This window comes from Bacillus sp. EKM420B, from assembly GCF_011065565.1.
Lineage (GTDB): Bacteria > Bacillota > Bacilli > Bacillales > Bacillaceae > Bacillus > Bacillus velezensis.
In genome coordinates, this window is sequence record NZ_JAAMNX010000002.1 from 401,316 (window position 1) to 457,473 (window position 56,158).

Annotated in this window: 66 protein-coding genes (2 of these 66 only partly in view); 50 read left to right on the forward strand and 16 right to left on the reverse strand. The window is 46.8% G+C overall.

Annotated features, from left to right (window positions below; all coding sequences use genetic code 11):
* The 9 genes from atpI to G9F48_RS07035 form a co-directional block, all read left to right on the forward strand.
* A protein-coding gene (gene atpI, locus G9F48_RS06995; RefSeq protein WP_003151155.1) for an ATP synthase subunit I crosses the window boundary here: on the forward strand, positions 1-91 show its 3' end. It extends 293 nt beyond the left edge of the window; only the last 91 of its 384 coding nucleotides appear in the window; its start codon lies off the left edge, out of view; it ends in the stop codon at positions 89-91.
* A gap of 7 nt (positions 92-98) precedes the next feature.
* Positions 99-833: a F0F1 ATP synthase subunit A gene (gene atpB, locus G9F48_RS07000; protein ID WP_003151158.1), complete on the forward strand. Its 735-nt coding sequence runs from the start codon at positions 99-101 to the stop codon at positions 831-833.
* Between the two features lie 45 nt (positions 834-878).
* Positions 879-1,091, forward strand: a complete 213-nt coding sequence (gene atpE, locus G9F48_RS07005) for a F0F1 ATP synthase subunit C (RefSeq protein ID WP_003151167.1) — start codon at positions 879-881, stop codon at positions 1,089-1,091.
* Between the two features lie 142 nt (positions 1,092-1,233).
* On the forward strand, positions 1,234-1,746 hold the full coding sequence (atpF, locus tag G9F48_RS07010; RefSeq protein WP_003151168.1) for a F0F1 ATP synthase subunit B: 513 nt from the start codon (positions 1,234-1,236) through the stop codon (positions 1,744-1,746).
* Entirely contained in the window at positions 1,743-2,288 is a 546-nt protein-coding gene (locus tag G9F48_RS07015) for a F0F1 ATP synthase subunit delta (RefSeq protein ID WP_003151169.1), read from the forward strand. The genes atpF and G9F48_RS07015 overlap by 4 nt, the downstream gene beginning before the upstream one ends.
* A gap of 16 nt (positions 2,289-2,304) precedes the next feature.
* The gene (gene atpA / locus G9F48_RS07020) at positions 2,305-3,813 is read left to right on the forward strand and encodes a F0F1 ATP synthase subunit alpha (protein ID WP_003151170.1); all 1,509 of its coding nucleotides are present in this window, start codon (positions 2,305-2,307) and stop codon (positions 3,811-3,813) included.
* Between the two features lie 75 nt (positions 3,814-3,888).
* Entirely contained in the window at positions 3,889-4,752 is an 864-nt protein-coding gene (gene atpG, locus G9F48_RS07025; RefSeq protein WP_003151172.1) for an ATP synthase F1 subunit gamma, read from the forward strand.
* Between the two features lie 25 nt (positions 4,753-4,777).
* Entirely contained in the window at positions 4,778-6,199 is a 1,422-nt protein-coding gene (atpD, locus tag G9F48_RS07030) for a F0F1 ATP synthase subunit beta (protein WP_003151173.1), read from the forward strand.
* 23 nt (positions 6,200-6,222) lie between these two features.
* On the forward strand, positions 6,223-6,621 hold the full coding sequence (locus tag G9F48_RS07035; protein WP_003151176.1) for a F0F1 ATP synthase subunit epsilon: 399 nt from the start codon (positions 6,223-6,225) through the stop codon (positions 6,619-6,621).
* Between the two features lie 44 nt (positions 6,622-6,665).
* On the opposite strand, the gene G9F48_RS07040 is transcribed toward G9F48_RS07035, so the two are convergent.
* A complete protein-coding gene (locus G9F48_RS07040) occupies positions 6,666-7,136 on the reverse strand; it encodes a hypothetical protein (protein ID WP_003151179.1) in 471 nt (156 codons plus the stop codon).
* Positions 7,137-7,308: 172 nt separating this feature from the next.
* On the opposite strand from G9F48_RS07040, the gene G9F48_RS07045 reads away from it, so the two are divergent.
* The 17 genes from G9F48_RS07045 to G9F48_RS19715 all read left to right on the forward strand — a co-directional run bounded on the left by G9F48_RS07045 (position 7,309) and on the right by G9F48_RS19715 (position 20,940).
* Entirely contained in the window at positions 7,309-7,539 is a 231-nt protein-coding gene (locus tag G9F48_RS07045; RefSeq protein ID WP_003151181.1) for a DUF1146 family protein, read from the forward strand.
* Positions 7,540-7,681: 142 nt separating this feature from the next.
* Positions 7,682-8,422: a YwmB family TATA-box binding protein gene (locus G9F48_RS07050; protein WP_003151183.1), complete on the forward strand. Its 741-nt coding sequence runs from the start codon at positions 7,682-7,684 to the stop codon at positions 8,420-8,422.
* Positions 8,423-8,455: 33 nt separating this feature from the next.
* A complete protein-coding gene (murA, locus tag G9F48_RS07055; protein WP_003151185.1) occupies positions 8,456-9,766 on the forward strand; it encodes a UDP-N-acetylglucosamine 1-carboxyvinyltransferase in 1,311 nt (436 codons plus the stop codon).
* Positions 9,767-9,966: 200 nt separating this feature from the next.
* The gene (gene spoIID, locus G9F48_RS07060; RefSeq protein WP_070082508.1) at positions 9,967-10,998 is read left to right on the forward strand and encodes a stage II sporulation protein D; all 1,032 of its coding nucleotides are present in this window, start codon (positions 9,967-9,969) and stop codon (positions 10,996-10,998) included.
* A gap of 263 nt (positions 10,999-11,261) precedes the next feature.
* Positions 11,262-11,948, forward strand: coding sequence for a VWA domain-containing protein (locus tag G9F48_RS07065; RefSeq protein WP_003151188.1), 687 nt, complete (start codon positions 11,262-11,264; stop codon positions 11,946-11,948).
* 309 nt (positions 11,949-12,257) lie between these two features.
* Entirely contained in the window at positions 12,258-12,938 is a 681-nt protein-coding gene (locus tag G9F48_RS07070) for a VWA domain-containing protein (protein ID WP_015387578.1), read from the forward strand.
* Between the two features lie 86 nt (positions 12,939-13,024).
* Positions 13,025-13,189 carry a hypothetical protein gene (locus G9F48_RS07075; RefSeq protein WP_003151191.1) on the forward strand — a complete coding sequence of 55 codons (165 nt, stop codon included), beginning with the start codon at positions 13,025-13,027 and terminating at the stop codon, positions 13,187-13,189.
* Between the two features lie 94 nt (positions 13,190-13,283).
* Positions 13,284-14,072, forward strand: a complete 789-nt coding sequence (gene fdhD, locus G9F48_RS07080; protein ID WP_014306001.1) for a formate dehydrogenase accessory sulfurtransferase FdhD — start codon at positions 13,284-13,286, stop codon at positions 14,070-14,072.
* Positions 14,073-14,089: 17 nt separating this feature from the next.
* Positions 14,090-15,115, forward strand: a complete 1,026-nt coding sequence (gene moaA / locus G9F48_RS07085; protein WP_165409268.1) for a GTP 3',8-cyclase MoaA — start codon at positions 14,090-14,092, stop codon at positions 15,113-15,115.
* Positions 15,116-15,305: 190 nt separating this feature from the next.
* Positions 15,306-16,436 (forward strand): response regulator aspartate phosphatase, encoded by a 1,131-nt coding sequence (locus G9F48_RS07090; protein ID WP_165409269.1) that lies wholly within the window; start codon positions 15,306-15,308, stop codon positions 16,434-16,436.
* 120 nt (positions 16,437-16,556) lie between these two features.
* On the forward strand, positions 16,557-17,036 hold the full coding sequence (locus tag G9F48_RS07095; protein WP_065982538.1) for a hypothetical protein: 480 nt from the start codon (positions 16,557-16,559) through the stop codon (positions 17,034-17,036).
* Positions 17,037-17,109: 73 nt separating this feature from the next.
* Positions 17,110-17,298, forward strand: coding sequence for a CsbD family protein (locus G9F48_RS07100; RefSeq protein ID WP_003151197.1), 189 nt, complete (start codon positions 17,110-17,112; stop codon positions 17,296-17,298).
* A gap of 353 nt (positions 17,299-17,651) precedes the next feature.
* Positions 17,652-17,969: an urease subunit gamma gene (gene ureA, locus G9F48_RS07105; protein WP_156735448.1), complete on the forward strand. Its 318-nt coding sequence runs from the start codon at positions 17,652-17,654 to the stop codon at positions 17,967-17,969.
* Positions 17,966-18,340, forward strand: a complete 375-nt coding sequence (gene ureB, locus G9F48_RS07110; RefSeq protein WP_003151199.1) for an urease subunit beta — start codon at positions 17,966-17,968, stop codon at positions 18,338-18,340. The genes ureA and ureB overlap by 4 nt, the downstream gene beginning before the upstream one ends.
* On the forward strand, positions 18,337-20,046 hold the full coding sequence (ureC, locus tag G9F48_RS07115) for an urease subunit alpha (protein ID WP_014305996.1): 1,710 nt from the start codon (positions 18,337-18,339) through the stop codon (positions 20,044-20,046). Before ureB ends, ureC begins: the two co-directional genes overlap by 4 nt.
* Positions 20,047-20,186: 140 nt before the next feature.
* Entirely contained in the window at positions 20,187-20,591 is a 405-nt protein-coding gene (locus G9F48_RS07120; RefSeq protein ID WP_156735449.1) for an Rrf2 family transcriptional regulator, read from the forward strand.
* Between the two features lie 37 nt (positions 20,592-20,628).
* Positions 20,629-20,940, forward strand: a complete 312-nt coding sequence (locus G9F48_RS19715) for a hypothetical protein (RefSeq protein WP_238785807.1) — start codon at positions 20,629-20,631, stop codon at positions 20,938-20,940.
* A 24-nt stretch (positions 20,941-20,964) separates the two neighbouring features.
* On the opposite strand, the gene xynA is transcribed toward G9F48_RS19715, so the two are convergent.
* The 4 genes from xynA to cls all read right to left on the reverse strand — a co-directional run bounded on the left by xynA (position 20,965) and on the right by cls (position 24,780).
* Positions 20,965-21,606 carry an endo-1,4-beta-xylanase XynA gene (gene xynA / locus G9F48_RS07130; protein ID WP_007407578.1) on the reverse strand — a complete coding sequence of 214 codons (642 nt, stop codon included), beginning with the start codon at positions 21,604-21,606 and terminating at the stop codon, positions 20,965-20,967.
* Positions 21,607-22,000: 394 nt separating this feature from the next.
* The gene (locus G9F48_RS07135; protein ID WP_165409270.1) at positions 22,001-22,387 is read right to left on the reverse strand and encodes a DUF5362 family protein; all 387 of its coding nucleotides are present in this window, start codon (positions 22,385-22,387) and stop codon (positions 22,001-22,003) included.
* A 320-nt stretch (positions 22,388-22,707) separates the two neighbouring features.
* Positions 22,708-23,118 (reverse strand): hypothetical protein, encoded by a 411-nt coding sequence (locus tag G9F48_RS07140; protein WP_047936269.1) that lies wholly within the window; start codon positions 23,116-23,118, stop codon positions 22,708-22,710.
* Between the two features lie 213 nt (positions 23,119-23,331).
* The gene (gene cls, locus G9F48_RS07145; protein WP_007407575.1) at positions 23,332-24,780 is read right to left on the reverse strand and encodes a cardiolipin synthase; all 1,449 of its coding nucleotides are present in this window, start codon (positions 24,778-24,780) and stop codon (positions 23,332-23,334) included.
* A 220-nt stretch (positions 24,781-25,000) separates the two neighbouring features.
* Between cls and G9F48_RS07150 the strand changes: the two genes are divergently transcribed.
* Positions 25,001-25,438 carry a DUF5392 family protein gene (locus G9F48_RS07150; RefSeq protein WP_007614328.1) on the forward strand — a complete coding sequence of 146 codons (438 nt, stop codon included), beginning with the start codon at positions 25,001-25,003 and terminating at the stop codon, positions 25,436-25,438.
* A gap of 31 nt (positions 25,439-25,469) precedes the next feature.
* On the opposite strand, the gene G9F48_RS07155 is transcribed toward G9F48_RS07150, so the two are convergent.
* Together G9F48_RS07155 and G9F48_RS07160 are read right to left on the reverse strand one after the other, a co-directional pair.
* Complete coding sequence (locus G9F48_RS07155; protein ID WP_003151216.1) at positions 25,470-25,919, reverse strand: DUF5362 family protein; 450 nt, start codon at positions 25,917-25,919, stop codon at positions 25,470-25,472.
* Positions 25,916-26,407, reverse strand: a complete 492-nt coding sequence (locus G9F48_RS07160; RefSeq protein WP_101563124.1) for a GNAT family N-acetyltransferase — start codon at positions 26,405-26,407, stop codon at positions 25,916-25,918. Before G9F48_RS07160 ends, G9F48_RS07155 begins: the two co-directional genes overlap by 4 nt.
* Positions 26,408-26,545: 138 nt before the next feature.
* Here G9F48_RS07160 and G9F48_RS07165 point away from each other — a divergent pair, with 138 nt between their 5' ends.
* Together G9F48_RS07165 and G9F48_RS07170 are read left to right on the forward strand one after the other, a co-directional pair.
* Complete coding sequence (locus G9F48_RS07165; protein WP_165409271.1) at positions 26,546-27,415, forward strand: M23 family metallopeptidase; 870 nt, start codon at positions 26,546-26,548, stop codon at positions 27,413-27,415.
* Positions 27,416-27,506: 91 nt separating this feature from the next.
* Complete coding sequence (locus G9F48_RS07170) at positions 27,507-27,929, forward strand: VanZ family protein (protein ID WP_070082500.1); 423 nt, start codon at positions 27,507-27,509, stop codon at positions 27,927-27,929.
* Positions 27,930-27,946: 17 nt separating this feature from the next.
* On the opposite strand, the gene G9F48_RS07175 is transcribed toward G9F48_RS07170, so the two are convergent.
* On the reverse strand, positions 27,947-28,522 hold the full coding sequence (locus G9F48_RS07175; protein WP_128574478.1) for an undecaprenyl-diphosphatase: 576 nt from the start codon (positions 28,520-28,522) through the stop codon (positions 27,947-27,949).
* A gap of 164 nt (positions 28,523-28,686) precedes the next feature.
* Here G9F48_RS07175 and ftsW point away from each other — a divergent pair, with 164 nt between their 5' ends.
* Positions 28,687-29,841, forward strand: coding sequence for a putative lipid II flippase FtsW (gene ftsW, locus G9F48_RS07180; protein ID WP_003151221.1), 1,155 nt, complete (start codon positions 28,687-28,689; stop codon positions 29,839-29,841).
* 52 nt (positions 29,842-29,893) lie between these two features.
* Here ftsW and G9F48_RS07185 read toward each other — a convergent pair whose 3' ends face one another.
* Both G9F48_RS07185 and G9F48_RS07190 read right to left on the reverse strand, forming a co-directional pair.
* Positions 29,894-30,244 (reverse strand): P-II family nitrogen regulator, encoded by a 351-nt coding sequence (locus tag G9F48_RS07185; RefSeq protein ID WP_003151222.1) that lies wholly within the window; start codon positions 30,242-30,244, stop codon positions 29,894-29,896.
* A gap of 17 nt (positions 30,245-30,261) precedes the next feature.
* Positions 30,262-31,473: an ammonium transporter gene (locus G9F48_RS07190; RefSeq protein WP_165409272.1), complete on the reverse strand. Its 1,212-nt coding sequence runs from the start codon at positions 31,471-31,473 to the stop codon at positions 30,262-30,264.
* A 252-nt stretch (positions 31,474-31,725) separates the two neighbouring features.
* Here G9F48_RS07190 and G9F48_RS07195 point away from each other — a divergent pair, with 252 nt between their 5' ends.
* From G9F48_RS07195 to G9F48_RS07205, 3 genes are all read left to right on the forward strand, one after another.
* Positions 31,726-32,292: an isochorismatase family protein gene (locus G9F48_RS07195; protein ID WP_007614320.1), complete on the forward strand. Its 567-nt coding sequence runs from the start codon at positions 31,726-31,728 to the stop codon at positions 32,290-32,292.
* A complete protein-coding gene (locus tag G9F48_RS07200) occupies positions 32,289-33,653 on the forward strand; it encodes an MFS transporter (RefSeq protein WP_165409273.1) in 1,365 nt (454 codons plus the stop codon). Before G9F48_RS07195 ends, G9F48_RS07200 begins: the two co-directional genes overlap by 4 nt.
* A gap of 161 nt (positions 33,654-33,814) precedes the next feature.
* Positions 33,815-35,269, forward strand: coding sequence for an NCS1 family nucleobase:cation symporter-1 (locus tag G9F48_RS07205; protein ID WP_060562449.1), 1,455 nt, complete (start codon positions 33,815-33,817; stop codon positions 35,267-35,269).
* 36 nt (positions 35,270-35,305) lie between these two features.
* On the opposite strand, the gene G9F48_RS07210 is transcribed toward G9F48_RS07205, so the two are convergent.
* Together G9F48_RS07210 and G9F48_RS07215 are read right to left on the reverse strand one after the other, a co-directional pair.
* Positions 35,306-36,502 carry an MFS transporter gene (locus G9F48_RS07210; protein WP_024085905.1) on the reverse strand — a complete coding sequence of 399 codons (1,197 nt, stop codon included), beginning with the start codon at positions 36,500-36,502 and terminating at the stop codon, positions 35,306-35,308.
* A 24-nt stretch (positions 36,503-36,526) separates the two neighbouring features.
* Positions 36,527-36,940: a MarR family winged helix-turn-helix transcriptional regulator gene (locus G9F48_RS07215; RefSeq protein WP_165409274.1), complete on the reverse strand. Its 414-nt coding sequence runs from the start codon at positions 36,938-36,940 to the stop codon at positions 36,527-36,529.
* Between the two features lie 331 nt (positions 36,941-37,271).
* Between G9F48_RS07215 and spoIIID the strand changes: the two genes are divergently transcribed.
* The 4 genes from spoIIID to G9F48_RS07235 all read left to right on the forward strand — a co-directional run bounded on the left by spoIIID (position 37,272) and on the right by G9F48_RS07235 (position 40,537).
* Positions 37,272-37,553, forward strand: a complete 282-nt coding sequence (gene spoIIID / locus G9F48_RS07220; RefSeq protein ID WP_003151236.1) for a sporulation transcriptional regulator SpoIIID — start codon at positions 37,272-37,274, stop codon at positions 37,551-37,553.
* Positions 37,554-37,732: 179 nt separating this feature from the next.
* On the forward strand, positions 37,733-38,734 hold the full coding sequence (gene mbl / locus G9F48_RS07225; RefSeq protein ID WP_003151237.1) for a cell shape-determining protein Mbl: 1,002 nt from the start codon (positions 37,733-37,735) through the stop codon (positions 38,732-38,734).
* A 159-nt stretch (positions 38,735-38,893) separates the two neighbouring features.
* Positions 38,894-39,691 (forward strand): flagellar hook-basal body protein, encoded by a 798-nt coding sequence (locus tag G9F48_RS07230; protein WP_007614310.1) that lies wholly within the window; start codon positions 38,894-38,896, stop codon positions 39,689-39,691.
* A gap of 24 nt (positions 39,692-39,715) precedes the next feature.
* A complete protein-coding gene (locus G9F48_RS07235) occupies positions 39,716-40,537 on the forward strand; it encodes a flagellar hook-basal body protein (RefSeq protein WP_060674144.1) in 822 nt (273 codons plus the stop codon).
* Positions 40,538-40,554: 17 nt separating this feature from the next.
* Here the strand turns inward: G9F48_RS07235 and G9F48_RS07240 are convergent, their stop codons facing one another.
* Entirely contained in the window at positions 40,555-41,619 is a 1,065-nt protein-coding gene (locus tag G9F48_RS07240; RefSeq protein ID WP_060673909.1) for a response regulator aspartate phosphatase, read from the reverse strand.
* A 195-nt stretch (positions 41,620-41,814) separates the two neighbouring features.
* On the opposite strand from G9F48_RS07240, the gene fabZ reads away from it, so the two are divergent.
* Complete coding sequence (gene fabZ, locus G9F48_RS07245; protein WP_003151242.1) at positions 41,815-42,240, forward strand: 3-hydroxyacyl-ACP dehydratase FabZ; 426 nt, start codon at positions 41,815-41,817, stop codon at positions 42,238-42,240.
* Between the two features lie 56 nt (positions 42,241-42,296).
* Positions 42,297-42,692: a large conductance mechanosensitive channel protein MscL gene (gene mscL, locus G9F48_RS07250; protein ID WP_015418395.1), complete on the forward strand. Its 396-nt coding sequence runs from the start codon at positions 42,297-42,299 to the stop codon at positions 42,690-42,692.
* Positions 42,693-42,736: 44 nt separating this feature from the next.
* Here the strand turns inward: mscL and G9F48_RS07255 are convergent, their stop codons facing one another.
* The gene (locus G9F48_RS07255) at positions 42,737-43,147 is read right to left on the reverse strand and encodes a YwpF-like family protein (protein WP_003151245.1); all 411 of its coding nucleotides are present in this window, start codon (positions 43,145-43,147) and stop codon (positions 42,737-42,739) included.
* Positions 43,148-43,319: 172 nt separating this feature from the next.
* Here G9F48_RS07255 and G9F48_RS07260 point away from each other — a divergent pair, with 172 nt between their 5' ends.
* The 4 genes from G9F48_RS07260 to G9F48_RS07275 all read left to right on the forward strand — a co-directional run bounded on the left by G9F48_RS07260 (position 43,320) and on the right by G9F48_RS07275 (position 45,958).
* Positions 43,320-43,673, forward strand: coding sequence for a hypothetical protein (locus G9F48_RS07260; RefSeq protein WP_003151247.1), 354 nt, complete (start codon positions 43,320-43,322; stop codon positions 43,671-43,673).
* A gap of 97 nt (positions 43,674-43,770) precedes the next feature.
* Positions 43,771-44,112: a single-stranded DNA-binding protein gene (locus G9F48_RS07265; protein ID WP_003151249.1), complete on the forward strand. Its 342-nt coding sequence runs from the start codon at positions 43,771-43,773 to the stop codon at positions 44,110-44,112.
* Positions 44,113-44,321: 209 nt separating this feature from the next.
* Complete coding sequence (locus G9F48_RS07270; RefSeq protein WP_102422821.1) at positions 44,322-45,104, forward strand: DeoR/GlpR family DNA-binding transcription regulator; 783 nt, start codon at positions 44,322-44,324, stop codon at positions 45,102-45,104.
* Positions 45,101-45,958, forward strand: coding sequence for a Cof-type HAD-IIB family hydrolase (locus G9F48_RS07275; protein WP_165409275.1), 858 nt, complete (start codon positions 45,101-45,103; stop codon positions 45,956-45,958). Before G9F48_RS07270 ends, G9F48_RS07275 begins: the two co-directional genes overlap by 4 nt.
* A gap of 113 nt (positions 45,959-46,071) precedes the next feature.
* Here G9F48_RS07275 and G9F48_RS07280 read toward each other — a convergent pair whose 3' ends face one another.
* Entirely contained in the window at positions 46,072-48,846 is a 2,775-nt protein-coding gene (locus G9F48_RS07280) for a DEAD/DEAH box helicase (protein WP_165409276.1), read from the reverse strand.
* Positions 48,833-50,443: an SWIM zinc finger family protein gene (locus G9F48_RS07285; RefSeq protein ID WP_060562454.1), complete on the reverse strand. Its 1,611-nt coding sequence runs from the start codon at positions 50,441-50,443 to the stop codon at positions 48,833-48,835. The genes G9F48_RS07280 and G9F48_RS07285 overlap by 14 nt, the downstream gene beginning before the upstream one ends.
* A 203-nt stretch (positions 50,444-50,646) precedes the next feature.
* On the opposite strand from G9F48_RS07285, the gene G9F48_RS07290 reads away from it, so the two are divergent.
* The 7 genes from G9F48_RS07290 to G9F48_RS07320 form a co-directional block, all read left to right on the forward strand.
* Positions 50,647-50,790, forward strand: coding sequence for a hypothetical protein (locus G9F48_RS07290; protein ID WP_003151259.1), 144 nt, complete (start codon positions 50,647-50,649; stop codon positions 50,788-50,790).
* 215 nt (positions 50,791-51,005) lie between these two features.
* Positions 51,006-51,752 (forward strand): YveK family protein, encoded by a 747-nt coding sequence (locus tag G9F48_RS07295; protein ID WP_165409277.1) that lies wholly within the window; start codon positions 51,006-51,008, stop codon positions 51,750-51,752.
* Complete coding sequence (locus G9F48_RS07300) at positions 51,739-52,428, forward strand: CpsD/CapB family tyrosine-protein kinase (RefSeq protein ID WP_014305982.1); 690 nt, start codon at positions 51,739-51,741, stop codon at positions 52,426-52,428. The genes G9F48_RS07295 and G9F48_RS07300 overlap by 14 nt, the downstream gene beginning before the upstream one ends.
* Before the next feature lie 45 nt (positions 52,429-52,473).
* Positions 52,474-53,238, forward strand: a complete 765-nt coding sequence (locus tag G9F48_RS07305; protein WP_156735461.1) for a tyrosine-protein phosphatase — start codon at positions 52,474-52,476, stop codon at positions 53,236-53,238.
* 199 nt (positions 53,239-53,437) lie between these two features.
* The gene (locus G9F48_RS07310; RefSeq protein WP_017418764.1) at positions 53,438-54,763 is read left to right on the forward strand and encodes a UDP-glucose dehydrogenase family protein; all 1,326 of its coding nucleotides are present in this window, start codon (positions 53,438-53,440) and stop codon (positions 54,761-54,763) included.
* A 63-nt stretch (positions 54,764-54,826) separates the two neighbouring features.
* Entirely contained in the window at positions 54,827-55,615 is a 789-nt protein-coding gene (locus tag G9F48_RS07315) for a YwqG family protein (RefSeq protein ID WP_165409278.1), read from the forward strand.
* 279 nt (positions 55,616-55,894) lie between these two features.
* Positions 55,895-56,158, forward strand: the 5' portion of a protein-coding gene (locus G9F48_RS07320; protein ID WP_003151273.1) for a DUF5082 family protein. It continues 171 nt past the right edge of the window; 264 of the gene's 435 nt are visible here — the first part of the coding sequence; the start codon lies at positions 55,895-55,897; the stop codon falls past the right edge of the window.

Genomic DNA, 56,158 nt, shown 5'->3' on the forward strand with positions numbered 1-56,158 from the left:
AAGTGTGATTATTGGATTAATGACAATTTATCCCGTCATTATGATAGATTCCATTATTCAGCTCAAACGTTCATCAATGGAAGAGAGGTGAAAACCCATTGAATCACGATTACAGAACTATTGATTTGTTTGGTCTTACTTTTAATCTGACAAACATTCTGATGATTACTGTGGCAAGTGTGATTGTGCTGCTGATTGCGATTCTTACTACAAGAACGCTGTCCATCCGTCCGGGAAAAGCCCAGAACTTCATGGAATGGATTGTTGATTTTGTCCGCAATATTATAGGCAGTACAATGGATTTAAAAACAGGGGCTAACTTCTTGGCGCTTGGTGTAACCTTGCTGATGTACATATTTGTATCAAATATGCTAGGGCTGCCGTTTTCTGTAACGGTCGGACACGAGCTTTGGTGGAAATCACCGACGGCCGATCCGGCTATTACTCTGACTCTAGCCGTTATGGTTGTGTCGTTAACGCACTATTACGGCGTGAAGATGAAAGGTTTGAAGGAATACTCTAAAGATTACCTCAGACCGGTTCCGCTTATGTTCCCGATGAAGATCATTGAGGAGTTTGCGAATACGCTGACACTCGGACTTCGTCTTTACGGTAACATTTTCGCCGGGGAAATTCTTCTTGGCCTGCTTGCGAATCTGGCGACGAATTTCTACTCAAACAGTTTCTTTCTCGGTTTGGTCGGCACAGTCGGAGCCATTATTCCGATGCTTGCATGGCAGGCATTCAGCTTGTTCATCGGTACCATCCAGGCATTTATCTTTACGATGCTGACGATGGTGTACATGTCACACAAAATCAGTCATGATCATTAAAATCATATATCCATTCGGATAACATTTTAAAGGAGGAACTTTTTCATGAATTTAATAGCAGCTGCAATTGCAATCGGTTTAGGCGCACTTGGTGCAGGTATTGGTAACGGTCTGATCGTTTCACGTACGGTAGAGGGAATCGCCCGTCAGCCGGAAGCAGGAAAAGAACTTAGAACTCTTATGTTCATGGGTATCGCATTGGTTGAGGCCCTTCCGATTATCGCTGTCGTTATCGCGTTCTTAGCGTTCTTTGGCTAAGCAAAAAAGCCTTATATGAACTAAAAATGGCGAAGATCACTCTAAGAGAACCTTCGCCATTGCTTTATGTCTGATAAGCAGGCCGTGCCGAAACGGCTTTTTATCAGCAGAGAAAACCTGCAGAAGGGAGTTGCCGTAGTAGATGTCTCAATTACCTCTTGAATTAGGACTGTCGTTTAACGGCGGAGATATCCTATTCCAATTGTTAGCTATGTTAGTTTTATTAGCGCTTCTCAAGAAATTCGCTCTGGGACCGCTATTAAATATAATGAAACAGCGTGAAGATCATATCGCCGGCGAAATTACGTCCGCTGAAGAAAGAAATAAAGAAGCGCAGAAGCTGATTGAAGAGCAGCGCGTTCTTTTAAAAGAAGCGAAACAGGAATCACAATCACTCATTGAAAATGCGAAAAAACTGGGTGAAAAGCAGAAGGAAGACATTATCCAGGCTGCACGCGCCGAGTCTGAAAGATTGAAAGAAGCGGCGAGAACCGAAATTGTCAAAGAAAAAGAACAAGCGGTTTCCGCACTTCGCGAGCAAGTCGCATCACTTTCTGTCTTAATCGCATCGAAAGTGATTGAAAAAGAGCTTGATGAACAAGCCCAGGAACAACTGATTCAGGACTATCTTAAAGAGGTAGGAGAAAGCCGATGAGTGGATCTGCTGTCTCTAAACGATACGCGTCAGCGCTTTTCGACATTGCCGTTGAGACTTCTCAAATCAATGAAATCGAAGAAGAGCTTACCGTACTAAAAGAAGTGTTCCGGAACGAAGCCGGATTACAGGAAGTGTTAAGCCATCCGAAGGTATCGGCCGCTAAGAAAAAAGAGCTGATTCAGCAATCGTTCGGCGCACTGTCTGAGTCTGTGCTGCATACGATTTTTCTTCTGATTGACCGCCGCCGGTCTTCGATTGTGCCTGATCTCACAGACGAGTTTATCAAACTTGCCAATCAGGCCCGTCAGACAGAGGATGCGGTTGTTTATTCAGTAAAACCGCTGTCAGAAGCGGAAATGTTATCATTGTCTCAAGTGTTTGCAAAAAAAGCCGGAATCGCTTCGCTCAGAATCAGAAATGAAGTGCAGACGGATTTAATAGGCGGCATTAAAGTCCGCATTGGAAACCGGATTTATGACGGAAGCGTAAGCGGAAAGCTTGAGCGCATGGAACGTCAACTTGCCGGAGGAAATCGATAGAAGGGGTGAAACCTAAGTGAGCATCAAAGCTGAAGAGATTAGCACGCTGATAAAGCAGCAAATTCAAAATTACCAATCTGAAATTGAAGTTCATGACGTAGGTACAGTCATCCAAGTCGGAGACGGTATTGCGCGTGTGCACGGCCTTGACAATTGTATGGCCGGTGAACTTGTTGAGTTTTCAAACGGCGTTTTGGGTATGGCTCAAAACCTTGAAGAATCCAACGTAGGTATCGTTATCTTAGGACCTTACAGAGATATCCGTGAAGGTGATGAGGTCAAAAGAACGGGCCGCATCATGGAAGTTCCTGTAGGTGAAGAATTAATCGGACGTATCGTCAACCCGCTCGGACAGCCGGTAGACGGACTGGGTCCGATTCTGACAAGCAAAACACGTCCGATCGAAAGCCAGGCTCCAGGCGTAATGGACCGTAAATCGGTACATGAGCCGCTGCAAACGGGTATCAAAGCGATCGACGCGTTAATTCCGATCGGCCGCGGACAGCGTGAGCTGATTATCGGGGACCGTCAGACAGGTAAAACATCTGTTGCGATTGATACAATCTTAAACCAAAAAGATCAAGACATGATCTGTGTGTACGTAGCGATCGGCCAAAAAGAATCTACAGTGCGCGGCGTGGTGGAAACACTTCGTAAGCATGGCGCGCTTGATTACACGATTGTCGTGACGGCGTCCGCTTCACAGCCGGCTCCGCTTCTTTACCTTGCACCGTATGCAGGGGTGACAATGGGTGAAGAATTCATGTACAACGGCAAGCACGTTCTCGTCGTATATGATGATTTATCCAAACAAGCAGCCGCTTACCGTGAGCTGTCATTGCTTCTTCGCCGTCCGCCGGGCCGTGAAGCATTCCCTGGGGATGTATTCTATCTTCACTCCCGTCTGCTTGAGCGCGCAGCCAAGCTGAGTGACGCAAAAGGCGCAGGATCAATTACGGCGCTGCCGTTCGTCGAAACACAAGCAGGAGATATCTCCGCTTATATCCCGACAAACGTCATTTCCATTACTGACGGACAGATTTTCCTTCAATCCGACCTATTCTTCTCAGGCGTGCGTCCTGCGATCAATGCCGGATTATCCGTATCCCGTGTCGGCGGGTCAGCCCAAATCAAAGCGATGAAAAAGGTAGCGGGAACATTGCGTCTTGACCTTGCTTCATACCGTGAACTTGAAGCATTCGCCCAATTCGGATCTGATCTTGACCAGGCGACTCAGGCGAAACTGAACCGCGGTGCGCGTACAGTTGAAGTGCTGAAGCAAGACTTGAATAAACCGCTTCCGGTTGAAAAACAGGTAGCCATTCTTTATGCGCTGACAAAAGGATATCTTGATGATATTCCGGTTGCGGATATCAGACGTTTTGAAGAAGAGTACTACATGTACCTTGATCAAAACCATAAAGATCTGCTTGACGGCATTGCGAAAACAGGAAACCTTCCTGCTGATGAAGACTTCAAAGCTGCAATCGAAGGCTTCAAACGCACATTTGCACCAAGCAACTAACCCTTAGAAGATGAGAGAAAAAGGTTCTCTTTTTCTCTCTTTTTACGCAAATGAAGAATAAAGGTGGTGAAATCTTTGGCCTCATTACGCGATATTAAGTCAAGGATCACGTCAACGAAAAAAACAAGCCAGATTACAAAAGCCATGCAGATGGTATCCGCTGCGAAGCTGAACCGTGCGGAAACCAATGCGAAGTCATTTGCTCCGTATATGGATAAGATCCAGGAGGTTGTGTTTAACGTCGGAAAAGGCGCGAAAAACGCGAAACACCCGATGCTTGTCTCAAGAGAAGTGAAAAAGACGGCGTATCTCGTCATTACGTCTGACCGCGGGCTTGCGGGTGCGTTTAACAGTTCGGTTTTGCGAAACGCTTACCGCACCATTCAAGAACGCCATCAGTCTAAAGATGAATACACGGTGATTGCAATCGGCAGAGTCGGCCGCGATTTCTTCAAAAAACGGGAGATGCCGATTTTGTCTGAGTTAGTGGGGCTTGGCGACGAGGTCACTTTTGCTCAGATTAAAGATTTGACCCGTCAGACGGTTCAAATGTTTATCGACGGCGCTTTTGATGAACTGCATTTGGTGTATAACCATTTCGTCAGTGCGATTTCACAGGAAGTGACGGAGAAAAAAGTGCTGCCTTTAACGGATTTCGGAACGAGCGGCGGGAAGCGCACGGCTTCTTACGAGTTCGAACCGGATGAAGAAGAGGTGCTCGAAGTGCTGCTTCCTCAATATGCGGAAAGCTTAATTTACGGCGCGCTTCTTGACAGTAAAGCAAGTGAACACGCTGCGAGAATGACAGCAATGAAAAATGCGACTGATAATGCGAAAGAACTCATTGATTCACTTTCGCTTTCATATAACCGCGCGCGTCAAGCGGCGATTACACAAGAAATTACCGAAATTGTCGGCGGTGCAGCCGCTTTAGAATAGAAAGATTTTGTCAGGAGGGATAGCGATGAAGAAAGGACGCGTAAGTCAGGTGCTTGGACCGGTTGTCGACGTACGTTTCGAGGACGGCCACTTGCCTGCGATTTATAATGCGATTAAAGTTTCACAGCCAGCTACAGGCGAAAATGAAGTAGGCATCGACCTAACGCTAGAGGTTGCTCTTCATTTAGGCGATGATACAGTCCGTACAATTGCCATGGCATCTACGGACGGAATTCAGCGCGGAATGGAAGCCGTTGATACAGGTGCGCCGATTTCCGTTCCTGTCGGTGATGTGACTCTCGGACGCGTATTTAACGTACTGGGAGATAAAATTGATTTAAATGAACCGCTGCCTGCGGATGCTCAAAAGGACCCGATCCACAGATCAGCTCCTTCATTCGATGAGCTTTCAACTGAGGTTGAAATTCTTGAAACGGGAATTAAGGTTGTTGACCTGCTCGCTCCTTACATCAAGGGCGGTAAAATCGGATTGTTCGGCGGCGCCGGCGTAGGTAAAACCGTATTAATTCAGGAATTAATCAACAACATCGCGCAAGAGCACGGCGGTATTTCCGTATTCGCCGGTGTAGGAGAGCGTACTCGTGAAGGGAACGACCTTTTCTACGAAATGAGCGATTCAGGCGTTATCAAGAAAACAGCCATGGTCTTCGGACAAATGAACGAGCCGCCGGGCGCACGTATGCGTGTAGCACTGACGGGTCTTACAATGGCTGAGCATTTCCGTGATAAACAAGGACAGGACGTACTGTTCTTTATCGATAACATTTTCCGTTTCACACAAGCGGGTTCAGAGGTTTCCGCGCTTCTCGGCCGTATGCCTTCTGCGGTTGGTTATCAGCCGACGCTTGCGACAGAAATGGGTCAGCTTCAAGAGCGTATTACGTCTACAAACGTTGGTTCAGTTACATCTATCCAGGCGATCTACGTGCCTGCCGATGACTACACTGACCCGGCTCCGGCGACAACGTTCGCTCACTTGGATGCAACGACTAACCTTGAGCGTAAATTAACTGAAATGGGTATCTACCCTGCGGTTGATCCGCTGGCTTCCACTTCCCGCGCGCTTGCTCCGGAAATTGTCGGAGAAGAGCATTATGCAGTGGCGCGTGAAGTTCAGTCAACGCTTCAGCGTTACAAAGAACTTCAGGATATTATCGCGATTCTCGGTATGGACGAATTAGGTGAAGAAGACAAGCTTGTCGTTCACCGCGCACGCCGTATCCAGTTCTTCCTTTCTCAAAACTTCCACGTAGCTGAGCAGTTTACGGGACAAAAGGGTTCTTACGTGCCTGTTAAAGAAACGGTACGAGGCTTTAAAGAAATCCTTTCCGGTAAATATGACCATCTTCCGGAAGATGCATTCCGTCTTGTGGGACGCATTGAAGAAGTCATTGAGAATGCAAAAGAGATGGGTGTAGAAGTTTAATCTGGTCCTAGGAGGGTAAAAGCATGAAGACCGTTAAAGTCAATATCGTTACTCCCGACGGCCCAGTATATGATGCTGATATTGAAATGGTGAGTGTAAGAGCCGAGAGCGGTGATCTCGGTATCCTGCCTGGCCATATTCCGACCGTGGCTCCGCTTAAAATCGGCGCTGTCCGCCTTAAAAAAGACGGGCAGACCGAATTGGCGGCTGTCAGCGGCGGATTTTTAGAAGTCCGTCCTGATCAGGTCACTATCCTTGCACAAGCCGCTGAAACAGCGGAAAGCATTGATAAAGAGCGCGCCCTTGCTGCGAAAAAGCGGGCGGAAGACCGTTTGAACAAACGATCAGATGATACTGACATTCGTCGGGCTGAGCTTGCGTTACAGCGGGCTGTAAACAGATTGGATGTTGCAGGAAACTAAAAAAGAATCCTTCTCGGCTGTCTGAGAAGGATTCTTTTTCTATATTAACGCATAAGAGATTCATAGACGCCGATAAGCGGATGATCCTCTTCTTTTTGCAGATATAAATGTTCGCAGCAGTTGTCGGTGTGCCACGTTTTGTTTCCTCTCCGCACACCCGTCGTATAAGCGCCGTCCGTATACGGATAAGGTTTGACGACCCATTCGGCATCGTCATGATGTCTGATGGCGCAATCGATGACATACACGCTGAGCATTTTCTCAAATTCGTCAATCGGCAGGTTCCAATCCGCCAAAAGCAGCTCTTTTATGCTGCGGAAGTAAAGAGCTTCCACTGCCAGCAGGCTGCCGGGTGAATAATCAAGAGAAATGTTGAAAAACTGACATAATTCTTTCAGTTCCTCTGTTTGAGACTGTCTATAATCATAGTAGAATGCTATCGCTTCCCACTCGTGGTCAAATACGGGAAGTGTTTCTCCATACTGCTTTTCCGGATGAAAAAAGGAATGATTCATATTCCCATCTCCTTTCCAAAAAAGTATATCATGCCGGAGAACGGACATTTAAGCGGGGATTGCCCCTAATTTTGGATAAAAATTCTGATGTAAAAATGATCATCTTTCTCTCTTCTTCTTATATAATAAGAGAGGATATGAGGGGCGGAAAAAATGAAAGGAGATGGAATTTGTGAATGTATTGGGGCAGCAGGCCGCAATCAGCATCCTGGTTCACCTGGTATGCATTGCGGTGACATGGTGGGCGCTTCAGGCCGTCAACTTTGATCCGCTGATCCGAAAAGGAAAAATAGTGCAGGCGAGGCTGCTGATCATTCTTCTTACCATTGCGATCGGTACGGCAGTCGCCAACTTCTTTTTAGATTATCTTACCTATTCGAAACAGCTTCCATACTTATTTTAAGATGTTTCGTCTGTTGAAATGAAGGGAATCGCTGGGTGAGAAACCAATTTTTCTTCCACCCGCTTGGCGAGTTTTGACGAAGTTTTCCATGTATTGCTTTCCCCGGCTCCGGCAAAAATGGGAGTAAGGGGGAGAGATCGATATGAAGAAAAAAAGAGCAGGCCGCATCATCTTGTTTTTTGTTTTTTTAAGCGCCTTAATAGCGGTATTTCATTCCATTCATGCAAGTGAGCTGTCTCCGCTTGCCCAGATTGCCGAAGGAATGGAGCGGCAGCAGGTCACTGTGGATGAATGGACGCTTCATGCGAAAAAAAATCTGAACCTGTCACTGAGTGAATTTGATGACAAGGTAAAAGAACTGAAGACGCAGTATCCGCAATATCATTGGGAATCCGCGCGGGAAGATAAAATCGTAAAGGCCGTCGGCACGTATTCTGACAAAAAAAATCACACAACTTTTAAACTGCAGCTCGTCACTACCCTCAAAAACCAGAACCCAACTTCGTATTTATTATATGAGCAAATGAGCCCGGAGCAACCGGAAAACTGGAATGATACATATGAACAGTTTGAACGGCAGGCACATGACATATTTCAAAATAAAGTATTTATTTTTACTTGTCTAAAGGGTCATTTAAATGATAATATGAGTATTGTTTTGCAAAAAAAAGCAGAACAGCTCATGAAAGAATTTGAAGCAAGTCCAGTTGAACATGTAGTTGAGCCTCATTTCGTTTCTGTTTCTGCATTTACATATAAGTGGACAGATTACATCATGACATCGAAACATAAGATGAATGTGCAAGTTGCGCTTAGAAGTGCGGGAATGGGCGGAAAACATACCGTTACGGTTGGCACACCAATCGTGACGACTGAATATTAATATAGAGAATATAGGGACGCGGAGGGGAATACCTTGGAAAAAATCATCGTCCGCGGCGGTCAGAAGTTAAACGGCACAGTGAAAGTTGAAGGAGCAAAAAATGCCGTTTTACCAGTTATCGCTGCATCTTTATTAGCAAGTGAAGAAAAAAGCGTAATATGTGATGTACCTACGCTCTCCGATGTATATACAATTAATGAAGTGTTGCGTCATTTAGGAGCAGATGTGCATTTTGAGAATAATGAAGTTACCGTAAACGCTTCTTACGCTTTAGAAACAGAAGCACCTTTTGAATATGTGCGCAAAATGCGCGCGTCAGTGCTTGTTATGGGCCCTCTGTTAGCTCGTACGGGTCATTCAAGAGTAGCGCTTCCGGGCGGCTGCGCAATCGGCTCAAGACCGATTGATCAGCATTTAAAAGGCTTTGAAGCAATGGGTGCAAAAATCAAAGTAGGCAACGGCTTTATTGAAGCAGAAGTGGAAGGCCGTCTGCAGGGCGCAAAAATCTATTTAGATTTCCCAAGTGTGGGTGCGACAGAAAACTTGATTATGGCAGCTGCTTTAGCTGAAGGAACAACAACGCTTGAAAACGTGGCAAAAGAGCCTGAAATCGTTGACTTAGCGAACTATATCAATGCGATGGGCGGAAAAATCCGCGGAGCCGGCACAGGCACCATTAAAATTGAAGGTGTCGAGAAGCTTCGCGGCGTAAGACACAACATCATTCCTGACCGTATTGAAGCGGGTACTTTCATGGTGGCTGCGGCTATCACGGAAGGAAATGTATTAGTCAAAGGTGCGGTTCCTGAGCATCTTACGTCTTTAATTGCGAAAATGGAAGAAATGGGAGTCAAAATTACGGATGAAGGAGAAGGCCTTCGTGTCATCGGTCCTGCCCAGCTGAAGCCGATCGACATTAAAACGATGCCTCACCCAGGATTCCCGACTGATATGCAGTCGCAAATGATGGCGCTGCTTCTCCGTGCGAGCGGAACAAGCATGATTACTGAAACTGTGTTTGAAAACCGTTTTATGCATGCTGAAGAATTCCGCCGGATGAATGGCGACATTAAAATTGAAGGACGTTCTGTGATCATTAACGGTCCTGTACAGCTGCAAGGCGCAGAAGTTGCCGCTACGGACCTGCGTGCGGGCGCGGCGCTGATTCTTGCGGGATTAGTGGCTGAAGGTCATACACGCGTCACGGAACTGAAGCACTTGGATCGCGGTTATGTGAATTTCCATAAAAAACTTGCGGCTCTCGGCGCTGACATCGAGCGTGTCGTTGATGAAACGGCCGCTGAACAAGAAAGCAAAGAAGTCGTGACTGACCTAAACGCATAATGGCTGTAAAAACAGTATGTCAATCTGGCATACTGTTTTTTTATGGTTTTATCATCATTATTATGCTCTGATTTTCAAAAAAGAATACGTTTTTCGCCTGAAAAATGGAATAAAGATTCTGTCCAAAAGGAAGTCATATTAGCTTGTCCCTGCCCATAAGATGAAGTAGAGTCGAATCCCAAGCAGGAGGCAGCTGATATATGAAACCGATTGTATTTCTACTATCCGGGCTGTGTATACTTATTCTTCTTGTCCCCACTATTCTCGTCCTTCCGTTTCAGGCGGAAAAAGGAGCAGCCGTAAACAGAGAGCCCGGGCACAAAACAGCACACACCATACGAGAAACAAAAGGAGCAGAAACATTGAAAGAATCACCTGTATCCATTCCGGTTTATCGGACATCCAAACATTCTGTAGAGAACATTCCGCTTGAAGAGTACGTGATCGGTGTCGTGGCTTCCGAAATGCCCGCAACCTTTAAACCGGAAGCCTTAAAAGCCCAGGCGCTCGCCGCCCGGACTTTCATCGTCAGACTGATGGTCGCTGACTCAGCCGTTCAGGCGCCGAAAGGATCACTGGTGGATGATACGCAAATGTTCCAAGTCTATCAAAGCAAAAGCCAGCTGAAAAAAGAATGGGGTTCTAAGTACGCACACAACCTCAAGAAAATCACAAACGCGGTCGCAGGCACGCAAGGAAAGATTTTAACGTACGACAACAAGCCGATTGAGGCATCTTTCTTCTCTACGAGCAACGGGTATACGGAAAATGCGGAAGCCTATTGGACAAGCGCCATTCCTTATTTAAAGAGCGTGAAAAGTCCGTGGGATAAGCAATCGCCGAAATATCTCGCCACCCAGACCTTCAGTGTGCCGGAGTTTCAGCAAAAGCTCGGCGTACAGCTCTCGGGGCAAAACACGGTAGGGCAGATTACAGCCAGAACGCCGGGCCATCAAGTGGCGACGGCCGTCATAAACGGCAAAAAGCTGAAGGGAAGAGACATCCGGGAAAAACTCGGACTCCGTTCTGCCGACTTTGAATGGAAACGGAACGGCGGCAGCATCACCATTACGACAAAAGGATTCGGCCACGGCGTCGGCATGAGCCAGTACGGGGCCAATTACATGGCGGAGCAGGGGAAATCCGTTGCGGACATCGTCAAGCATTATTATCAGGGAGTGGACATATCCGAAGCAGATTCATTTTTAAACAAATATATGGCGAAAAAATAGACGCTTTCATGAGCGTCTGTTTTTTGAAAACTATTCCATAAACGGTAAAGCAACCAACAGACTCATATAACGAAAGCCTAAAGGCTGACAAATGCCGTCTGAAGGCTGAGCGCCGGGTGAAAATCACTGATAAAAATGCCGCATCTATGTGAATATACGCAAAAATAATGAGGAACGCCGTCCTATTTATTTCCCTTTTCATCTCATTTACGATAAATATTGTTCGGCGTTGAACGTAAATCTATTGAAAAGGGGAAGAAGCAATGAAAAAAACACTTTCACTCATAATTATGCTCGGATTGATGCTGACTGCTGCATCTCCTGCTTTTGCTGCCGAGAATGCAAACGAGAAGACATTTTTATTTAAAAACAATATCGCCATTTTGCTTGATGCGAGCGGCAGTATGGCGAAACGGATTGACGGCGTTTCTAAATACAATATGGCAAAAGATGAAATCGTCCGTTTTGCAGATCGAATTAAGTCTACATCACAGGTCAGAATGACGGTTTTCGGTTCGGAAGGCAATAATAAAAACTCCGGCAAAGTTCAATCTTGTGAATCCATTCGCGGTGTATACGGATTCCAAAAGTTTGACAGACAGAGCTTCCTCAACTCTCTGAACGGAATCGGGCCTACGGGCTGGACACCGATTGCAAAAGCATTAGAAGATGCGAAGGCTTCTTTTAACGGCGTTCATAAATTCGGCTTTAAATCCGTTTACCTGTTGACAGACGGTGAGGAGACATGCGGCGGAGATCCTATTAAGACAGCGAAAGAACTTCGCAAACATCATATTAAAGTCAACGTGATCGGCTTTGACTTTAAAGAAGGCTTCAACGGACAGCTTCACGCAATTGCCGGTGCGGGCGGAGGAAAATATTACGAAGCTCACAGCCAAAAGGATATGAACCGCATCTTTACGATGGAAGCGAGTTCATTAGCGAAATAAGAAAAGGTGCCGTTTAGCGGCCCTTTTTTTTATTTTTATTTAACAAAAATTTCAAGAAAAGATGAAGAGAAAACTGTAAAAAGAATCAGATTCCGGACTTATATTACAAAAAGGGCGAAAAAGGCATTAAATCTGTCATCATTTATCCAATCTTTTTAGGATGATGCGCATAATTCTGTTCATTTTTAACGGCGTACAGCCGCTTATACAAAAGGAATCCCGCCCTATATCTTTTTGCATACTCCTCATCTAGCATAGAGAAGAGCCGGGGGCCCATCGGCCAAAAACAAACGGAGAGGAATGAAGGAAATGAAAAAAATGTTCACTGCGGGGATTGTCGGACTTTTAACGCTTTCACTCGGATCACCTGTTTTTGCAGCTGAGAAAAAGCACGAAGAAACAAACGTCGCCGTGCTGTTTGACGCAAGCGGGAGCATGATACAAAAAACAGGGGGAGAGCGTAAAATAGATGTTGCGAAAGAGTCTGTCACTTCTTTTGCGGAAGTTCTTCCTGAAGACACGAATCTGATGCTTCGGGTATTCGGGCATAAGGGCAATAATAAAAACTCAGGCAAAGCCGTATCATGTAACGCGACAGAAACGTTATACGGCCTTCAGCCGTACGCCGTGACTCCATTTGAGCAATCACTCAGCAAGATTAAACCGACCGGCTGGACACCGATAGCGAAAGCGCTTTCTGATACACGTGAAGAATTTGAGCGAGCCGGCGCTAAAGGGAAAAACGTCGTATATCTGATCACAGACGGTGAAGAAACATGCGGCGGGAATCCTCAGGCCGAAATTCAAAAACTCCGTAAAGCGAATGTCAACACGGTCGTCAATATCATCGGCTTCAACTTCGGCATGAAAGGAAGCGAAAGCCTTGAAAAAGCGGCGGAAGCGGGAGGCGGCACATATGTCTCAGCTGACAGCGCGGACGAGTTTAAACAGGCTTGGGAAGACGCTGCAAAGGATTTAGCAAAAGAATAGGTTAAAAAAGGACGCCCGCGCGGCGTCTTTTTTTGTTTAGAAAACGGGACCGCGGGAATGATACGGATAAAAGGAGATGAACGCTGTTGTTAAAAGGAGCAGGCATTATATTGGTGCTGGCGGCAGTCGTTTTTGTTCTGATAGGGATTTTTCTGAAGCTTGCCGCCTTCATATTCGTCAGCATATTGGCCATTATCGCCGCAGTTATTTTATTCACCATTCTGAGCAGACATCATCGCAATGAAACATAGAGTCCGAAGAGGGCTCTTTTTTTAAACCGCAAATTCGACAAAATACAGGGATTGTGGAAGAATAAAAGAGAAGGATACTGCGGAGGGGAAAACAGTGGATGAAAAAACAACAGCGGTAAGAGACATATACCGCTATGAAAAAGGGGTATTAACAAAGACGGCAGATCGGATGGTTTCAGAGTATCCGCTGACCGTCATGGTGAACGGGCAGGAATTTGTTACGCTCGTCTGCACGCCTGACCATTTAGAGGAACTCGTCATCGGATTTCTCGCATCAGAAGGCGTCATTCGTTTTGAAAAAGAGATCAAAAGCTTTACTATAGATGAAAGTCTCGGGTTTGCATATGTTGAACTGACGAATCCCGGAGTGCTTGAGCAAAAAGACTATACGAAGAGGGTCATCGGTTCATGCTGCGGGAAAGGCCGCCATTTTTACTTTCAGCAGGATGTGAAAACGGCCAAAACCGCCGTCAGCCGGATTACCATAACTCCTGAGACGTGCCTTCGCCTGATGAAGGAGATGCAAAGCGGAAGCGGCACCTTCCGGGAAACGGGCGGCGTCCATAATGCAGCGCTGTGCGATACGGAAAAGCTGCTCTTGATGAGGACGGATATCGGGCGCCACAACGCGCTGGATAAGCTGTACGGCTGCTGTTTGAAAAACGGAATGCCCGTCCGTGACAAGCTGATCGTCTTCAGCGGCCGGATTTCCTCAGAGGTTTTATTAAAAGCCGCAAAAATCGGCGTGTCGATTGTCATTTCAAAATCGGCGCCGACGGAGCTCGCGCTGCAAATGGCGGAAGAGCTGAACATCACCGCGATCGGTTTTGTCAGAAACGGATCATTTAACGTATACACACATCCTGAACGGGTTGAACAATAGAAAGGGGTCTTGGGCTTATGAATACAGAAACGCGCCGGGTGACAGACAAAAAGGAAAGGCCGCTCAGGGATCTTCGTATCTCTGTAACCGACCGCTGCAACTTCAGATGCACGTACTGTATGCCAGCCGAATTATTCGGACCGGATTATCCATTTTTACAAAAGACGGAATTGCTCTCCTTCGAGGAGCTTGAGCGGCTTGCGAAGCTGTTTGTCGGCCGCTTCGGCGTTGAAAAAATCAGGCTGACGGGCGGAGAGCCGCTCATGAGAAAAGATATGCCTGAATTGATCAAAAAACTTGCGCGCATCCCCGGACTTAAAGATATCGCGATGACGACAAACGGCTCTCTGCTTCCCGTGTATGCGGAAAAACTGAAGCAGGCGGGGCTGCATCGAGTGACAGTCAGCCTCGATTCTTTAGAGGATGAGCGGTTTAAGGCCATTAACGGCCGCGGCGTTTCGGTGAAAAAGGTGCTTGAGGGCATTGAGGCGGCAAAAGCGGCCGGACTCGGTGTGAAAATCAATATGGTTGTTCAAAAGGGCGTCAATGAAAAAGATATCCTGCCGATGGCCCGCTATTTTAAAGAAAAGGGTCATATTCTCCGGTTTATTGAATTTATGGATGTAGGCAATACGAATCAATGGAATAAAAAAGACGTGATCACGAAGGCCGAAATTATTGATCTGATCAACCAGCACATGCCGACGGAGCCGATAGAAGCGAATTATAAAGGAGAGGTCGCTTCCAGGTTCCGCTATCTTGACGGTTCCGGCGAAATCGGCGTGATTTCCTCCGTCTCGGATGCATTCTGCGCCTCCTGCAACAGAGCGCGCCTGTCGGCGAGAGGCGAGCTGTTTACGTGCCTGTTTGCGTCAAGCGGCTATGATGTTCGGAAACTCGTGCGCGGCGGTCTGACCGATGATGAATTGACGGAATCCATCGCTTCTGTCTGGAGAAATCGCACGGATCAGTATTCAATTGACCGCGCGCTTTCTAAAACGGATGGGAAAAAGAAAGTGGAAATGTCTTATATAGGCGGATGAAGAAAAGCTTGCCCGGACAAGGGCAGGCTTTTTTATTCACATTATGAGAGCGGTCTGTTCAAAAAATACCGGTGACAGCCGAAATATATGATAGGAATTTTGATGCAGGACAATCAAGTTATGCAATTCCAAAGCCATACAATATGTTAAAATATAACCAATAGAAATTAGAAAAGGTTGTGAAAGGGGCATGACCGCATACGAGATTCCGTCATCTCAAGTTGGAGTCAAGATCAACAAATGGTACAAGCACATTTTAGCGTTTCAAGCGGCTGATGCCATAAAGCTGAAAGAGGAAATTGATGAGGATATACAACGTATGGAGGAAGACCAGCTGCTGCTGTTATATTATCAGCTGATCAGCTACCGCCATCATATTATGCTTAATTACGTCAAGCCGGAATGCACCGAACAATCACAGATTCAGTACAGCGAGCTGCAAAAGACGATCGAAAGCACGGACAGTATATCAGGACTGTCTGAGTATTATTTCCATTTGTTCAGAGGAATGTATGAATTCGATCACAATAACTATGTTGCGGCTATTTCTTTTTACCGGAAAGCGGAAAAACTCCTTTCATTTGTCGAGGATGATATAGAGAGGGCGGAATTCCATTTCAAGATGTCTGAAGTGTTTTACGTCATGAAGCAGACTCATTTTTCCATGAATCACGGGATTCAGGCGCTGGATACGTATATGAAACACGATTTTTACAGAGTGCGGAGAATTCAATGCCATTTCGTCATCTCAGGAAACTACATCGACTGTAAAAACTACGACAAAGCGCTTGAGCATTTAGACGAAGCCCTCCGCCTTTCTTTGCTTGAAGGACAGCCCCGCCTGATCGGGTCTTCGCTTTACAATCTGGGGAATTGTTATTCTGAAAAGCGGGATCTGGATGAAGCGGCCCGGTACTTTAGAAAAGCGGTTCCCGTTTTTGAAGAGCATCAGCTTGAACAGCTTCCGAAGGCGCTGTTCAGCTTAACGCACACCCTTTTCAGGCTGCATGATGACCAAGCGGCCCTTACCTATTATGAAAGAGGGATCATGATCGCGAAAGAACGCGGCGACCGATTCAGTTTAGAGAAGTATAAGTTTTTACAAGCGCTTTATTTGGAGTCTCTCAATATGGATTTAATTCATGAAGTGTTTGACTATATGAATGAAAAATCGCTGTATGTGTATATTGAAGATTTCGCCTTGGAGGCCGCCGTTTACACAAGCGCACATGAGCAATATAAAGAAGCGGCGTATTTTTATGAAAAGGCGATTCGCATGAGAGAAAACATTCAAAAAGAACAGTGTTTATACGATATATAATTTTCTTAACCATCTGATCAGCAGATGGTTATTTTTTTATGCACATCAGGACGTTTGATCATAGAAAAAATCGGAAAAATCGCAAAGAGGGAAAAAAGTACGATGGGAAGGAGGGATTTGTTGTTCGGATTTAATGATATGATAAAGTTTTTCGTTTCATTTCTCATCATTCTCCCGATGGTGTCTGTCATCCATGTGTCGGGACACAGCTTTATGGCCATGCTGTTCGGAGGCAAGGCGTCATTGGATATCGGAATGGGGAAACGTCTTTTAAAAGTAGGGCCGATTCAGGTTCGGCGTATCTACTTCATAGATTCTTTCTGCAAGTTCGGCGAATTGCGGATAGATAACCGCCTGACGAGCGCGCTCGTCTATTCCGGAGGCTGTCTGTTTAATCTCGCTTCTATTTTTTTAATAAATCTGCTGATCATAAAAGATGTCCTTGAGCCAAACTTATTTTTTTACCAATTTGTCTATTTTTCAACTTATTATGTTTTCTTTGCTCTTCTGCCCGTGCAATACGGGGATAATAAGCTGTCAGACGGATTGGCCGTTTACAAAGTGATCCGCTACGGGGAACGCTGTGAAATCAATAATTGAGAGTTGAAATGTTTGCTATCAGGCTGAAAGGGAAGAAAACAAGTACACAAAAACAAAAGGAGCTGAAGAGATCATGAGTGAAGATAACGGTTTAAAAGACAAAGTAAAAGGCGGTATGAACAAAATGAAAGGGGAAGCAAAGGACAAAGCCGGCGACATGGCAAACAAGTCCGACTTAAAAGCGGAAGGTAAAAAAGACAAAGCGAAAGGCAGCCTGCAAAAGGGTGTCGGTAAAACGAAAGATAAACTCAGTGACGATTAATTTGATCGTGAAACACAGCAAAAGCCCAAAATATTTTGGGCTTTTTGTTATGAGAAATGACAAAAATTCCAGTTCGTTTGGTTAATATTCACTAAATTTTTAAATATTCTATAAATTCTCCGGCAATTTCTTTATAATATTCACAAAGAATGTAACCTTTCTTCACATTTGATTAAACGTTTGTTGAAGAAAAAAATGAGAAATCGGTCATTTCTGCAAAAGGAATCGGGCCGTTCACCGTCGAATAACTTTTATCACTTAACATTTCATGAGGTGAAGGGGGTGACGGCCGCCTGCATCGTTTCGGTATGACCATGCGGATTGTGTTTGACTATCACTAAGGGGGAATACAGATGAAACTGACACCGGTTGAACAAGAAAAATTGCTTATTTTTACGGCGGGAGAGCTCGCTAAGCAGCGGAAGGCGCGCGGCGTTCTGCTGAATTATCCCGAAGCCGCCGCATATTTGACCTGTTATCTGATGGAAGGCGCGAGAGACGGAAAAAGCGTTGCTGAGCTGATGGAATCCGGCCGCAATGTATTGACGGAAAAAGACGTTATGGAAGGCGTTGCGGAAATGCTGGACAGCATTCAGGTGGAAGCGACGTTCCCGGACGGGGTTAAGCTTGTCACCGTTCATCAGCCGATCAAATCGGAGGTGAAGTCATGAAGCCGGGAGCGATACAAGTCGCAAAGGGGACCATCACCATTAACGAAGGCCGGAAGACGCTGGAGGTGTCAGTCACCAATAACGGAACACGGTCAGTGCAGGTAGGATCGCATTTTCATTTTGCCGAAGCCAACGGCGCCCTTTCCTTTAATCGGGACAAAGCAATCGGCATGCGCCTTGATATCCCGTCAGGCACATCTGTCCGTTTTGAACCGGGAGAAGAGAAAACCGTCACGCTCGTGGAAATCGGAGGGCGAAAAACGGTCAGAGGCCTCAACGGCATGGCCGATACGTATATGGATGAGCGGGGAAAAGAGAAGACGCTGTCAAATCTTAAAAAAGCCGGATGGATGGAGGAGGCGATCCGATGAAAATGTCACGTGAGCAATACGCAGAACTGTTCGGACCGACAACGGGAGACAAAGTCAGACTCGGAGATACGGATTTATGGATTGAAGTCGAAAAAGATTTCACGAATTACGGGGAAGAAATGATTTTCGGCGGAGGGAAAACAATCCGGGACGGCATGGGGCAGAACGGGCGTATCACTGGGAAAGACGGAGCGCTTGATCTGGTCATTACAAACGCCGTCATCCTGGATTATACCGGAATCGTCAAGGCGGATATCGGGGTGAAGGACGGCCGGATTGTCGGCGTCGGGAAAAGCGGCAACCCTGATATGATGGATGGGGTGGACCCGCACATGATTATCGGTGCAGGAACAGAAGTCATTTCCGGCGAAGGGAAAATCGTAACGGCCGGCGGGGTGGATACGCATATCCACTTTATCTGCCCGCAGCAGATGGAAGTCGCGCTTTCTTCAGGCGTGACCACGCTTCTCGGCGGCGGAACAGGTCCTGCGACGGGAAGTAAAGCGACGACTTGTACATCCGGTGCATGGTACATGTCGAGAATGCTGGAAGCGGCCGAGGAGTTTCCGATCAATGTCGGTTTCTTAGGAAAAGGAAATGCATCCGATAAAGCGCCGCTGATCGAGCAGGTGGAAGCAGGCGCGATCGGCCTGAAGCTGCATGAAGATTGGGGATCAACGCCAAGCGCCATTAAAGCTTGCATGGAAGCAGCGGATGAGGCGGACATTCAGGTGGCGATCCACACAGACACGATAAATGAAGCGGGCTTTTTAGAAAATACGCTTGATGCGATCGGCGACCGGGTTATCCATACATATCACATAGAGGGAGCCGGCGGAGGCCACGCACCGGATATTATGAAACTCGCATCTTACGCCAATATCCTGCCGTCCTCTACGACGCCGACGATTCCATATACCGTCAACACGATGGATGAGCATCTTGATATGATGATGGTCTGCCATCATTTAGATTCAAAAGTGCCTGAAGACGTGGCGTTCAGTCATTCACGCATCAGAGCGGCCACCATTGCGGCGGAGGATATTCTGCACGATATCGGCGCGATCAGCATGACGTCATCTGACTCGCAGGCGATGGGCAGGGTGGGAGAAGTGATTATCCGGACATGGCAGGTGGCCGATAAAATGAAAAAACAGCGCGGCGCTCTATCAGGAGAAAACGGCAATGACAATGTGCGCGCCAAACGCTATATCGCCAAATACACGATCAACCCGGCTGTCACTCACGGCCTGAGCCATGAAGTCGGTTCCGTTGAAAAAGGAAAGCTTGCAGACCTTGTACTATGGGACCCGGTTTTCTTCGGTGTCAAACCTGAACTTGTGCTCAAAGGCGGCATGATCGCCCGCGCCCAGATGGGAGATCCGAATGCTTCCATTCCGACGCCTGAGCCCGTGTTTATGCGGCAGATGTACGCATCCTACGGTAAAGCAAACCGAAATACCTCTATTACATTTATGTCCCAGGCCGGTATCGCAAACGGTGTGCCGGAAAAGCTCGGCCTTGAAAAAATGATTTCTCCCGTACGGAATATCCGTAAGCTGAGTAAGCTCGACATGAAGCTGAATGACGCGATGCCGAATATACATGTCGATCCGAAAACCTATCAGGTGTTCGCCGACGGAGAAGAGCTGGCATGCCAGCCCGTCAGTTATGTTCCGCTAGGACAGCGTTATTTCTTATTTTAATCCCTCTCCGGCCGGTTTCCCGCCGGCCTGTTTACCCTCTATTGCCAACTTGATTTCATCCTGCCGCCCGTTTTAGTGTATATTAGTAGTTGACAAACAAATGAAATGTAACCATTGTGGTTACAACGGTGGTGAAAAACATGATTAACAGCCGTCTTGCTGTGGCCATTCACATTTTATCGCTGATCTCAACGGATGAACGGGCGTCATCGGACATGATTGCGGGCAGCGTAAACACCAATCCCGTCGTAGTGCGGAGAACGATCAGCCAGCTGAAAAAAGCGGGTATTCTGACATCCCGGGCGGGTGTTCCGGGAGCCAGCCTGAAAAAAGATCCGTCGGAGATCGCCCTCTTAGAGGTTTACAGGGCGGTGCAGAATAAGGAAGAGCTTTTTGCGGTTCACGACAATCCGAACCCCGACTGTCCGGTCGGCAAAAATATTCAGCGCGCGCTCGATGAGACGTTCGGAAGCGTACAGCGGGCAATGGAGAATGAACTTGCGAGCAAGTCCCTTTATGATGTAATGAATCATCTCTTTTGTTAAAAAGAGATGGGTTCATGCCGCTAGAGGTGTAACGGAAATGGTTACAATGGATAATGAGGAAATCACGGTTTTGGCTCTATATTCAGACAAGCCTGGATGCGGGATTGCGATCTGTTTAATGAAGAAATCCTCCGAAACTAAAGGAGGTGGTAACCAGGATATTTTTATTTTGCTTAAGGCTTATGTGAAGGTGTCTGTTGTAAGCGGGTTACCAAAAAAAGACGGAACTCTTATTTTAATACGCGCTAAAAAAACTGATGGAGAATATCCTGCCTCCGGTAATGCCAAAACCGTTCGCCTCTTCACAATCATTATAAAATTTCTCAAGGAACGATCAGCAGCCCGTTAGCTGCCCCTCATTAAAGATGAGCTGTTACCACACTGTTACATTAGAACTTCCGCTGCTTTTATATCCTTCTGTTGCTAAGACTTGATAAGCCCAATTACTGCCCAGATTCATTCCATGGCTCTTCCATGCGTTAACATGATTGCTGAAAGTGATTGCAGCGTTGCTTCCTGTCGGTCTCTTCGACTGGCGGACACTCCAGTACTGCGTAAAAGTAGTGTTATCGCCATCAATGGAAGGTGCATTATAACGTGTCGTTGTATATATGTCATATGTACCTCCATCACTCTTTACAGTACCTTTATACGTTCCGGTAGGTCTGTAAGTACCCCATGAATCCACCACATAATATTCGATGAGAGGTGCTCTCGTCCAGCCGTATAAAGTCAAATATCCATTGCCATTCGGCGCCCAAACTCCGGCATTATAGTTTATTGTTCTAAATGGCGAGCCTGTAGTCCAGCCTTTACCAACAACGAAATTCCCGGTATTAGACCAATTAACACTGTAATTCCCGCCAGAGCCATTGACTGCGTTTACTGTCCCGCCCCCGTCAGTCCAATTTTGCCAGTAATCTGTGCCAGCTGCAGAGGCGGTTGCCGAAAACATGCTGATACTCATGAAAGCTGCCGTTAATCCCACTAAGAATTTCTTTTTAAACTTAAACATATGTTACCTCCTATACTATTTTTTCTGACTTTGACATGAGGCAGCACTCGTAAATATTTAACAAACGCCAACGCTTTTGATCGTTCCTTTCAATATAATAGCATGAATACATGAGTGAATATTAAGAACAATTGTAATTTAATTACAAAGACCCAAAAACTGTATGATGAGTGGTCTTGTACCGCCATAGCCTTATTTCGCAGAACTGAGTGATTTCAGTTGAAACTCTGAGGAAACGTTTTATTTGAAAAAACTTTTTTGCCGAAAGAATATCTGCATACAGCGTCAATGCTGTTCGCCGCCGTATTGGCAAATCCAAAGCAGAAAAACTTTACCGTTGTCGGAGAAGCGGAATAAGAAAAAATCCCGGGCGGATGCGCCGGGATTTTCCTTTTTAATATGTATTGGCATCAATATTATTAAACACGCCGTCCACGATGCCGAGCGTCATGAGGACAATGAAGAGAACGATACCGAGAACGGACAAGCCGACCGTCACGATCAGGTAGATCCCCTGCATTTTCACGAACTTTGCATAATTCTCCAGCATATGTTCCTCTGTCAGTTCATTGAACTGCGCCGCCATCTGTCCCGCTTCATTTGCCGAGCGCATCAGAAAAATGCCGGCAATCATCTGCAGAACGCCGGGAATGGCTCCGATTAAAAAGAAAAACGCGCCCGACAGCGCCGCAAACGCGCCTATAATAATAAATAAAATACCTGTCGCTTTTCCCCATTTCGAAATAGAAATAAGCGAACGATTCACTGATTCAGGTTTCAAACTATGGCACTCCTTTACAAAAAAATACTCACTTTTCATTTATACACTATTCGGTCATTCTTTTGAATATAAAATGTGTTTTTTCAAGCCGTGTCCGTTTTTACCTGTTATGACTGTCTATTGAAGGGATGGTGTTCAACAAGTAGACATAATCGTCATTAACCAACTGAAAAAGCTCTATTTATGAACTACTTGTTGTATAACTTATTCATCTTCAATTAAATAGTGCAAAAAGCAAAAGAGTGCTGATTCTATCAGCGGTAAATAGCTTTTTAGTAAGAATCTAAAAAAAGTCAGTTCCAGAAAGAAGGGTCATGATGCTACCATTTAACAGTTATTGTGTGTGATTGTACTTCATAAGATCCAATATTAAGTGTAACCGCAACTCGGTTTCTGCTAAAGTGTTCTTTTCTTAATTTATTGATAGAGAATGATTTTGTAGGAGTTCTTTTTGAGAATGAGCCTTTTAATTGATATTGTGAAGCGCCCTCTGAGACTCTAAGATAAGCAGTATAATTTAATGTTCCGCATTTACCGTTAGTTTCTCCATACCAATCAATTGTAGATGCTTTTTTAGAATATGTATAAGCGTCAACCCAAACTCTGACCTTACAGCCTTTCTTTCCAACTTCAGTCCACGGGCCTGTAGCTGCTTGAGCTTTACCAACCGGAATACTCAGAAGGCCTAGTGAAAGAACAACAACCGATAATAAAATTGAGATTTTTTTCATGATAATTTCCTCCTTTTATGAAATATTTTACTATATATTATAAATTAATCAATGTATATTCCAATTTTAAAAATAGTTTAATTTAAATTTATAAAAAGACAAGTGCGAATACTCATGAAAATTTGGCTGTTTATACCTTTAAATGAGTGTATAACCAAAATTGTTATGGTTATACACGTCTTTTAAAGGTGAAATAAGCTAATGCTTATCATTTTACAAAATCGGCGACAGAAGTCTTGAAATCGATTCTTTAATGCGGATCCGCAGCGAACGCTCCTGATATTCTTCATACGTATATTTTCTGGAGACGAGCAGATCTTCTTTAAATGAGGAAATGAGTTTTTTCGCGATGGTGACGTCATAAATAAAGGCGTTGACCTCAAAATTAAGTCTGAAGCTTCTGACGTCGATATTCGCCGTACCGACTGAAGCCGTCTCATCATCAACGACAATCGTTTTTGCATGAATAAAGCCGTTATCGTAAATGTAGACTGAGGCTCCGGCTTTCAAAAGATCGCCGATGTAAGATAAAGTCGCCCAGTAAACGAAAGCGTGATCCGGTTTGTTCGGGATCATGATTTTGACGTCGATGCCTGACAGACAGGCGATCCTGAGGGCGTCCAAAAGACTTGAGTCTGGAATAAAGTAAGGCGTCTGAATCAGAATCGATCGTTTGGCCGTTGAGATCATCTTGATATAGCCGTTTTTAATTTGTTCCCATTCTGAATCAGGTCCGCTTGTGACAATCTGCATCCCGACATTGCCCTTCGGCTCGCATTCCGGAAAATGATTCGGAACGTAAGTGAGCGTATGGTGATGGGAGGCTTGGTTCCAATCGAGAATAAACCGTGTCTGAATGGCGTGTACCGCCGTGCCTTGAAGTCTGAGGTGCGTATCGCGCCAGTAGCCGAATTTCGGATTCAGGCCGAGATATTCATCTCCGACGTTAAAGCCGCCGACATAGCCGGTTTCGCCGTCAATGATGACGAGCTTGCGGTGATTCCGATAATTGAGCCGCAAATTAATCGGACGAAGCCTGGAAGGAAAAAAGACTTCCACATGGCCGCCGGCGTCCCGCAGCGGTTTGAAGAATTTTTTTCTGAGTGATCTTGAACCGAGTTCATCATATAACACTCTGACCTTTACGCCTTCCCGTGCTTTTTTCACTAAGGCATCGCGCAATTTTTTTCCCAGTTCATCACCTTTATAAATATAGTATTGAAGGTGAATGTGATCTTTTGCGTTGGAAATGTCCTTCATTAAGCGTTTGAACTTATCGCGCCCGTCCGTTAAAATCTCCACCGAATTATCCTCTGTAAAGACTGCGTGGTTGTTCATGACAAGCATATAGATGAGGTCTTTATTATCCACAGTCGCCCTGTTGTTAAATTGGAATTGCCTCGACTTCAGATCTTTCAGCTGAGACTTCAGCAGCTTTTCTATCCCGATTTTTTTACGGTCTTCCCATTGAAACAGATGCTTGCGTCTCAGGTTATGGCCGAATAACAGGTATAAAATAAACCCTAAAATGGGAATAAAAAAAAGAACCAAGAGCCAAGCCCATGAAGCGCTGGCATCGCGTCTTTCTTTGAAAATCATGATGACGGCCAAAAGTATATTTAAAACGAAAAAAAATCCGAATAAAATAAATGAAATGCTCACTTTGCAACCCCGCTATATCATATTTATCAAGACTGTGCCCATTAGTATTCCGACAAGTGCAGCAATCTGATTCCCATTTCAAATTATAACATTGACATTTTGAAAGAATAAAGAGCCGGAATCAAAGATGAATGCAGTTTTCTTTCAAAGAAAGTTCCGGGTGCGGTAAAATATGCATATATGAAAAAGAAGACAAAAATGACAGCAAAGGGGAGAGGGCATGAAGCTGGAGCATGCGGAACAATTGCCGGGATTCATAAAAAAAGAAATTCAGAAAATACAAATCGCCATCGCGCCGCTGATGAAAAAAAGCATCATTTACCGTTTTCTTGCTTTCCCGCTCGCCGCTTTTAGTCTGTTTCATCTGGCATCGCTTTTGATTCAGGCCCCTTCCGGGAGAGGAGCTCTCGTATCGGCCGGCATTTTTGCCCTCCTTGCGGCTCTGGGTCTTGCGTTTTTTAAGGAAGCCGGCTATCAGCGGAAACAGGTGCAAAAAACGATCCGCCTTTATATGCTGAACAGGATCAGAAAAAGCGATATTCTGTCTGAGGAACGGAAAAGCGCCTATACCCGGCTGATTGCCGAGGAGCCGTCTGCGATGAAGAGCTTTATTGAATTTTTAACGGAAGAAGACCGGAAAAAAGAAATGCTTTATTAAAAAAGAGCTGACGCGCGATCAGCTCTTTTTGTCATTCAAACACAGGGTCGTTCTCATAGTAATATGAATCAGGCGTGTCATACGTATCAGTGCTGTAATAAGCCATAATTCCGATGACAGCGAAGATGACGACTAAAATAAAAGCGAGAATGCCCAAGACCACACTGGATGCCGCGTAAAAAAACTGCATTTTGATAAATGACGCGTAATGTGCAAGCATATTTTCTTCCGCGTTTTCTTCTAGTCCTTCCTGAAGGGCGGCAGCCGCTTTTGCCGAGCGCATCAGCATGACGCCGGAAATGATGAGCAGAACACCCGGAATGGCTCCGAGCAGCGTCACAATGGCTGACAGAGCGGAAAGAGAGCCCGTGATGATCAGAAACACGGCGGTGATCTTTCCCCATTTGGCGATGTCGGCAAGGGAACGGGCTTTTTTATTGAGCGGCTGGTTTTCGTCTTTGTCTTTATCGATGGTGATCATGACAGTTCTCTCCCTAAAATATTCAAGTCATATCGTTTTCCGTCCATTTCGGCGATACCCGGGAATACGCCCCATTCGGTAAAACCGAATTTTTCAAACAGCTTAATGCTCGGCACGTTATGTCCGAAGATAAAAGCCATCAGGCTGCGGATGCCGATTGTCGGAGCGAGTGCCAGGGCTTCTTTCAGCAAAAAGCTTCCTGCTCCTTTGCCGCGGCAATCCTGATGCAGATAGATGCTGATCTCCGCCGTTTTGTCATAGGCCGGACGGCCGTAAAACGTTTCAAAGCTGATCCAGGCCGCCACTTTGCCGGTCTCATCTTCCGCGACCATCAGCGGGCGCCGGTCCGTGTGCCGCAAAAACCAATCCATCCGGTCTGCGGGCGTCACTTCTTCCGTATCAGCCGTTACCATTCGTGAGGCAATCGTCGAGTTGTATATGGCCACCACCGCATCTAAATCCTCCAATACGGCTTTGCGCAGGGTCAAATTCATATTCCGGGATCTCCCTTCACATTTCATTACATAATCAAGTGCAATCTGCACATACTACTTCCAAAAAAGTTTTTTATGGATGTGTATATATTTTCAGAAAAGTGTTCAGAATGTTGCTGAGGTGATGAACAAATGAGAGAGGAAGAAAAGAAAACTTCTCAAGTCAAAAAACTTCAGCGGTTTTTTCGCAAACGCTGGATATTCCCTGCAATCTACTTAGTCAGTGCGGCCGTCATTTTAACAGCTGTCCTTTGGTATCAATCCGTTTCGAATGATGTGAAGGACAATCTGACGAACAACGGCGGAGACTCCGCGTATGACAGCGGCAAAGACGATGCCGTCGAAGTAGGCAAGTCAATGGAAAACGTCGCAATGCCGGCTGCTCATTCTGAAAATGTTTCTGTTGTGAAAAAATTTTACGAATCTGATGCCGCAAAAAAAGAGAAAGAAGCAGCACTTGTTAACTATAATAACACGTACAGCCTCAGTAAAGGAATTGACTTAGCTGAGAAAGACGGAAAATCATTTGATGTTTCTGCTTCTCTGAGCGGTACGGTTGTTAAAGCTGCTAAAGACCCTGTACTGGGGTATGTGGTTGAAATTGAACACTCAGACGGCCTGTCTACTGTCTATCAGTCTTTATCTGAAGTCAGCGTGGACCAGGGCGACAAAGTAAAGCAGAACCAGGTCATCGGTAAATCCGGAAAAAATCTTTACAGTGAAGAAAGCGGAAATCACGTGCACTTTGAAATCCGCAAGGACGGCGTAGCGATGAACCCGCTCAATTTTATGGACAAGCCGGTAACATCAATTGAAAAAGCGGCGGCTGAAGAGAAAAACGCTGTAACAGAAGAAACGGAAGGGTCAATTCAGCAGTCTTCCGAGAAAAAAGATGTGACGCCTAAAAAAGAAACCGAAGAAAAACCAGGTGACAAAGAGGACGGCACAAAAGACAAGACAGATGGTAAAGATGACGGCTCAATGAAAGATTCGGGCAAGTAATCTTAATCCCAAAGCGCCTATCAGCTCTGATAGGCGCTTTTCATATTGCCGCATGTGCCTTTATACTAGTAGAAAACGAAGGAGATGCTGAATGAATAAATGTCTGGCGGCCGGGTGGCTCGTCTTTGTTTTCGTTTCTGCTTTGACTGAAAGCTTTCACGATATGATTGTGTCGCAGACGGTGTCCTTCCGTTTCACGTCCCATCCGGATGTGTCCGGTTTCTTTGTGTTCGATATGGCGGAGCTCGCCATACCGGAAGCGGCGATTCAAAAGCTTGGGCACGCGTTTTCATTTTTTGTGCTCGCCTATTTGTTTTTCAGGGAGCGCAGGCGCATGAAGAGGGCGGTGCTGTATGCATTGGCCGCCGCTTTCCTGACAGAAATCGTCCAGCTCTTTTTCGGCAGAAACGGATGCCTCCGCGATGTGATGATTGACAGTCTCGGCATTGCCGCATTCTGTGCTTTACAAAGGAAAAAGCATACAGCCAAACATACAAAAACCGGCAGTCTGTGACAGACGCCGGCTTTTTTTTATATATTATGGTTTGTCGATTTGCTTTTATGAACGATACTTTCATAGATTCGCACGATCAGATCGACAATCGGACGAAGCACATTTGAAAATCTGAACAGCAGGAATCCGACAATGAGGGAAACGACAATGCTTCCGAGCACATCGATCGGATAATGATGGCCGACCCAAATTCTTGAGAAGCCGGTCAAAAGGCCGAAAATCACAAGCGGCCAGCCGAGTTTTTTGTTGCGGAACAGAATCGCAATTGAAATCGCCAAAGCGCCTGTCGTATGGTCACTCGGAAATGAAGCATCCGCGGCATGAGGGATCAGCGTATGAACCGTATGCTCGACAAAGGGGCGCGGCTCGACATAGACTTTCGTGATGAGGTAGTTGATGATAAGCGCCGCAACACCCGTGAAGCCCGCGTACAGGGCGTTTTGTCTGCCTTTTGTGCTTCCGAACAGCCACATGGCAAGCAGGAAAAGGGCGTAGGCGTAAATGGCGTATTCCGTTATAAATACCATGATAGAGTCGAGAATGGCACTATGGTGCGACAAACCATTGATCGCTTTAAATAGTTCGTAATTCACAAATATCACCTTTTATCTTTATTTTATATGAACAGTGTAATGCTTTTTTCTATGAGACACAATTGGTATTAAAAATAATCATAAAAAAGTAAACAGAATGAAACGTGACTGTATTACTGTGCGTCAAGTATGCGGGAAAAGAATAGCCGAAGGAGTTTTGTCCGTTGCTGAAACGTTTGAAAAACGCCGATCTGCCGCTTGTGTTTGTCATTATGCTGCTTTGCGGATTCGGCTTGTTAATGGTGTACAGCGCCAGTGATGTGATGGGGTCTCAGCGGTACGGAGATCCATCCTATTTCTTCCATAAACAAAGTGCCTCTTTACTGATCGGATTATGCTTATTTCTATTTGCCGCCTGTCTGCCGTATAAGCGGTATGCGCGGCTTGTACCGCTGTTTGTGGTCGGTTCGCTGGTATTGCTGCTGCTCGTATTGATACCGGGAATCGGGCTGGAGCGGAATTTTTCCCGCAGGTGGCTGGGAGCGGGCCCGCTTGTCGTACAGCCGTCTGAATTGGCTAAGATCGCCATGATTTTGTATTTCGCTTCGATTTATACGAAAAAGCAGCCGTACATTCATCAATTTGTGAAAGGGGTTCTGCCGCCTTTAGTGATTTTGGGGACCGCTTTTCTGCTGACTTTGGCGGAGCCTGATTTAGGGACGGCTTCCTTAATACTGGCGGCGTGCGGGTCGATTTTATTATGTGCCGGCTTGAAAAAGCGCCATCTGTTCGTGCTCGGCGCGACGGCGGTGTCGGGGGTTGTTTATCTCGCCTTTTCTGCTTCCTATCGTGTGAAGCGCCTCGTTTCCTTTACCAATCCGTTTGGTGACGCGAACGGGGACGGCTATCAGCTGATTCAATCCTATTTTGCTATTTCCGGAGGCGGGTTTTTCGGAAGAGGGCTTGGAAACAGTGTTGAAAAAATGAACTATCTGCCTGAGGCGCATACCGATTTCATTATGGCCGTGATCAGCGAAGAGCTGGGGATATTCGGTGTTCTGATCGTTTTGGGATTATATTTTGCGTTAATGCTTCTCGGCGTAAAAACGGCCGTGCGGGCTGATGACCCGTTCGGGAAGCTTCTTGCCATCGGAATTACGTTTCAATTAATGTTTCAGGTTGTCTTGAATTTGGGAGCGATGAGCGGACTCCTCCCGGTTACGGGTGTGCCGCTTCCGTTTATCAGCTATGGCGGTTCTTCATTGATTATGACGCTGTTTTTGTGCGGCATACTGGTCAATATCAGTACATATGCGAAAAAACAAACCGTACGGCATAAGCGTCCTGCCCCGCATGAAAAAAAGGCTTCTTCTTTTTAATGAAGCCAGAAAAAACGCCCGGAATATTTCTGTTTCCGGGCGTTCTGTCTGTTTATAAAGCTCCCGGTCCTTCTTCTCCGGTGCGGATATTAATCGTGTTTCCGATTTCATAGACGAATATTTTGCCGTCTCCGGGCTCTCCCGTTTTCAGCACTTTTTTCGCCGTTTCCACCACTTGATCAACGGGAACCTTGCTGACAACGATTTCCACTTTCAGCCGTTCATACACATTGCTTTCAATTTTGACTCCGCGGTACAGTTCGGTGTGAGCTTTTTGAAGGCCGCAGCCGTGTACGTTGGAGAAGGTCAGCGATGTGACTCCGATTTTACCGAGTTCCTGTTTTAATGTTTCAAACTTAGCCGGACGCGTAACGATTTCTACCTTGAACATTTGACCGCTCATCTAAGCCACTCCTCACTTTATAAGTCCTGATATGCTTTTTCCCCATGCATCGTTAAATCAAGCCCAAGTGACTCTTCTTCTTCGCTGGCGCGGAGGGGAATGAACAGACCTACAATTTTAATGATAACGAAAGTGACAATAAATACAAATACATAGGTTGCCGCAATGGCCGCAATCTGCTTCCAGAGCAGTCCCGGATCGCCGTAAAACAGCCCGTTTGCCCCGCCGTCATTGACGGAAGTGGTGGCGAATAAACCGGTCGCGATGCCGCCCCATGTCCCGCCGATTCCATGCAGGCCGAAAGCGTCAAGCGCATCATCGTATCCGAAAGTCTTTTTAAGCCAATACACGCCCCAGAAGCAGACAAGCCCGCCGATGAAGCCGATTACGATGGAAGAGAACGGCGTAACGAACCCGGCAGCCGGCGTAATGGCGACAAGCCCGGCAATAGCGCCTGATACAGCGCCCAGCATGGTCGGTTTTTTGTTCAGCATCCATTCGATTAAAATCCAGCCGATAATTCCGGCCGCAGCCGCGGTGTTTGTGTTAATGAAGGCAAACATCGCGATACTGTCAAGCGTGAGGGCGCTGCCGACATTGAAGCCGAACCATCCGAACCAAATGAGCGCCCCGCCCAAGAACGTGTAAATTAAGTTGTGAGGCGAAGCCGCCGTGCCGTCCTTGCGTTTCCCGAGCACAATCGCCAGCACGAGCCCGGCGACCCCGGAAGAAATGTGGACGACGTTTCCGCCTGCGAAGTCAAGAGCGCCCATTTGGCCGATCCAGCCGCCGCCCCATACCCAGTGCGCAACGGGCGTATATACGAGGGAAGCCCACAAAAAGGAAAATACAAGAAAAGCACTGAATCTCATGCGTTCAGCAAATGCTCCGGAAATAATGGCCGTCGTCAGTACGGCAAACGTCATTTGGAACATCATGAATAATGAATGCGGGATCGTATCACTATAACTTCCGGGTTCAAAGCCGACCCCATTCAGCCCGGCCCATTCAATCCCGCCAAGCCATGTATTCCCGGGGGCAAAAGCAAGTGAATATCCGTACAAAACCCAAACGACGGATACGATGGCGAGGGAAGAAAAACTGTGCATCGCCGTGCTGAGCACGTTTTTGCTTTTTACCATTCCGCCGTAAAACAAAGCCAGCCCGGGGGTCATCAGCCACACGAGTAAAGCGCAAAAGAACATAAATACTGTATCGCCCATCTGCATGTTGTATTCCTCCGTCTCATTCAAAATGTAATCGTGATTAATTCATTATTATAGAGAAAAAAGAACGATAAAACATTTTCGTGTAAGGTTATCTGACATGGTTTTTTGCGTTCATAATGTCGCTTTTTCAAAGGGGTGTCATGCGACTTTATATCCATAAAAAGAGCGCCGGAGCATGGCGGAAGAAATCCTGTCCGGGAAAGAGTAAAATAAACGGGGTGAGAAACACTAACTGCATCAGGAGGAATCATTATGACAACATCATTGAATCTGCAATTTGAAAAAACGGCTTTGGTCATTATTGATTTACAAAAAGGCATTGTGCCGATGGATAAAAGCGGTACCGTTGTGCCGAACGCGAAAAAATTAATTGATGTGTTCCGGGAAAAAGGTGGATTTATCAGCTTTGTGAACGTGGATTTTCATGACGGAGCGGATGCGCTGAAGCCGCTGACGGATGAAGAGGCGGCGGGCCATTCGGCTCCGCCGGCGGATTGGGCTGAATTTGTGCCTGAAATCGGAGTGAAAGAAAACGATTATACGGTAACAAAACGGCAGTGGGGCGCGTTTTTCGGCACGGACCTGGATCTTCAGCTCAGAAGACGGGGAATCGACACGATTGTGTTATGCGGGATTGCGACAAACATCGGTGTGGAAAGCACGGCGCGGGAAGCTTTTCAGCTCGGGTATCAGCAAGTTTTCGTAACTGACGCGATGGCGACATTCAGCGATGAACAGCACGAAGCGACACTCAAGTTTATCTTCCCGAAAATCGGCAGAAGCCGGACGACGGAAGAATTTATCGCACAGACAAAATGACATTCTCCAAAAAAAGCCGCGTCCTGTTCTTGACGGCCGTGGCTTCGGGGACGATGCTGAACCCATTGAACTCGTCGATGATTTCTCTTGCGCTTCACAGTATTCAGCATGAATTTCACCTGTCGTTTACAACGGTGTCCTGGCTGATATCGTCCTTTTATCTTGCCAGCGCGGTGGCGCAGCCTGTTACCGGGAAGCTCGGTGATATGCTCGGCAGGAAGAAGCTGTTTTTGATCGGGCTTCTGCTTGTTGCCGTCTCGGCGGTCGGCGCGCCGTTTGCGCCGACTTTTATGACATTGCTGATCATGCGGCTTTTTCAATCGATCGGAAGCAGCGCGATATATCCGTCCGGCGTCGGATTGATCCGTTCAAATATACAGGAGAAGCAGGCTTCGGCACTGGCCGTCCTGTCAATCTTTGCATCAGCCATGACGGCGCTCGGTCCGACTCTCGGCGGTTTTCTGATCGTTTGGGGAGGGTGGCCGGCAATCTTTTTCGTCAATCTGCCGTTTATCATTCTCAGCTTTTTTCTCGGAATGTATATGTTTCCGAAAGATGAAAAACGCGAGATCGGCGGCTTGAAAGGCGTGCTCCGCCAGCTTGATACGATCGGGATACTTCTGTTTGCCGGAGCGATTATCCTTCTCCTGTCGTTTTTATTGTCCTTCAGTACGAAGCCTCACTATACAGAAGGCGTATTCGGGCTTTTGTTTGTCGGGCTGTTTATCTGGCGCGAGCTGAAAACGGAGAAGCCGTTTATTGATGTCAGGCTGTTTAAAACGCATCGGAAACTATCGTCGGTGTATATTCAATTTATTTTGCTGAATATATTCTTTTACTGCATCTTTTTCGGGCTTCCGAGCTATTTTCAGGATGAAATGCATTTGTCCGTTCAGACAAGCGGATTGATTATGCTGTTTATGTCGGGCATGAGTATTCTGGTGTCGCCTTTGACCGGAAAATGGATAGATAAGAAAGGGCTTCTTCAGCCGATTGTTGCCGGAACCTGCCTGACCGCGCTCGGAGCGGTGCTGTTAACGTTTTTCTTCCTTCAGGCGCCCATGATAGGAAAAGGGCTGATCCTGTCGGTGCTGGGTGTCGGCTACGGCTTCGGAAATGTCACGTTTCAGGCGGCCATGCTGAAAGCGAGCCCCGCCGACATGGTCGGAACAACGTCCGGCCTGTTTCAGACCTGCCGGTATCTCGGTTCGATTTTGTCTTCTGTCATTTTGGGCATTCTTTTCGGAAAAGAAATTACCGCCGGCCATTTTCATATGCTTGGGACGATTCTTATCGTTGTCGGCGCCCTAAGCCTTTTGATGGCGTTCCGGTTTTCGGTTCTCCTCAAAAAAGCCTCTTAACAGGCGCGAAAAAAAGAGACGGGCTCTCCCCGTCTCTTTTTGTGTAATATGCTCAAAAATCAAAACGATTATTGTCGACAGCGACCAATGTTATTCACGGAATTTTCAGTTATATTTTTTCACATGTGATGTAAGGAAAACGCACATGTGGGAGGGAGAAAATGAAAAAAACAATGAGTGATCGGCTAAGCAACAAAGATTTACTGCCTTTAGAAGACGGCGAACGGACATGGAAAGCAGTGAATTTTGCATCCATCTGGATGGGGTGTATTCATAATATCCCGACCTACGCGACTGTGGGCGGGCTCATTGCGATCGGCCTTTCTCCGTGGCAGGTGCTCGCCATTATCGTGACGGCGTCACTGATTTTGTTCGCCGCTTTGGCCTTGAACGGCCATGCCGGAACGAAATACGGCCTGCCTTTTCCGGTCATTATCAGGGCTTCTTACGGAATATACGGCGCTAACATTCCGGCGCTTCTCAGGGCGTTTACAGCCATCATGTGGCTCGGAATTCAAACATTTGCCGGGAGCACGGCTTTACACATTCTGCTTTTGAACATATGGCCGGGCTGGGGGAGTCTCGGCGGAGATTGGAATATATTCGGGCTTCATCTGCCGGGCTTTCTGTCGTTCATTTTCTTTTGGGGCATTCATCTGCTTGTGCTGCGGCACGGCATGGAATCGATCAAAAAATTTGAAGTGTGGGCGGGCCCGCTTGTATATCTCGTCTTCGGCGGCATGGTCTGGTGGGCGATAGATATTGCCGGCGGGCTCGGTCCGATTTACTCACAGCCGGGAAAGTTCCATACCTTTTCTGAAACGTTTTGGCCGTTCGCCGCCGGAGTGACGGGAATTATCGGAATATGGGCGACGCTGATCCTGAATATCCCTGACTTCACCCGGTTCGCCGCGTCGCAAAAAGAACAGATTCGCGGCCAGTTTTACGGGCTGCCGGGAACATTTGCGCTGTTTGCGTTTGCAAGCATCACGGTGACATCCGGATCACAGGTAGCATTCGGAGAACCGATTTGGGATGTGGTGGAGATTTTGGCCCGGTTTGATAATCCTTTCGTCATCGCTCTTTCGGTCATCACACTTTGCATCGCCGCCGTCTCGGTTAACGTGGCGGCAAACATCGTGTCACCGGCCTATGACTTGGCGAATGTCCTGCCGAAGTATATTACATTCAGAAGGGGAGGGTATTTGACCGCCGTTTTGGCTCTGTTCACAATACCGTGGAAGCTGATGGAGAGCGCCACGAATGTATATGCGTTTCTCGGACTCATCGGCGGGATGCTCGGACCGGTGGCCGGGGTGATGATGGCTGATTATTTTATCATCAGAAAAAGGCAGCTCTCAGTTGAAGACCTTTATTCGGAAACCGGACAGTACACTTATTACAAAGGCTATAATTACCGGGCCTTTGCCGCGACCTTTCTCGGCGCGTTTATTTCTTTAATCGGGATGTACGTCCCGGCGTTCGCCGGCATCTATGATATTTCCTGGTTTGCGGGTGTCATTTTATCATGTCTCGGTTATACGGCGCTTATGTACATTCATCCTCCTTATGCAAAAGCGGAGGGGCGAATCGTGCGGGAAAGAGCGGCCGAATAAAAAAAGCCGGGGGCTGCCCCCCGGCTTTTTGTCATATCAGTCTGCGATTGAAACGTTTCCGTCCGCTTCAAGCGGCGTTCTTTTTTTCTGGCTCCAGCCATACAGGAGCAAAGCAATCAGGACGAACAGCCCCGCTGCCAGATAAATCGAATGGAATCCGGCCGAAGCGACGAAGAGGCCGAATACATATGACCCGCCGGCAATCCCGCTGTCAAAGAAAGTGAAGAAGGTAGCCGTCGCAAAGCCTGAACGGTGTCCGGGCGAATTCTGAATCGCCAGCGTCTGCATACACGGTACGATAGAGCCGTATCCGAGACCGATTACGGCACCGGACAAGAGAAGCATGAGGGCGCTGTTTGTCATCGCCAGCATGCAAAGCCCCGCGGAGAACACGATAATCGACGGATAGATGACGATTCCCGGCCCCACTCTGTCAAACAGCTTTCCTGTGAAAGGACGTGCGGCCATCATCGTCACGGCGAAACAGACGAAGAAATAGCCGCTGACATCCAACAGGTGGATCGTCTTTGCATAAACGGATAAATATGAAGTCACACTTGAATAACAGAAAGAAATGGACAACCCGACAATCGCGATTTTAAGCGCGCCTTTTTCAAACATGTCGGAGAAAGAAAAACGGAAGACAGTCGTTCCGCTGTTGTTTTGATCCGGCACACGAATCATAAAAGCAATCAGCAAGCCTAAAGAAACAAATACGGCAAAAAGCGTAAAGAACACCGGGAACGATATGACTTTCACAAGGCTCAGTCCGAGAAACGGACCGATCGCCATGGCAAGGTTCATAGACATCGCGAAATAACCGAGCCCTTCGCCGCGCCGCTTGGCGGGAATAAGGTCAGCGGCAATTGCGCCCGTGACCGTCGTTAAAATGCTGAACCAGATGCCTTGGAAAAAACGCAGTCCGAGCAGCAGATAGAAATTGTGTATCGGCAAATACAGATAAGAAGACAGGGCGAACAGCGCCAGAGATACAATCGTCATTCTTTTCTTGCCGAACCGTTCAATAATCGCCCCTGAAAAAGGACGGGTGATAATAGCAGATAACAGGAACAGGCTGATCAAAAGCCCTCCTTGCGATTCACTGCCGCCAAGCTCCTGAATCATATAGATAGGCAGCACGGCCAAAAATGTATAAAAGAACACAAAGACAAATAAATTCACGAGTACGACCATAATAAAATCTTTGGTCCAGATCGAGTCAGATTTACTCAAAAGTACAGCACTTCCCTTTCTTTATTATTTCGTTAAAAACACATTCAGAAACTCAGAAAAAGCTTCCTTATCTCCATCTTGGAAATCCGCAAGCATGTCTTCCTCGAACTTCAGCATCTCTTGATTGATGCTGTTGTATTTCAATTCAGCTTCCTTCGTCAGGACGACGAGCTTTTCCCGCTTGTCTTCTCCCTGTTCCCGCTGAATCCAGCCGTTATCTTCAAGGCGTTTGATCGTTCTGGTAACGGTCGGCGCCTCTACGTTCAGATAGGACCAGATTTCTTTTTGGGTCATCGGCCCGATCGTTTTTAAGCAATATAGGATTGACCATTGAGAGGAGTACAGGCCGAATGGTTCCAGCCGTTCATTGGCTTTCTTCGTAATCAGGCGGGCGCATTGATTGATTTGATGAATGAGGCGTCTGTTGACGTGGATCATTTCCGTTCTCCTTTTCAAAAAACTTACCTAAGTAACTAATTGTGCTGTTTCATTCTACAGCAGGATCGCGCGGATGTAAACCCCCCGTTCAAAAAGCAGAAAATTATGACCCGCCCCTTGTCCTTATTGAGTTTTTAGCATATTCCCAATTCATTGCTAATACACTGTTACAAACCTATCAAAGAGAGTGTTTGAGGTGAGGGATCGTGGGCATATTTCTAAAACCTTCTTATATAATCGGACAACGAAGAAGCTGCATCATCAGTGAATCTGTTACAGAATACGGATCTCATTTCACACTTCTCACATCCAACTGGGGAGGTCGAGTGGTGTGCACGATTACATCAAAGAGCGAACAATCAAGATTGGTAAGTATATCGTGGAGACGAAAAAAACCGTTCGTGTCATTGCGAAAGAGTTTGGTGTTTCCAAAAGTACCGTACACAAAGATCTGACAGAACGCCTGCCTGAAATCAATCCTGACTTGGCGAATGAAGTAAAAGAAATACTCGATTATCATAAATCCATCAGACATTTAAGGGGGGGCGAGGCGACGAAATTAAAGTACAAGAAGGATGAAATTCTTGAAGGGGAGCCCGTTCAGCAGCCGTAGCGCCTGACGTCTGCCGGGCCCTTTTTTCTCCTCCGGGCGGTTTCGCGAATATCCGCAAAATTTTGTCAAGAACTTATATCGTTCAGCAGCTTTTTTTTGATAAATTATGATAATATATATAATTAGGGCACAATGTGGATATTTTACTGTGAAACAGATATCAAGGAGGATATAAATAGATGTTTGCAAGGGATATTGGAATTGACCTCGGTACTGCAAATGTACTGATCCATGTAAAAGGAAAAGGAATTGTTCTGAATGAGCCTTCCGTTGTGGCACTTGATAAAAACAGCGGCAAAGTGCTGGCTGTCGGTGAAGAAGCCAGACGAATGGTTGGACGTACACCTGGGAATATTGTTGCGATCCGTCCGCTGAAAGACGGCGTAATCGCAGACTTCGAAGTAACTGAAGCCATGCTGAAACATTTCATAAATAAGCTGAATGTAAAAGGACTTTTCTCAAAACCGCGCATGCTGATCTGCTGCCCGACGAATATTACGTCCGTTGAGCAAAAAGCGATTAAAGAAGCAGCTGAAAAAAGCGGCGGAAAGCATGTGTACCTTGAAGAAGAACCGAAAGTTGCCGCTATCGGCGCGGGTATGGAAATCTTCCAGCCGAGCGGTAACATGGTTGTTGACATCGGAGGCGGTACGACAGATATCGCAGTTATTTCTATGGGCGATATTGTCACCTCCTCTTCTATTAAGATGGCTGGGGACAAGTTTGACATGGAAATCTTAAATTATATCAAACGCGAGTATAAGCTGCTGATCGGTGAACGTACCGCTGAAGATATTAAGGTGAAGGTCGCAACGGTTTTCCCAGACGCACGTCATGAAGAAATCACCATCCGCGGCCGTGACATGGTTTCCGGTCTGCCGAGAACGATTACAGTAAACAGCAAAGAAGTGGAAGAAGCCCTTCGTGAATCAGTTGCCGTCATTGTGCAGGCCGCCAAGCAGGTTCTTGAAAGAACACCGCCTGAATTGTCCGCTGACATCATCGACCGCGGCGTTATCATTACCGGCGGGGGAGCGCTGTTAAACGGGCTTGACCAGCTTCTTGCCGAAGAGCTGAGGGTGCCTGTTCTTGTCGCTGAGAACCCGATGGATTGTGTTGCGGTCGGAACCGGCGTCATGCTGGATAACATGGACAAGCTTCCAAAACGCAAACTGAGCTGATGATAAAACCTCATTCTGAAAAAGAATGGGGTTTTTTTCTGTCAAACCCTTCACGAACGGGAATGTAAATCCGATAATAAGAAAAAATGCTGATTTTCATTATAGAACAAATGTTCCGGTGAGGCAACTGGAAATAATGCTATTTCAGAGGTGGAAGACTTGTTAAAAGGATTATATACCGCAACGTCCGCAATGATTACACAGCAGAGAAGAACGGAAATGCTGTCAAATAACATCGCAAACGCGAATACGTCAGGATACAAAGAGGATCAAGGTTCAATCCGCGCCTTTCCCGAGATGCTTCTGAGCCGAATAGAAGGCGACAAAAAAACGAAAATCGGTTCCGTCAACACAGGTGTATACATGCAGGAGCTGAAACCGTTGTTTACGCAGGGAAGCCTGAAAACGACCGATCAGCCGACCGATATCGCGCTTATGGAGAATCAGGTTCCCAAGAATGCCGAAACGAATGAAAACGCCGAGCTGTTTTATCCCGTGCAGACCGCGGGCGGCGTCCGCTATTCAAAAAGCAGCACTTTCTCATTAAATGAAAACAATCAGCTTACGATAAACGGAAACCTTGTTTTATCAACAAACGGACAGCCGATTACAGTCGACAATGAAAAATTCACCGTATCAGAAAACGGAACGGTCACGACAAACGGCCGGCCGGCGGGGCAGATTGACATCAGAATGGAAGAAGACGTGCGCAATCTGAAACGGGACGGCAATGACCTATACAGCACGGCCGACGGCTCTGAACTGCCGAGCGCGGCGGCGAATCCCCAGGTCTCGTATTCATTAAAGCAAGGCGTCTCGGAGCTTTCGAACGTGGACGTGACGAGCACGTATACAGAAATGACGGAAGCATACAGATCATTTGAAGCCAATCAGAAAGTCATTCAGGCTTACGATAAAAGCATGGATAAAGCCGCAAATGAAATCGGCAAAGTGTAACAAAATGGGGGACGTTCAATTATGATGCTCAGATCAATGCTGACGGCTTCAACAGCCTTAAATCAGCTTCAGCAGCAGATGGATACAGTCAGCAGCAACCTTTCAAACAGTGATACGACAGGCTATAAAGCGAGGGACTCCCGCTTTTCCGAGCTGATCAGACAGCAGTATGACCATATAGATGACAAAAAGGAAAATTCGCCGAACATGCGGAAAACGCCGCCCGGCCTGCGTCTCGGCGCCGGAACGGTCATGACTCCGCAGCTGGACTCAGGGCAGGGAAGCATCAAAAAAACCGACCGTGACCTTGATATCGCGTTCACATCACCTTATCAATATCTTCAGGCAGAAGCGGACGGACGGCGGGTGTATACAAGGGACGGCTCACTTTCCCTCAAGCCGGCCGGCGGAAATGACCGGCTGCTTCAGCTGATGACAGCGGGAGGCAATCCCATTCTCGATGAGAACGGCCAGCCCATACAAATTGACAGTTCGCTGAATCAGCTGAAAATCAGCAAAACCGGAACGCTGACTGCTTCAGACCCGGCAGGAACCCGCTCGCAGACGTTTAATCTCGGTGTCGTCAATGTCAATAATCCTCAGGCGCTTCATGCGGAAGGGGATAATCTGTTTTCCGTAAACGGAGCGGGGGCTTCAGCGATTGAAGAGCTTACCGGCGCAAACCGGCAGGCAATCGGCATGGAGCAGGGCGCGCTTGAAAGTTCAAATGTCGATATGTCAAAAGAAATGACCGACTTAATCGTGTCTCAGCGTTCCTATCAGCTGAACAGCCGCACGATTACATTGGGAGACCAAATGCTGGGCTTAATCAACTCAGTCAGATAAAAGAAGGGGCGTTTTGATCAGCCGCGCATGATAAAAAATGCGGCTTTCTCAAAATCGCCCTTTTTTTTGTAGTAATCAGTAATATCCTGAAGCAGCACTTCCAAATCCACCCACGCTTCAATTTTCTGCAGCTCCAGCACGAGCTTCTGCAATCGGTCGTACGGGTCCTCCTGAGCGGTGTACAGTATGTTGAGCGCGGTCAGCTTCAATTTCATAATCTTGTTCTGCACTTTTTCAGATATGTATAAACCTTTCTGCAGCACGGTTTGTCCTTCGGCGGCATATCCGGTTTTAAAAAGTGCTCTGACCGCTTCGTATACACAATGCAGGTAGGAAACGGGAGACTCTTTCTCGAAACGCTGATTGCCCAATACCTTTTTGTAAAAAGGGAGGGCCTCTTTATCTTTTTTCTGGGCGGTCTTTAAAAAACCAAAATTATAATAGGCGTGGCACAGCAGGTTATTGTCATTGATCCGGTCCGTTATCTTTATGGATTCATTAAAGAGCTGTTCTGCGTCTTCATAGCGTGCCTCGTCTATGTAATTCACGGCGAGAAGCAGCCGACAGCTGAGCGTTTTTTTGATGTAGCCGAATTCACCTTGATAGATTTCCAGCGCTTTATTGACATATTGAATGGAGAGCGCAGGCGACTTCATCATGTAATATGCACCCGCTGTTTTATAATAAAATTCAGCGGCTTCGAAACGGTCCTGAATGGCCGGCAGGTACTGTTCAGCTTCTTTAAAGCGGCAGACAGCACGGTTCGGAGCGCCATTCACCATATGGAATAACCCTTTGAAAAAATAGAAATAATAAGTTAATTCATGATCCATCTCATCTTTGCGCCGCTTCAGCTCGCAGAACAATTTAGTCAGACCGTCTTTTTTCTCAAACAGCAGCTGAAACCGTGCGAAAAACAGCTGATATCTGAGATTGAGCTTTGCATTCTTTTGTAATTTGGGGAGATGCTGATTGATTTGTTCGTGAAGGGAACGGGCTAGATCGAATTGGCGTTTTCCCATGGCGTCATACCATTCATTCAGCATCACCAGCGTGCGTTTTTCAGTAAACTTAGCAATCATCTTCCAACCTCTTTGCATAGGGTAAAAATCTTTATTTATCATAACACATTAATGGACGAGGCTCATTGCCAGCTGGTTACAGTTTACAGCGCGGTTGAAAAAGAAATTGATTCATAATATACTTCCAAATGTACAGATTGGTTACCACTTATACCTTCTATACATACTATTGTCGATGAAGGAGATGTCAAGAGAATGCTTGATACTCAGCAAATTAAAGAAATTATTCCCCATCGCTATCCGTTTCTTCTGGTAGACAGAATTACGGAAGTCGAAGAAGGAAAACGGGCGGCGGGATATAAAAATGTGACGGCGAATGAAGATTTTTTCAACGGCCATTTTCCTGAATACCCTGTTATGCCGGGCGTATTAATCGTAGAGGCTTTGGCGCAGGTCGGAGCTGTGGCGATGCTGATTAAAGAAGAAAACCGGGGCAGACTCGCGTTTTTTGCGGGGATTGATAACTGCCGTTTCAAAAAGCAGGTAAAACCGGGTGACAAGCTGGAGCTTGAAGTGGACATTACACGTGCACGCGGTACGATCGGACGCGGAAAAGGCGTTGCCAAAGTTGACGGCGAGCTCGTGTGTGAAGCTGAATTAACCTTTGCGCTCGGAGAATAAAAACAAACAGATGGGCTTATAAAAAAGCCCATTTTGTATAGAAAGGGGTGAATGTAATGTGGTCAGAATTTAAAAGCTTTGCGATGCGGGGCAATATCATGGATCTGGCAATCGGTGTCGTCATCGGCGGCGCTTTCGGCAAAATTGTGACGTCGCTCGTTGAAGACATCATCATGCCGCTTGTCGGCCTGCTTCTTGGCGGTCTTGATTTTTCAGGGCTGGCGGTGACATTCGGCGATGCCCATATCAAGTACGGAAGCTTCATTCAAACGATTGTGAACTTCTTCATTATTTCATTTTCTATCTTTATCGTGATCCGCACAATAGGCAAGCTGAGACGTAAAAAAGAAGCAGAAGAAGAGGCTGAAGAAGCAGAAGACACAGATCAGCAGACAGAACTGCTGACTGAAATCAGAGATCTGCTGAAACAGCGGGCTCCTCACAATGACTAGGGCACAAAAAAGGCTGGATGATTAACGTCCGGCCTTTTTTATGATTATAATTTTTGTTTAAACGCTTCAATCAGCCGGCTGCCCGAGTAGCCTTCTTTTACGAGCGACTCCAGAATGCTTTCTGATCCGGGGTGGTTTCTTGACACCATTTGACCGTAAATTAAAACTTGTATACTCTTTTCCAGCTCCACGATATTTTTGATGCTTCCCGTCAGCTGGGCGGGGCGGTTGCTTTTTTTCGTAATCGTTACAAACACCTTCGCTTCTTTCTGGCTTTTCATCAGCATGTCAAAAAAAGAAAAGTGTTCGGCCGGGACCAGTGCTTCAATTAACCAGTGATTTTCTCCGTCCTCTTTGTTGATAATCAATCCGTCTAAAAGGGGAAACTGTTCAATCGGCTGATCGTCTTTATCTAAACGTTCCACATTCAGATCAACCAGTTTAAAGGTTTTCATCTCTTATTTTCACCCCTGTTGTCCATGTTTTTCGTTCATTTATTATAACACATATCATTTTTCCCGGGAAAATGCTGTAAGACATGCTTCATCATTTTTGTAGGCGGTCAACATTTAATCATTTCTATTTTTTCATTATAATGTAAAAGAATATGGTCATGGAGAGATGCTTATGAATCAATTGCGCCTGAAGGAAATCTATATAGAAGACGGTTCAAGGCGAAAAGACGATCATTCCTACTTGGTATGCAAAAAGGAAGATTGTGAGGTGCATCTTAACAGAAGGGGAAATGTCGTCTTTTTATATGAAACAAAAGACCGCATGGAACAGTATAAAATTCAGCTTTCACTGACTGATAAAAAGCTGAGTTTTTACTGGTTCGCATGGGACGGCGGAAAGTTTGTCCGCATGTTTGAGAAAGACTGGCTCAAAACGAAACTTTTCTCGCGGCTGCTCAAAAATACATATTACATAAGCGGTCAAAAACAAAAGTTTTTTTTATCAGAAAGAAAAACAAAAACATAAAAGCAGCCTAAACGGATAACGGCTTTTTCCGCTTTTTGCTTTCATGAGCCCTTGTACTACAATGAAGCCAGCCTCGAAAAAGAGAGGAGGATACGGCTTGTTTAACCACGTTATGCTTGTCGGCCGGCTGACGAAAGATCCGGAGCTCCGTTTTACATCAGCGGGCATTCCCGTCGCGCATATTACGTTGGCGGTAAACCGCAATTTTAAAAGCGCGTCGGGTGAAACCGGAACCGACTTCGTCAACTGCACCATCTGGAGAAAAAACGCTGAAAACACGGCATTGTACTGCCAAAAAGGGTCAATGGTCGGTGTAAGCGGCAGAATCCAGACGAGAAGCTATGAAAAGACAGACGGCGTAAAAGTTTATGTGACCGAGGTCATGGCTGATACCGTTCGGTTTATGGATCAGAAACGGAAAGAGCCGCTGGCTGAATAGCATGCTTTTTTCCTCGATTTCCCGCCTTTCAGCGGGCCCCGCAATACCTCCTTCCCACTCGCCAGTCGAAAGACTGGTTTTTTTGTGCGGGTGCTGAAAAATGGTTAAAAAGAAGTGATTTTGCTTATAAATACTTAAAAACATTGAATATATTGGGATAAAAACTTATAATTACTTACAGATAAGTGACGAAAAAAGGGAATGAGGACGTGTATCAAGAAGAAAGACTGATTGCGATAATGGAATATTTGAAACAGCATCGGCGGATCACCGCTGAACAGATATGTTCGCTGCTTCATATTTCAAGAGATACCGCAAGAAGGGATCTTGTAAAGCTGAAAGAGCGAGGGGCCATTATCAGAACACGGGGCGGCGCGATTCTGCCGTCGGTGAATCAGGAAGTTCCAGGCTATTCGGGCCGGCTGAAAACCGTTTCTGAAGAGAAAAACAAAATCGGCAAGCTGGCCGCATCCCTGATCCATAAAGGAGACCGGATCATCCTGGACACCTCGACAACCGTTCAGGCCTGCGCGGAGCATATAAATGTCACCGGCTGCACTGTTATTACAAATTCGATCAATCAGGCCGATATCCTTTCCGCAAAAGAGGGAATTGATATTCACCTGCTCGGCGGAAAGCTCCAGAAGGAACACCGGTTTTTATACGGGGCTTCCGTCGTAGAAAAACTGGGGGATTATCACGCTGATAAGGTGCTGATCGGCGTTGTCGGCATCTCGGAAAACGGCCTGACGATTCCGCATGAAGAAGACGGCATGGTAAAGCGTAAAATGATCCGACAGGCTGAACAGGTGATTGCGCTGAGCGATCACTCGAAGCTTGGCCGTACGAGTTTTTATCAGTATGCAGACCTGCACGAGGTTGACCTGCTGATTACCGATCGGCTGCCTGATCAGGATTTTTGCGATCTGCTCGACCGGCACGGCGTAGAATTGCTTGTAACTGAATCTGAAGAAGAGGATGAGGACATGTGAAACTGATTGCCATAGATCTGGACGGCACACTGCTGAACAGCAGTCATCAAGTAAGCGATGAAAACAAGCGGGCTTTAAGGGAAGCCCGGCAAGCGGGAATTGAAATCGTGGTTTCCACTGGACGCGCGCATTTTGATGTGCACTCCATATTTGAACCGCTCGGCATAAAAACATGGATTATCAGCGCAAACGGAGCCGCCATTCATGCTCCTGACGGCAGCCTGTACCACTGTGAAGCGATTGAAGAATCAAGAGCCCGCGGCATTTTGTCATGGCTTGAAGAGAATCAATATTATTATGAGGTGTTTACAAACAAAGCTATCTATACGCCTGAAACCGGCAGGCAGCTGCTCGATATCGAAATGGACCGGGTGAAAAGCGCCAATCCGGAAACCGATCTTTCTGTTTTGGAACAGGCGGCTTCAGTGCAATACAGCCAGTCCGGCTTTGCTTACATTCATTCATACCGTGAGCTCTTTGAGAAAGAAGAGCATCTGGATTTTTATAATATTCTCGGATTTTCGTTTGATCAGCGGAAGCTGAAAGCGGGCTGGGACCGATTCAGCGGTCAGAAAGATCTCACCCTTGTCAGCTCTGCCGATCACAACTTTGAACTGGCGTCTCGAAACGCCTCTAAAGGGCAGGCGCTCAAACGGCTGGCGCAAAAGCTCGGCATTCCGATGGCTGAAACCGCCGCGGTCGGTGACAGCTTAAATGACTATTCAATGCTTCAGGCGGCCGGGAAAGGCATAGCGATGGGGAATGCGAGAGAAGATATTAAAGAGATCGCTGATGCCGTTACTCTGACAAATGATCAAAACGGCGTTGCGTATATGATCAGGAATTTACTGTGAAAAGTATGGCGATACTGTTCATGACTGGCGTGACGCATTCATGGCAAATGCGGCGTAACAGTAAGGACGACATAAAAGACCGGCTCTTCCCGAGAGAGCCGGTCTTTTTGCGTTTAATGTGATTGCGCCGATGCGCTGAGGGTGAATAATTCTTCAAGCTCATCGGATGACAGCTCGGTAATCCAATTTTCACTTTGGATAATCTGATCGTTCAGCGTTTGTTTCGTTTCGAGCATGGCATCAATTTTTTCTTCAATCGTTCCCGTCGTAATGAGTTTGTGAACGTGGACAAACCGTTCCTGGCCGATTCGGTAGGCGCGGTCGGTCGCCTGGTTTTCCACCGCCGGATTCCACCACCTGTCATAGTGAATGACATGATTGGCAGCCGTCAGATTCAGGCCGGTTCCGCCCGCTTTCAGTGACAAAATCAGCGTCGGGTATTCTTTCTTCTGGAACCGTTCGACGAGAGAATCGCGTTCCTGCTTGGACAGGCTGCCGTTTAAAAACTGAACCGGTTCTCCGAATGTTTTTTCCAGGAGGCGCTTCATCATGTTGCCCATCTGAATGTATTGGGTGAAAATGAGGCAGCTTTCCCCTTGTCCGCGGATCGCCGCCATTAAGTCAAGCAGCTTTTCCAGTTTGACGGATCTCCCGTTTAACAGCTCTGTCTGTTCTTCCTTCAAATAGAGCGCAGGATGGTCGCATATTTGCTTCAAGCGGCCGAGCATGCTCAGAATCAGCGCTTTCCGCTGCATCCCGGTCAGAGAAGCCATATGTTCAAATGTATCTTTGACAAGCTGTTCATAAAGGGATGCCTGTTCGGCTGAGAGCGGGATAAACTCTTTTTGTTCCAGCTTGTCAGGAAGATTAAGCGCCACTTCTTCATCCCGTTTTGTCCGGCGCAGTAAAAACGGCCGGATTAACTGCTGAAGCTGGTTGATTCTTTTTTCGTCACGGTCTTTTTCAATCGGCAGCACATAGCGTTTATGAAAGCCGGTCAGACTGCCGAGATAGCCTTTGTTCATAAAATCAAAGATCGACCAAAGCTCTGTCAGGCGGTTTTCCATCGGTGTTCCGCTCAGCGCGATATGATGGACGCCTTTCAGATTTCTGATTGCGCGGGACTGCTTCGTATGCGCGTTTTTAATATTTTGCGCTTCATCAAGGCAGATGGTGCTCCATGTCACGGAAGAAAGCTCTTCCTGATCGGCGTGCGAGAGGCCGTAAGAAGTAAGAACGACATCCGCGTCCTGATAGGCCGGGACAAATGCTTCCCCCTTCGGCCTGCGGGGGCCGTAATGAAGCACGGCCTTCAGCTGCGGCGCGAAGGTCTGGAGCTCACGCTGCCAGTTGCCGAGCACCGATGTCGGCGCAATGATTAAGGCAGGCGCTTTTTGCCGGCCGCTTTCCTTCACATGGAGAAAATAAGCGATCATCTGAATCGTCTTTCCAAGTCCCATGTCATCTGCGAGACAGGCGCCGAAGCCGTTTTCCCGTAAAAACAGAAGCCAGTTCATGCCGTACATCTGATAAGGGCGGAGCTGGCCCTGAAACGCGGCGCTGACTTCATGCTCCGGCAGATCCCCGGCATCCGTCAGTTTGCGGATCAGGCTTCTGAGATGCTTTGATAATTCGATCTTGATCCCGGCAAATGCCGATGAGTCAATGATGTCCGTGTCCTCGGCTCCGTTTTCCCCGTGATCCATCAGTTCGCGCGCCAGCACGTCGGACATGTGGAGGCCCTCAGATTCCGCTTTTTCCATCAGTATTTTCATCTGTTTAATAAATTGCGGATCAATTTTCACCCATTGGCCGCGGATGTTGACGAGACGTCTGTTGTTTGCGACAAGCTCATTGAATTCATCCTCTGTCAGCTCAATTCCGTTTGTGGCGAATCTCCAGTTGAAATCAAGCAGAGCGTTCATGCCGACGAAGGACTCGCCCCGCGGGGAGGATGACACTTTCGCCTTGAGCATCATATTGCTGTCCCGGACAATCTGCCACCATGATGGGAGAAGAATCTCCACACCCATATCGACAAGCGTCTCACTCGCTTCCGATAAGAAGATCCAAGCCTCTTCTTCAGAGATCAGCGTCGTTCCTGAATCAAACGAAAGCCAGGGAACCGTTCTGCGGAAGCGGTCCTGTTCGCGCGCGATTTTTCCGCTGTATGCCTGCCACGCTTTTTTCAGACCCTTCAATCCGTCGAAAAAGGTGATGGAGCCGGTTTTTTTCTCACGTAAAAACATCTCGATTTTCCAGTCGTCACCGTCGAAATCAGGCTCGTTTAATCGGAGCCCGACGGTAAACGGCGTCAGATCGTCATGCCAGCCGATTCCCTCGAGAAAATCATCTTCATCCAAAAAGGAGCCTTTAAACGTATGAACGGCCGGCGAACGGGTTTCGATCCGCCGCCATTTTTCCAGCAGGTCATCATTGTACTGAATGTAGTCCTGTACCGCGGCTGAGAACCAGTCTGCCGTAAAGCCTTCCAGCAAAAGCTCGCGGTCTTTGAAGCGCAGGACGCCATTTTGCCATGCGTCATAATCCGGAAGAAAATCGCCGTCGGCAATAAATTCGTATATCGTCGAAGCCGCTTCGATTAACGGTTCCGTTTCCTTTGTCAGCTGCACGGTGCTGAATGAATTGAACGAGTTTTTTCCAAGCAGCTCGACGGTCATCCACGGGCTGAGCAGAACGGCCGGAGTGCCGATGAAGCTGACGTCTTCAAGAAACGTTCCGTAAAAGGTGGACTCATGCCATTGGAACAAATGAGTCTTCATCTGACTGAGAGTAAGCGGCTGCTCCTTCTCATCATGGCTTGACAGCGTAAATGTCCAATCTTCCATTTGTTCTACATGAATGAAAATTTCCTTAAGACTCGCCATCAATCAACTTTCCTTTCTGCAATTCTTCTTGAAGGGCGCGCAGCCTCTTGTAGCTTGCGCTCAGCCGGCTGATATACCGCTCCCAAACCTGCTGTTTTTTTGCCTTTTTATAAAGCGTCCGCAGTTTTTTCAGATGGCGCGCAGCCTCTTTATAGGCGCTGCGGTTTTTTTGGTCGATAAAAAAGGCCGCCGCCCGGTGATAGGAGGGGATGAGCGCTTCCGGATCACTGGCGGCAATTTCCTTCAGGATGTCCTTTTCAATTTCCCAGACGGAAAAACCGACGAGGCTGTGAATCTCCACCCATTCCGCGTACCGCCGTTTTTCGTACAGGTACTGGCTGTATTCGGTAAAGGTATAGGGAAGGCAGCCGGAAGCAAACCGTTCAAACAGCTGATCATCCCGTGAGTGCCGCGCATAATCCGCCAACAGCGCAAACAGCTCTCCGATGATGTCGCGCATTTCTTTAAACGGCTTATCAAGCTTCGTATAGTTCACGGCAAGCGGTTCGATCCGGCCATACCATGTTTTCAGCCGTTTCCAGTCTTTTTTCGCGGTGAGTTCACCGAGCCATTGAAAGGTGTACGGCAGCGCTTCAGGAGGGAAGCGGGATATATCTTCAAAGACCGCTTCATCATCTTTTTGCAAAAAGGCCAGATGAAGCCGTCCGAACCGCACTTCCGGCGAAAAACGGCGCCCGCTTTCCTGTTCGAGAATCTCCTGTTCACGCGCGACCCATTTCGGCCGGTTCAAAAGCGCGCTCCACATTTCACCGAATACCCGGAGGCGTTCGTATTGAAAAAGCTCTTCTTTCACAAGCAGTCTGCGGAGCACCGGGGGCGTCCGGTCTAAAAAAGGATCGAGTGAAAAAGACAAGGCGTACGTTTTCAGTCTGTCAATGGAGGAATAAATCGTATCCATCAGCTGTTCCACGTATGGATTAATGCTGTAATAATCTTTTTCGGCATCCAATCTGCCTGACTCAATCAAAGTGAACATGTGAAGCCAGACGGCAAGCGCCGAATGAATCTGATATAAGCTTTTAAGCTCGGGTTTTTTCGGGGCGTGTTTTTTGAGCGCTGACAGATAGCCGTAATAAAGGCCCTGCATCGTCTGGCTTCCGGCCGGCGTCCGCGCCTCCCACAGCGAGAATTCCGAATCAAAAAAAGCGAGCCAGCTTGACAGCGACTCTTCATTCGGCAGCACTTTTTCCTGAAACTGCCGGCGGACAAGCTCCCTGCTTTCCTCAAGCTTTTCTCTTTCCAGCCAATGTTCGGTAAAGGTACCGACCCGCTCGAATTGGGCATATACGTAAAGAAAAACGGCGAGCACGTGGCGGCAGATCGCCTCAGACGGGCATGCGCAGCCGCTTTTCACCATGAAAAATAAGTTCAGCGTGACCCTTACAGGCACAACATCCTGCACATATGCGGAAATCTCTGTCGGGGTTTGAACCTGTATACGATAGACGGAATCCTGCCGATATAAAATGAGTGCTTTCTTCATCAGCTGAACATTGTCTTCATTGTAAGGAAGAAGTTCTTTAAGCTGTTCAGCCGCTGCGAGCACATCTTCTTTAGCAATCATATCCTGAAGCATGATTATCGCTCCTAACGAGTCACAAAATAAAAAGATTCCAATTCCTCTATTATATCGCAACACATGGCCCGGAAAAAGTTTTTCCTAAAAAAGGACATAAAAACCCGAATGTGTCGAATGATGTATTAGAGATTGCAAAACAGCACCCGACAGCATATAATAATCTTGTTTTCAATTTAATGGAAGCCGAAAGGAAACGAATGATGAAGAAAACGAAGTTAGATCAAGAGGAGTTTCTGAAGATTTTAATGCATGCGCACGACATCGGTGAGCAGTCCTCTGAGATGACCACAAAAGAAATGCTTGAGAATTTGATTTCTTATATTAAAAATGGATATGCAACATAAAATCCCGCAGGCTCCTGGCCGCGGGATTTTTTAATCTTCCTGTGACACCAGTGTTTAAAGCGCTTACAAATATAAAACAGATTGAAGTGATTGTATATTTTTGTCGAATTTTGTCATTTGAAAAGGTTAGAAATGACAGTTTAAAGCTGTATAATCGTAATTGGAAAAGATCATTGGAGGGAATGGGAATACACGGAAAGTGATATGGAGGTTATATGGGAGAATCTGCAAGCATAAAGGAAATATTCGCAATACTGAGAAAGCGTCTGCTGTTTATACTTATTATTACCGCGGCGGCATCTTCCGCAGGCGGTCTCATCAGTTTCTTCGCTCTTACGCCGGTCTATGAAAACTCAACTCAAATTTTGGTCAGCCAATCCAAAAACAATCAAAAAGAAGTCCAATTCAATGACGTTCAAACCAACCTCCAATTAATCAACACGTATAATGTCATCATCAAAAGCCCGGTCATCCTCGATGAGGTGATTAAACAGCTGCATCTGTCCATGACTTCGAAAGAGCTGGAATCGAAAATCACGGTATCCAGCGAGCAGGATTCACAAGTCGTGACGATTGCCGTTCGGGATACGGATGCTAAGCGGGCGGCCGTTATGGCAAATGCGGTTGCATCCGTTTTTCAGGACAAGATCACCGCCATCATGAACGTTGATAATGTCAGCATCCTTTCAAAGGCCGAAGCGTCGGACAGCCAGTCACCGGCAGAGCCTAACCGTAAGCTGAACATCGCGCTTGCGTTTGCCGCCGGACTTTTGGGCGGAATCGGTCTCGCCTTTTTGCTGGAACATCTGGATAATACGATCAAATCGGAAGAACAGCTGGAAGCGCTGCTCGGCATCCCGATCCTGGGAACGGTTACTTCAATCAGTACAAAAGACAGCGTTGCCAAAAACGTGAGGATGGCGGAAACCAAACAAGCGGGAGGCGGACATGTTGACGCGTAAAAAAGACAAACCCGGAAAACGAAGCGTGATTGCGATGTCTGAACCGAAATCCATCAACTCAGAACAATATCGCACGATCCGCACAAACATTGAATTTTCTTCCGTTGATACGGAGGTGAAGTCCCTTTTGATCACATCCGCCGGTCCGGAAGAAGGAAAATCGACAACCGCGGCCAACCTTGCCGTCGTATTTGCACAGCAGGGGAAAAAAGTGCTTTTAATTGATGCGGATCTGCGCAAACCGACGGTTCATTTCACCTTCAAATTGGATAACGGAACCGGATTAACGTCGCTGCTGTTAAAACAGCTGCCGTTTCAGAAAGCCGTCCTGCCGGCTGATGAAGCAAACCTGGATATTTTAACGAGCGGGCCGATCCCGCCCAATCCGGCGGAGCTTTTATCGACGGGTGCCATGAAAGATCTTCTGTCAGAAGCAGCCGCAGTTTATGATAAGGTGATTTTGGATACGCCTCCCGTTTTGGCCGTAGCCGATACGAAAATATTAGGCAGCTACACTGACGGGGCCATTATGGTGATCTCAAGCGGGAAAACGGACAAAGAAAAAGCGGCCAAGGCGAAAGAAGCGCTCGATTACTGCCCGTGCAAGCTCCTTGGGGCCGTTATGAACGGGAAGAAACAAACGAAACATTCGGACTACGCCTATTACGGACAATAATGTCACAATGGGCGCGGTCCATTCTTTTTAAGGAGGGATTGAAATATGATAGATATCCATTGTCACATCCTTCCTTCCATAGACGACGGCGCGGCGGATGATACAGAAAGCCTGAAGATGGCGAGAGAAGCGGTCAGACAGGGGATTGATACGATCATCGCGACGCCGCATCATGTGAAATACCGCTATGACACGGATCGGCATACGGTCAACGAAGCGGTCAGCCTGTTAAACAAACGTTTGAATAAGGAAGGCATTCCGCTGACTGTTCTGCCAGGCCAGGAAATCAGAATAGACGGAGATCTGCTGGCAGGTCTTCAAAGCGGCTCGCTTGCCCCGCTCCATAATACAAAGTATGTGCTGGCGGAATTTCCGGCGGATCATGTCCCGGCCTACGCTGAAAGGCTGTTTTATGAACTGCAGCTGAACGGATATGTCCCCGTCATCGCCCATCCGGAGCGGAACAGGGAAATTCGCGAAAACCCTTCCGTCCTTTACAGTCTTGTGAAGAAAGGGGCGGCCGCTCAAGTGACGGCCGGCTGCATTGCCGGAGCATTCGGGCGGAAAGCGAAATCCTTTTCGCTGCAGCTGATGGAAGCGAATTTGATCCACTTTCTCGCATCTGACGCCCATAATCTCGGACCGAGGAATTTTTATTATCAGGAGGCGCTCGGCGTTCTGAAAAAAGAAGCAGGGGCGGAGCTGATTTACATGCTTACGGAAAATGCGGCGCTTCTCGCTGAAAACAAAGCCTTTTATAAGGAACCTCCGCTGCCTGTGGCCCGCCGTAAGCGCTGGGGTCTTTTTTAATCGTCGTCTCCATCCCGTTTAAATGAAGCGTAAGCGGCTGTTTTGCAAGATGATTCGTTTATGCTTATGCTATTATCAGCGGCCGGCGCCGTTTTTTCCTATCATGGCCTCAGGCTTCCGGCATTCCGCCGGCGCCGGGATCATATGATAATAACGGTAAGCTGCCCAGCAGCAATTTCTAAACGGTTGGGGGAACACGATGAAAATAACAGTGATCGGAACAGGCTACGTCGGTCTTGTGACAGGAGTGTCTCTTTCAGAAATCGGCCATGACGTAACATGCATAGATATTGACGAACGTAAGGTTGAGCAGATGAGAAAGGGATTGTCCCCTATCTTTGAACCGGGCCTTGAAGATATGATGAAACGAAATATCGGCCGGCATCGGCTGGCATTTGAAACAAGCTACGAAAAAGGGCTTGCGGAAGCGGACGTTATTTTTATAGCGGTCGGAACGCCGCAAAAAGAAGATGGGCACGCAAACCTTACTTATATTGAAAATGTCGCCGAACGGATTGCCGAACATATTTCTAAAGATGCGATCGTCGTGACAAAAAGCACGGTTCCCGTGGGAACGAATGACAGGATCAGCGAAGTTATTCATTCACGGCTGAGAGCGGACGTGAACATTTCAATCGCCTCGAATCCGGAATTTCTCCGTGAAGGTTCGGCGATTCACGATACCTTTCACGGCGACCGCATCGTGATCGGGACGGAAGACCGGCAGACGCGGGAAACGCTTGACCGGGTTTTTGCGCCGCTTGCGATTCCGGTATATCATACGGACATCAGAAGCGCTGAGATGATCAAATATGCGTCAAACGCATTTTTAGCGGCAAAAATCAGTTTTATTAATGAAATTTCTCATATATGTGAAAAAGTCGGTGCGGATGTGGAATCAGTCGCACACGGAATGGGATTGGATAAACGGATCGGCAATCAATTCTTAAGAGCCGGCATCGGTTACGGCGGTTCCTGTTTTCCGAAGGATACAAACGCCCTCGTGCAGATCGCGGGACATGTGGAGCATGATTTTGAATTGCTGAAGTCCGTCATTAAAGTCAACAATAACCAGCAGTCCATGCTGGTTGATAAAGTGCTGAACAGGCTGGGCGGTGTGACGGGGAAAACCATCGCGTTATTAGGGCTGTCTTTTAAGCCGAATACAGATGATATGCGGGATGCCCCGTCCATTGTCATTGCGGATCGTCTGGCGGCTCTTGACGCCCGGATGACAGCGTACGATCCGATCGCTTCATTTCGGGCCTCCGAGCTGCTTCCGGCTGCGGTTTCCTATCGGGAGTCCATAGAAGAAGCCGTCAGGGGAGCGGATGCCGTCCTGATTCTGACAGATTGGGAACAAATTAAACACTTCCCGCTTGAAGCGTACAAAGAGCTGATGGAAACCCCGGTTATTTTCGACGGGAGAAACTGCCACTCGCTTGAGGAAGCGGAACAGGCGGGCGTGGAATATATTTCAATCGGAAGAAGAGCCGTCGTGCCTCAGACTGATTCTGTCACTTAAAAGGCCGGCGGTCCGCGCCGGCCTTTTATCATACAATCATTAGAGACGAAGGGGATATTAATCGTGGAAAACACATGGAAATTGCCGAAGCAAATGGAATCATCCCGCGGTCTGCTGGAAACGTCAGCACGGCCCTTTATCAAACTGCACGTCAAAAAAACTGAAACGGGACGGTATGACAGTAAAATTGCCGGAGACCCCTATTTTCCGAAACATGAACCATACCCTGAAGATGAAAGCGGCAGGCCGATGAAACTTCTCGCCCAAATCAATTTTGCGGATATACCCGGACTACCTGATTTTCCGGACACCGGCATTCTTCAGTTTTACATATCGGTCAGTGATGACGTATACGGTTTGAATTTTGACGACGGGTGCGCGCAAACGGGTTTCTGCGTCAAATATTTTGAGCATGTGACAGATCGGGAAGAGGAGCTCATGGATGATTTTTCTTTCGTTCAGGTTGAAGAGGAGTACGATTTTCCGATTCAATCCGAAGCGCTGATCACCCCTGAGCTGTCTGCTGAATGGGTGCTCCCGTCTGATTTTCAATTCAGGCAGTATGCCGGGATGGATGCCTTCGACTATTTCGAGCAGTTTGACGATGAGGTGTATGACGAATATACGGCGAACGCATTCGGCCATAAAATCGGCGGCTATGCGTCCTTCACCCAGGAAGATCCGCGGTCTTATTCCCATCAAAACCATACGATTTTGCTCTTGCAAATTGATTCAGATGATGACATTGATTCGATGTGGGGAGATGTGGGAATCGCCAATTTCTTTATCAGACCGGAAGATTTGAAGAAAAAAGATTTCTCAAACGTTTTGTACAACTGGGACTGCAGTTAACGACAGTATTAGAATCATGATACAAGGCAAAGGAGACGGTTAATCACTGTCTCCTTTTTTTAGGGAATTTATCATGGATACATAGAGGAGATCAATGAATGGATACGCTGTTTATGTGAGTCTTTTGACGTTAATGATGAGCATCTCGGCTGCTGAAAATAAGTCATTTAACCTATTTAAGCTGCTTTCTGTCTATTTTAAAATATAATATATGGAAATATAGTATGGAAAAGTCTGTGCTTTTTGTACGACTTTTTGCGTAAGACGAGGTGAAAACAGATGAGCCATTCAAGCACATTAAGCCATATTAACAGCACGATCAGCCATAAACTGGGCGAGATCGAACACCAAATTGATAAATTAAAAGAAGCGAAAAGAGAGATAGAATCTCTGCAGGAAGAGGGCGTGTCTGAAATCAGGGACATCCTCAGGCCGCACCTGGATCATCATTGGACCGGCACTTTTGCTGAAGAATTTGATGACCGGCGCGATCAGGCCCATACAGAAGCATACAGAATCGTCACAGACAAATACGACGGTTAT

Excerpts from the sequence above, each read along its gene's own strand:
- G9F48_RS07155 (WP_003151216.1), bottom strand. The coding sequence starts at position 25,919 with ATGATCACCATCGATAAAGACAAAGACGAAAACCAGCCGCTCAATAAA.
- G9F48_RS07205 (WP_060562449.1), top strand. The coding sequence starts at position 33,815 with ATGAAAAAAACAATGAGTGATCGGCTAAGCAACAAAGATTTACTGCCT.
- G9F48_RS07290 (WP_003151259.1), top strand. The coding sequence starts at position 50,647 with ATGAAGAAAACGAAGTTAGATCAAGAGGAGTTTCTGAAGATTTTAATG.
- G9F48_RS07240 (WP_060673909.1), bottom strand. The coding sequence starts at position 41,619 with ATGATTGCTAAGTTTACTGAAAAACGCACGCTGGTGATGCTGAATGAA.
- G9F48_RS07090 (WP_165409269.1), top strand. The coding sequence starts at position 15,306 with ATGACCGCATACGAGATTCCGTCATCTCAAGTTGGAGTCAAGATCAAC.
- G9F48_RS07070 (WP_015387578.1), top strand. The coding sequence starts at position 12,258 with ATGAAAAAAATGTTCACTGCGGGGATTGTCGGACTTTTAACGCTTTCA.
- G9F48_RS07185 (WP_003151222.1), bottom strand. The coding sequence starts at position 30,244 with ATGAGCGGTCAAATGTTCAAGGTAGAAATCGTTACGCGTCCGGCTAAG.
- G9F48_RS19715 (WP_238785807.1), top strand. The coding sequence starts at position 20,629 with ATGGTTACAATGGATAATGAGGAAATCACGGTTTTGGCTCTATATTCA.
- G9F48_RS07295 (WP_165409277.1), top strand. The coding sequence starts at position 51,006 with ATGGGAGAATCTGCAAGCATAAAGGAAATATTCGCAATACTGAGAAAG.
- moaA (WP_165409268.1), top strand. The coding sequence starts at position 14,090 with ATGAATACAGAAACGCGCCGGGTGACAGACAAAAAGGAAAGGCCGCTC.
- G9F48_RS07195 (WP_007614320.1), top strand. The coding sequence starts at position 31,726 with ATGACAACATCATTGAATCTGCAATTTGAAAAAACGGCTTTGGTCATT.
- xynA (WP_007407578.1), bottom strand. The coding sequence starts at position 21,606 with ATGTTTAAGTTTAAAAAGAAATTCTTAGTGGGATTAACGGCAGCTTTC.
- G9F48_RS07065 (WP_003151188.1), top strand. The coding sequence starts at position 11,262 with ATGAAAAAAACACTTTCACTCATAATTATGCTCGGATTGATGCTGACT.
- ureB (WP_003151199.1), top strand. The coding sequence starts at position 17,966 with ATGAAGCCGGGAGCGATACAAGTCGCAAAGGGGACCATCACCATTAAC.
- G9F48_RS07150 (WP_007614328.1), top strand. The coding sequence starts at position 25,001 with ATGAAGCTGGAGCATGCGGAACAATTGCCGGGATTCATAAAAAAAGAA.
- G9F48_RS07285 (WP_060562454.1), bottom strand. The coding sequence starts at position 50,443 with ATGCTTCAGGATATGATTGCTAAAGAAGATGTGCTCGCAGCGGCTGAA.
- G9F48_RS07255 (WP_003151245.1), bottom strand. The coding sequence starts at position 43,147 with ATGAAAACCTTTAAACTGGTTGATCTGAATGTGGAACGTTTAGATAAA.
- ureC (WP_014305996.1), top strand. The coding sequence starts at position 18,337 with ATGAAAATGTCACGTGAGCAATACGCAGAACTGTTCGGACCGACAACG.
- G9F48_RS07140 (WP_047936269.1), bottom strand. The coding sequence starts at position 23,118 with ATGAAAAAAATCTCAATTTTATTATCGGTTGTTGTTCTTTCACTAGGC.
- G9F48_RS07165 (WP_165409271.1), top strand. The coding sequence starts at position 26,546 with ATGAGAGAGGAAGAAAAGAAAACTTCTCAAGTCAAAAAACTTCAGCGG.
- fabZ (WP_003151242.1), top strand. The coding sequence starts at position 41,815 with ATGCTTGATACTCAGCAAATTAAAGAAATTATTCCCCATCGCTATCCG.
- G9F48_RS07190 (WP_165409272.1), bottom strand. The coding sequence starts at position 31,473 with ATGCAGATGGGCGATACAGTATTTATGTTCTTTTGCGCTTTACTCGTG.
- G9F48_RS07015 (WP_003151169.1), top strand. The coding sequence starts at position 1,743 with ATGAGTGGATCTGCTGTCTCTAAACGATACGCGTCAGCGCTTTTCGAC.
- atpE (WP_003151167.1), top strand. The coding sequence starts at position 879 with ATGAATTTAATAGCAGCTGCAATTGCAATCGGTTTAGGCGCACTTGGT.
- G9F48_RS07260 (WP_003151247.1), top strand. The coding sequence starts at position 43,320 with ATGAATCAATTGCGCCTGAAGGAAATCTATATAGAAGACGGTTCAAGG.
- G9F48_RS07280 (WP_165409276.1), bottom strand. The coding sequence starts at position 48,846 with ATGGCGAGTCTTAAGGAAATTTTCATTCATGTAGAACAAATGGAAGAT.
- G9F48_RS07215 (WP_165409274.1), bottom strand. The coding sequence starts at position 36,940 with ATGATCCACGTCAACAGACGCCTCATTCATCAAATCAATCAATGCGCC.
- ureA (WP_156735448.1), top strand. The coding sequence starts at position 17,652 with ATGAAACTGACACCGGTTGAACAAGAAAAATTGCTTATTTTTACGGCG.
- mscL (WP_015418395.1), top strand. The coding sequence starts at position 42,297 with ATGTGGTCAGAATTTAAAAGCTTTGCGATGCGGGGCAATATCATGGAT.
- G9F48_RS07120 (WP_156735449.1), top strand. The coding sequence starts at position 20,187 with ATGATTAACAGCCGTCTTGCTGTGGCCATTCACATTTTATCGCTGATC.
- spoIID (WP_070082508.1), top strand. The coding sequence starts at position 9,967 with ATGAAACCGATTGTATTTCTACTATCCGGGCTGTGTATACTTATTCTT.
- G9F48_RS07170 (WP_070082500.1), top strand. The coding sequence starts at position 27,507 with ATGAATAAATGTCTGGCGGCCGGGTGGCTCGTCTTTGTTTTCGTTTCT.
- atpD (WP_003151173.1), top strand. The coding sequence starts at position 4,778 with ATGAAGAAAGGACGCGTAAGTCAGGTGCTTGGACCGGTTGTCGACGTA.
- G9F48_RS07305 (WP_156735461.1), top strand. The coding sequence starts at position 52,474 with ATGATAGATATCCATTGTCACATCCTTCCTTCCATAGACGACGGCGCG.
- G9F48_RS07040 (WP_003151179.1), bottom strand. The coding sequence starts at position 7,136 with ATGAATCATTCCTTTTTTCATCCGGAAAAGCAGTATGGAGAAACACTT.
- G9F48_RS07300 (WP_014305982.1), top strand. The coding sequence starts at position 51,739 with ATGTTGACGCGTAAAAAAGACAAACCCGGAAAACGAAGCGTGATTGCG.
- G9F48_RS07100 (WP_003151197.1), top strand. The coding sequence starts at position 17,110 with ATGAGTGAAGATAACGGTTTAAAAGACAAAGTAAAAGGCGGTATGAAC.
- mbl (WP_003151237.1), top strand. The coding sequence starts at position 37,733 with ATGTTTGCAAGGGATATTGGAATTGACCTCGGTACTGCAAATGTACTG.
- G9F48_RS07050 (WP_003151183.1), top strand. The coding sequence starts at position 7,682 with ATGAAGAAAAAAAGAGCAGGCCGCATCATCTTGTTTTTTGTTTTTTTA.
- atpF (WP_003151168.1), top strand. The coding sequence starts at position 1,234 with ATGTCTCAATTACCTCTTGAATTAGGACTGTCGTTTAACGGCGGAGAT.
- G9F48_RS07200 (WP_165409273.1), top strand. The coding sequence starts at position 32,289 with ATGACATTCTCCAAAAAAAGCCGCGTCCTGTTCTTGACGGCCGTGGCT.
- G9F48_RS07035 (WP_003151176.1), top strand. The coding sequence starts at position 6,223 with ATGAAGACCGTTAAAGTCAATATCGTTACTCCCGACGGCCCAGTATAT.
- G9F48_RS07310 (WP_017418764.1), top strand. The coding sequence starts at position 53,438 with ATGAAAATAACAGTGATCGGAACAGGCTACGTCGGTCTTGTGACAGGA.
- G9F48_RS07235 (WP_060674144.1), top strand. The coding sequence starts at position 39,716 with ATGCTCAGATCAATGCTGACGGCTTCAACAGCCTTAAATCAGCTTCAG.